Source organism: Nocardioides sp. B129/18 (assembly GCF_055282735.1).
The window spans coordinates 55,726-111,391 of record NZ_JBUZJI010000005.1 but is presented as its reverse complement, the minus strand read 5'-3'; the positions used below and the strand labels follow the sequence as shown (position 1 = coordinate 111,391).

The following is a 55,666-nucleotide window of genomic DNA, read 5'->3' as shown; positions in this document are numbered from 1 at the left end:
CGTCGGCGCCGGCCGCGCGCAGGGCCCGCGGCCCGGCCTCGGAGGCGGCGCCGTGGGCGCAGTCGAGGACGACCCGCAGGCCGGCCAGCGGCTGCGAGCCGACCGTGCCGACCAGGTGGTCGACGTACTCGGGCACGGCCGAGGCGTAGGTGGTGACCCGGCCGACGTCGGCGCCGGTGGGTCGCTCCCACTCCTCGCCGAGGATGGCCTCGATGCGGGCCTCGAGGTCGTCGTCGAGCTTCTTGCCGCCGCGGCCGAGGAACTTGATGCCGTTGTCGGGCATCGGGTTGTGCGAGGCGGAGATGACCACGCCGAGGTCGGCGTCGAGCGCCTCGGTGAGGAAGGCGACGCCCGGGGTCGGCACCACGCCGAGCCGGACGACGTCGACGCCCGCCGAGGCGAGACCCGCGACGACCGCGTGCTCGAGGAACTCCCCCGAGACGCGGGTGTCGCGGCCCACGACCGCGCGCGGACGCGCGGGGACGGCGGTGCCGTGGGTGCCCTCGCGCTCGGCGAGGACCCGGGCCGCAGAAACGGAGAGGTCCAGGGCCAGACCCGCGGTCAAGCGACCGTTGGCCAGGCCCCGGACCCCGTCCGTGCCGAAGAGGCGAGCGCCCAAGGCGTCAGCGCTTGCTGAACTGAGGCGCCTTGCGGGCCTTCTTGAGACCGGCCTTCTTGCGCTCGATGACGCGGGCGTCACGGGTGAGCAGGCCGGCCTTCTTCAGGGTCGGGCGGTTGGTCTCGACGTCGACCGCGTTGAGGCAGCGGGCAACGCCGAGGCGCAGCGCGCCGGCCTGGCCGGTGATGCCGCCGCCGTGGACGCGGGCGATGACGTCGAAGCGGCCCTCGAGCTGCAGCGACGCGAAGGGCTCGTTGACGACCTGCTGGTGGAGCTTGTTGGGCAGGTAGCTCTCCAGGGTGCGGCCGTTGATCGTCCACTGGCCGGTGCCGGGGACGATGCGGACGCGGGCCACGGCCTCCTTGCGACGGCCGGTGGCCGCAGCGGGGGCGATGGTCGCGGGACGGGCGGCGACGGTCTCGGCCGAGGGGGTGCTCTCGGACGTGTAGGCGACGCCGGCCTCGTTGGTCTCGAAGGTCTCCTCGACCTCGGTGGTGTCGGTGGTCTCAGCCACGATGATCCTCTGCGCTCTCGTTGACGATTACTGGGAGATCTGGCTGATCTCGAACGGGACGGCCTTCTGGGCCTGGTGCGGGTGGTTGGGCCCGCTGTAGACCTTGAGCTTCTTCAGCATCTGCCGGCCCAGCTTGTTCTTGGGCAGCATGCCCCAGACGGCCTTCTCGACGGCCTTGCGGGCGTCCTTGTCGAGGAGCTCGCCGATGGGCGTGGCGGAGAGACCACCCGGGTAGCCGGAGTGGCGGTAGGCCATCTTCGTGGTCCGCTTGGTGCCGGAGAGGGCCACCTTCTCGGCGTTGATGATGATGACGAAGTCGCCGGTGTCGGTGTTCGGGGCGAAGATCGGCTTGTGCTTGCCGCGAAGCAGGTTCGCGGTCTGCACGGCGAGACGACCGAGCACGATGTCGGTGGCGTCGATGACGAGCCACTCGCGCTGGATGTCACCCGGCTTGGGGGCGTACGTACGCACGGCTGATTCACTTTCTCGTTCGTGAGCCCGGACGACGGCGCCGGCCGGGTGGTGCTCACGTCCTCTGACGAACACGGCCCGGCTCGGCGGCGCCCTCGCGGGCGACCTCCGTCCGGGGCTGCCAGGACCTCTCAGCGGAAAGGCGCCAGGCGGCAGGGGACGCGACCGGCAAGACTACGGGCGGGCGCGGGGGCCGGTCAAAACGCTGGAGCCACGGCAGAGGAGCGGCACCGGACGCCGTCCGCCGCCTGCGGGCGACCGCTCAGCGTATTCACCCCGCCCGGAGTTCCTCGCGCGCGACGCGCCCACTAGGTTGGTCGGCGTGACTGAATCTCTGACCGTCCGCGACAACCGCACGGGCCAGGAGTACGAGGTCCCGATCGCCGACGGCACCATCAAGGCCGCCGACCTCGGGAAGATCAGGGCCGGTGAGGAATCCCCCGGTCTCGCGGTCTACGACCCCGGCTTCGTGAACACCGCGTCGTGCCGCAGCGCTGTGACCTACATCGACGGCGAGAAGGGCATCCTCGAGTACCGGGGCTACCCGATCGAGCAGCTCGCCGAGAAGTCCTCGTTCCTCGAGGTCGCCTACCTCCTCGTCCACGGCGCCCTGCCGACCAAGGCCGAGTACGAGGCCTGGGTGCACGAGATCACGTACCACACGTTCGTGCACGAGAACATCAAGGAGTTCATGCAGGGCTTCCGCTACGACGCGCACCCCATGGGCATGCTCATGGCGTCCGTCGGCGCCCTCTCGACCTTCTACCCCGACGCGCGCCACATCTCCGAGGCCGACAACCGGCACATGCAGATCGTGCGCATGATCGCGAAGATGCCGACCCTCGGCGCCTGGTCCTTCCGCCACGCCCAGGGCAAGCCGTTCGTCTACCCCGACAACGACCTCAGCTACACCGCGAACTTCCTCTCGATGCTGTTCAAGATGAGCGAGTCGAAGTACGAGGCCGACGAGCGCCTGGTCAAGGCCCTGGACATCCTCTTCATCCTCCACGCCGACCACGAGCAGAACTGCTCCACCAACGCGGTGCGCTCGGTCGGCTCCTCGCAGGTCGACCCCTACTCCGCGGTCGCGGCCGGCGTCGGCGCCCTCTACGGCCCGCTGCACGGCGGCGCCAACGAGGCCGTGCTGCGGATGCTGCGGCGCATCGGCTCGCTGGAGAACATCCCGGCGTTCATCGAGGGCGTGAAGAGCGGCAACGAGCGCCTGATGGGCTTCGGCCACCGGGTCTACAAGAACTACGACCCCCGCGCCACGATCATCAAGAAGGCCTGCGACGACGTCTTCGAGGTCACCGGGGTCAACCCGCTGCTGAAGATCGCCCAGGAGCTCGAGCGGATCGCGCTGGAGGACGAGTACTTCGTCAAGCGCAAGCTCTACCCCAACGTCGACTTCTACTCCGGCCTGATCTACGAGGCCTTCCAGTTCCCGCCCGAGATGTTCACCGTGCTCTTCGCCATCGGCCGCACGCCGGGGTGGCTGGCGCAGTGGAACGAGCTCGTGCAGGACAAGGAGCAGAAGATCGCCCGTCCGAAGCAGATCTACACGGGCGACCGGTCCCTGACCTTCACCCCCGCCTCGGAGCGCTGGGCCTGATCCGAGCCCAGCTCCACCGCCTGACGCACGGGCCGCGACCGCGAGGTCGCGGCCCGTGCTGCGTCTCAGGCCGGGTCTCAGGCCGGGTCTCAGGCCGGGTCTCAGGCCGGGTCTCAGGCCGGCAGCGGCGGGAGCTCGACGTCGTCGAGCCAGGGCGCGAGGAGCGCCTCGACGTCGGTGCCGGTGCGCTCGGTGGCCAGCTCGACGAGGTCGGCGGTGACGACGGACCCGCCGCGGTGCGTGGCCACCCACGAGCGCAGGACGTCGAAGAAGGCGTCCTCGCCCACCGCGAGCCGCAGCGCGTGCAGCGCCAGCGCCCCGCGCTTGTAGACGCGGTCGTCGAACATCAGCTCCGGCCCGGGATCGGCCAGCAGCAGGTCCTGGTCGAGGTCGGCGAGCCGCTCCCAGTGCTCGCGGGCGTGCTCAGCGGTGGAGCGTCCGCCGGAGGCCTGCGACCACAGCCACTCGGCGTAGCAGGCGAAGCCCTCGTGCAGCCAGATGTCGCGCCAGCCCCGCACGGTGACGGCGTTGCCGAACCACTGGTGGGCCATCTCGTGGGCGATCAGGCGGGTCTGGGCCCAGTCGGGGTCGGCGTGGTTGCGGCCGAAGGTCGAGAGGCTCTGGCTCTCCAGCGGGATCTCGAGGTCGTCGTCGGTGACGACGGCGGCATAGCCCGCGAAGGGATAGGGGCCGAAGAGCTCGGTGAAGGCCTCGAGCATGGCCGGCTGCCGGTCGAAGCTGTCGGTCAGGTCGACGTCGGCGGGCGCGATCGTGCGCACCGCGACGCCGTCGACCTCGCCGTGCTCGGTGACCTCGTAGCGGCCGATCTGCACGGTGGCCAGGTAGGGCGCCATCGGGGTGTCCATCTCGTGCACCCAGGTCTCGCCGCTGCCGCGGCGACGCCGCGAGGCGAGCTCGCCGTTGGCGACGACGCGGTAGCCGGTGGGCGCGGCGATGCTGATGCGGTAGGTCGCCTTGTCGTCGGGCCGGTCGTTGCACGGGAACCAGGTGGGCGCGCCGTGCGGCTGGGAGGCCACGATGACACCGTCGGCGAGCTCCTCCCACCCGGCGTCGCCGAGGTGCTTGACGCCGAGGGGGCGCGGGGAGCCGGAGTAGCGCACGACGAGCCGCAGCTCGGCGCCGGGCACGACGTCCTCGGCGAGGGTGAGCACGAGGCGGTTCCCGCGGTGCCGGCGCCGGGCCAGGCGGGCGCCGTCGAGCCGCAGCTTCTCCACCCCCAGGTGGGCGAGGTCGAGCACGAGCCGGTCGGTCTCCTCGAGCACCTCGATGCTCAGGACGGCCTCGCCGGAGAGGCGGTTGCCCTCGACGGCGTAGGCCAGGTCGAGCTCGTAGCGCCGGACGGCGTAGGAGGGATCGCCGTGCTCGGGGACGTAGGGGTCGGCGGTGGGCAGCCTCACCGGGCGGTCTCCACGCGGGCCGAGGCCTCGTCCCACGGGCCGATCGGGTTCCCGATCCAGATGGTCTTGTCCGGCACCGACTCGCCTCTCATCACCAGGGACACCGGGCCGACCGTAGCGTGCCGTCCGATCGTCGCGGACGGCAGCACCACCGAGTTGGGGCCGAGGGTGGCGCCGCGCTCGAGCCGCACCTCGTCCATCGCCAGCACGCGGTCGTGGAAGAGGTGCGTCTGCACCACGCTGCCCTGGTTGACGCACGCGCCGTCGCCGAGCACGACGAGGTCGGTCTCGGGCAGCCAGTGGCTCTCGCACCACACGCCGCGGCCGATGCGCGCGCCGAGCATCCGGAACCAGGTGGTGAGCACCGGGGAGCCGGTGACGTGCTGGGCGAACCACGGCGCCGCGAGGGTCTCGACGAAGGTGTCGGCGAGCTCGTTGCGCCACACGAACGAGCTCCACAGCGGACGCTCGCCGGCGCGGTGGCGACCCACGAGCGCCCACTTCGCGACGACGGCGAGCAGCGCCGCGAGGGCCCCGGCGCCCACCAGCCCGACGCCGGTGAGCACCAGCGCGAGCACCGCGCCGCCGACGCCCTCGGCGTCTGCGAGCCCCTCGAGCGCCAGGAGGCCGACGCCGAGCGGCAGCAGCACGGCCAGCGCCATTGGCACGAGCCGGGCGATCTCCCACAGCGCGCGGGCGATCTTGAGCCGGCGGGGCGGGGCGTAGGTGCGGGCGTCGTCGGAGTCCGCGTCGGGCCGGCGCAGCGGCGCGGGCGGGCTGCCGAGCCAGGAGATGCCGGCCTTGGCGGCCTTGCGGGCCGGGGCGGCCGAGAGCACCGCCACCAGGGAGCGCTTGGGGATGCGACGCCCGGGCGCGGCCATGCCGGAGTTGCCGAGGAAGGAGCGCTTGCCGATCTTGACCCGCTCGATGCGCAGCCAGCCGCCGCCGAGCTCGTAGCCGCCGACGAGGGTGTCGTCGGCGAGGAACGCCAGCTCACCGACCGTGGTCAGGCTGGGCACCATCAGCACCGTCGAGGCCTCGACCCCCGGGCCGATGCGGGCGCCGAGCAGTCGCAGCCAGACCGGCGTCAGCTGGGAGGAGTAGAGCGGGAAGAGCCAGGTGCGGGCCTCGTCGAGCACCCGCATCGTCACCCACACCTGCAGCGAGGTGCGGCTGCGCACGGGGTGGACGCCCGGGTGCAGGCGCAGGCCCGCCAGCCGGACGATGCCCAGCACGAGCAGCGCGAGGAGCACCGAGCCGAGCAGCGCAGCGGGCAGCAGCCAGGGCAGCAGGCCGAGCAGCAGGGCGCCGGGGCCGTCGGCGTCGAGGTCGGCCACCGCGAGCACCACGACCGCGGTGAGGGCGGCGGCGATCGCGGGCAGCGCGCCGAGCAGGAGACCGGCGGCGACGAAGGCGAGCACCCAGGCGCGCCCGCCGTCGGGACGCGCCGACCAGGGGCCGCGAGCGGAGCCGCGCACCCTCACCGCGGGGGCCCCGGACCAGAACTCGCCGTCGGGCACGACGCCGACGACGGCCGAGCCGGGCGCCACCTCGGCCTCCTGGCCCACGTCCGCGCCGGGGCACAGCGTCGAGCGGGTGCCGACGCGGGCTCCCCGGCCGACGCGCACCTCGCCGAGGTGCACGACGTCGCCGTCGATCCACCAGCCGGAGAGGTCGACCTCGGGCTCGATCGAGCAGCCCCGGCCCAGCCGCAGCAGGCCGGTGACCGGCGGGAGCGTGTGCAGGTCGACGTCGCGACCCACCCGCGCGCCGAGGAGTCGGGCGTACCAGGTCATGAGGGCGGCGCCGCTGAGGGAGGTCGCGCCCAGCTGGTCGACGGACCGCTCGGCGGCCCACAGCCGCAGGTGGACGCGGCCCCCGCGCGGGTGGTCGCCGGGTCCGACGCCGCGAAGCCAGGCGCGGGCAGCACCCGCCGCGAGCACCATCCGGCCCGGCGGGCTGACGAAGACCAGCAGGCCGAGCAGCAGCCACCACCACGAGACGGTCGGCAGCCACGCCGTCGCGGCCTCCGCACCGAGGCTCGGCCCCAGGTCATGGGCCAGCCGGGCGGCCAGCGCGCTCCACACCAGGGCCCGCGGGGCGGCCAGCAGCCGCAGCGCCAGGGTCGCGAGCACCTGCCCGGCCTGGGTCTTCACCGGTGTCGGCTTGATGGTGCGCTCGCGGCCGGGGCCGGCGTCGTCGGAGGCGGCGAGGGAGTCGAGGAACGCGCCGAGGCCTCCGACCGTCGGGTGGTCGTAGAGGTCGCCGACCGCGAGCTCGGGATGCTCGGGACGCAGCCGGGTCAGCACCTGCGCGGCGCTGAGGCTGCCGCCGCCGAGGTCGAAGAAGTCGTCGTCGGCGCTGCGGACGCCCGCGCCGAGCACCTCGCGCCACACCGCGGCGACCACGGCCGCACGCCCGGCGAGGCCGACGTCGGCGTCGACCTCGGGCAGGGGCCACGGCAGGGCGTCGCGGTCGACCTTGCCGGAGGTGCGGGTGGGCAGGGAGTCGACGATCGCCAGCCGCGGCACCAGCGCCGCCGGCTGGTCGCGGCGCAGGGTCGCCAGCGCCCCGGCGGGGTCGTAGGCGTCGTCGACGGTGAGGTAGCCGACCAGCAGCGGGTTGCCGGCCGGGGTGCGGCGCACGGCGGCCGCGGCGGAGACGACGCCGGGCAGCGCGAGGAGGGCGGAGTCGATCTCGCCGAGCTCGATGCGGCGTCCACCGACCTTCACCTGGTCGTCGGCACGGCCGGCGAACAGCAGGCCCTCGGGGTCGTGGACGACGCGGTCGCCGGAGCGGTAGGCCCGCTCCCAGCCGAGCGTCGGCATGGGCGCGTAGGCGACGGCGTCCTTGGCGGGGTCGAGGTAGCGGGCCAGGCCCACGCCGCCGATGATCAGCTCGCCGGTGCCGCCGGGCGGCACCTCGTGCCCGTGCTCGTCGACGACGGCGAGGTCCCAGCCGTCCAGGGGCAGGCCGATGCGCACCGGCCCCTCGCCGTCGACCTGCGCGCCGCACGCGACGACCGTGGCCTCGGTGGGGCCGTAGGTGTTCCAGACCTCGCGACGCCGGCCGTCGCCGGTGGTGCCGACGAGCCGGGCGGCGACCTCCGGCGGCAGCGCCTCGCCGCCGAGGATGAGCAGGCGGATGCGGGCCAGGGCCGAGGCCGGCCACAGGCTCACGAGGGTCGGCACGGTGGAGACGACGGTGACCCGGTTGGCCTCCAGCCACGGCGCGACGTCGAGGCCGCTGCGCACCAGCGCCCGCGGCGCCGGCACCAGGCAGGCGCCGTGTCGCCAGGCCAGCCACATCTCCTCGCAGGAGGCGTCGAAGGCCACCGAGAGCCCGGCCATGACGCGGTCCTCGGGGCCGAGCGGCGCGTCGACGAGGAACATCCGGGCCTCGGCGTCGACGAACGCGGCGGCGCTGCGGTGGCTCACCGCGACGCCCTTGGGGGTGCCGGTGGAGCCGGAGGTGAAGATGATCCAGGAGTCGTCCTCGGGCCCGGGATCGCGGTGCTCGCAGGGCTCGCGCTCGACGCGCGGCTCGAGCTGCAGGTCGGCGCCGACGACGACCGCGACGTCGGCCTCGCCGAAGACCACGCGCGCCCGCTCGTCGGGGTCGTCGGCGTCGACGGGCACGTAGGCGGCGCCGGCGAGCAGCGTGCCGAGGATGGCGATGTAGAGCTCGAGGGTGCCGCTGGGCACCCGCACGCCGACGCGGTCGCCGACGCCCACGCCGAGCCCGTGGAGCTCCTCGGCCAGCTGCTCGGCGGCCTCGGCGAGGTCGCGGTAGGTCAGCTGCTCGATGCCGTTGTCGAGCGCCATCGCGTCCGGGTGCGCCGCCACGGTGGCGCGCAGGACGTCGACGAGCGTGCGCGGGGCGGGCGCGGCGGCGGACCGCCGCAGGGGGCTCGGGGCGTCGGCGGCCCCGAGGCCCGGCCCGACGTCAGGGGTGCTCACGCCTGCATCCAAGCGGGCGCAGGTGAACGACAGGGTGCGGTGTCCACGTGGACACCGCACCCTGTCCGGCCAGGTACGGCCGGGTCCTGCCAGGCTGAGGCGGGCCGCTCAGCCCACGGCGCGGGAGCGGCCGGCCCAGAAGGGCGCCCGCAGCTCGCGCTTGAGGATCTTGCCGGTGGGATTGCGCGGCAGCGCCTCGACGATGTCGACGCTCTTGGGGCACTTGTAGTGCGCCAGGTGCTCGCGGCAGTGCGCGACGATCTCCTCCGGCGTCGCGCTCGCGCCCTCGCGCAGCGCGACGACGGCCTTGACCGCCTCGCCCCACTGCTCGTCGGGGACGCCGATGATGGCGACCTCGAGCACGGCCGGATGCTCGGCGAGCACCCGCTCGACCTCGGGGCTGTAGATGTTCTCGCCGCCGCTGATGATCATGTCCTTGAGGCGGTCCTCGACGAAGAGGAAGCCGCCGTCGTCGAGGCGGCCGATGTCGCCGGTGCGGAACCAGCCGTCGGCGGTGATCACCTCGGCGGTGGCCTCGGGCTTGTTGAGGTAGCCCTTCATCAGCTGCGGGCTGCGCAGCCAGACCTCGCCGGGCTCGCCGTCGGGCACGTCCTCGAGCGTGCCGGGGTCGATGACCCGGATCTCGACGCCGGGGACGGCGCGGCCCGCCGACATCAGTCGCTCGGGGTGCTCGGCGTCGAGGTGGTCCTCGGGCAGCAGGTGGGTGGCGACGCCGGAGACCTCGGTGAGGCCGTAGACCTGCATGAACTCGGTGCCCGGCCAGGCCTCCATCGCCGCGCGCAGCAGCGGGGCCGGCATCGGCGCGGCGCCGTAGGTGTAGGTCTTCAGCGCGCCGAAGAGGCGGACGGCGTCGGGCCCGGCGCCGAGCACCTGCTGCAGCACCGCCGGCACCAGGAAGGTGCGGTTGGCGCCGTGCATGATCGCCCCGGCCAGCGACGCGCCGTCGGGGTCGCGGGTCATGACGGTGCCGATGCCGTCGTGGAGGCCGAAGAGCACGTAGGACGAGCCGCCGACGTGGAACAGCGGCATCGAGACCATCGACTTGTCACCGCGCTCGAAGACCCAGCCGTCGTGGGAGTTCACCGTGTGCGCGACGAGGTTGGCGTGGGAGAGCATCACGCCCTTGGGCCGGCCGGTGGTGCCGGAGGAGTAGAGGACGAGGTAGGTGTCGTCGGGGTCGGTGCCGGGCTCGCGGTCGCGGGGCGTGGCCTTCTCGAGCAGACGCTCGTACTCGTCGTCGACGCCGTCGGGCGTGAGCGCGACGATGGTGCGCACGCCGGTGAGCAGGTGGCGGATCCGCTCGATCGCCGGCATCAGCTCGGTGCCGACGACCAGCACGGTGGCGCCGGAGTCGTTGACGACGTAGTCGAGCTCGTCGCCGGCGAGGCGGAAGTTCACGATCGCGGTGGCCGCGCCGAGCATGCCCGCGCTGAGGGAGACCTCGACGCCGGCGGGGTGGTTCTTGTCGAGGTAGGCCACGACGTCGCCACGGCCGACGCCGAGGTCGGCGAGGGCGCCGGCGGTGCGTCGGACGCGGTCGTGCCACTGGGCCCAGGTCCAGGTGCGGTCGAGGTAGCGCATGCACTCCTCGTCGGGGATGGTCTGCGCCCAGTGGGCCAGGCGGTCCTCGGCGAAGCGGGGGTCAGGTGCCGTCATGGATGCAGTGTGACGGGCACCACAAGGGTGAGCAACGGGTCGTCCCAGGACCGGGATCCCGCGCAGGCAGGCGGGTTCAGGGCGACTCACCAGAGAGGTCTCAGTTTCGTCACAGGGTCCTTGGACACAGTGGGGACATGACCGACCACCCCGACGGCCCTCGTCCCGAGGGTCAGCCCGAGAACCCGCAGGACCCTCGCTCCGCGGACGCGGGCGCGCACGACCCCTACCGGGCCCCGCGCCCCTCCGGCGACGCTCCTGAGCCCACCGCCCCGATCCAGCCGGCCGGCGGCTACCCGCCGCCCGCGGCCGGCGGCTCCCCGTGGCAGACCGGCCCTGAGCCCACCGCGATGTACCCGACGCAGGCCCCCGGTGCCCAGCCGACCTACGACGACGTCGTCTCCTCCGGCGCCGAGCAGCCGGCCGGTGCGGCGGCGTTCACCCGCCGGCCCTCGCGCAAGCGCCTGGTGGCCACGCTCATCGCGGCCGCCGTCCTGGCGGGCGGCGCGGCCGGCGTCGGCGGCGCGGCCGCCTACAACGCCCTCGACGACGACGGCGGCTCGGGCAGCGGCTCGAACAGCTCGATCACGACGTCGAAGGTCGTCGACTCCACCAACGCCCCCGCCCCCGACGGCTCGGTCGAGAAGGCGGCGCAGACCGTGCTGCCGTCGGTCGTGAAGATCTACGTCCAGGGCAGCAGCGAGGCCGGCTCGGGCTCGGGCATCATCCTCAGCTCCGACGGCAAGATCCTCACCAACAACCACGTGGTCGAGGTCGCCGGGCAGAACGGCACCATCACGGTCGCCTTCTCCGACGGCTCCACGCACACCGCGAAGATCCTCGGCACCGACTCCCTCACCGACACCGCCGTCATCCAGGCCGAGGGCGTCAGCGACCTCACCCCGGCCACGATCGGCAAGTCGGCCAACCTCGAGGTCGGCCAGAGCGTCGTGGCGATCGGCTCGCCGTTCGGCCTGGAGTCCACCGTCACCAGCGGCATCGTCAGCGCGCTGGACCGCCCGGTCGACGTCGGCTCCGACAACGCCGGCAACGCCACCGTCTACCCGGCCATCCAGACCGACGCGGCGATCAACCCCGGCAACTCCGGCGGTCCGCTCATCGACATGGCCGGCCACGTCGTGGGCATCAACGCCTCCATCCGCACCTCGGGCAGCAGCGGCTCCTCGCCGTTCGGCTCCAGCGACGAGGGCGGCTCGATCGGCCTGGGCTTCGCGATCCCGATCGACGAGGTCATGCCGATCGTCCAGCAGATGCTCGACGGCGACACCCCGACCCACGCCCGCCTGGGCATCTCGGTCTCCGACGCCGCCAGCAGCGACGCCGCCGCCCAGGTCGGCCTCACCAACGGCGCGAAGGTCGAGGAGGTCGGCAGCGGCTCCACCGGCGCCGACGCCGGGCTGAAGAAGGGCGACGTCATCACCAAGATCGACGACACCCAGGTCACCGGCTCGGACTCGCTGGTCGCGACGATCCGCTCCTACCGCCCCGGCGACACCGTCACGGTCACCTTCGTCCGCGGAGGCGACACCAAGACGGTCAAGGTCAAGCTCGACTCCGACGAGAAGACGACGAACTCCTAGGTCCTCTCGCACCCGAGCCCCGGGCCGCCTCTGACGAGGGTGGGCGGTCCGGCGGGCACGGTGGGGACGTGGGGTTCCCACGCCGTGTCCTTCGACGCCCCCGGCGTCCGGCCCCGAGCCGGCGCCGGGGGCGTCGCCACGTCCGGACCTCCCCGAGCGACGGCGTCAGTCGAGCCGGCGCTCGAACCAGCCGGCGCGCTCGACCGCGCGGTAGCCGAGCTGCTCGTTGACCGCGATCATCGGGCCGTTGACCTCGGCGTTCCAGGTGAAGACCTCGCGCACCTGCGGCGCGTGCTCGACCAGCAGCCGGAGCGCCGCGAGCTTCACCGCCAGCCCGAGGCGGTGCCCACGGTGGTCGGGCCGCACGAGCGTGCCCCACTGGTAGGCGCGGTGCGGCTCGTGCTCGGTGGTGACCACCTCGGTGTAGGCCACGAGCGCACCGTCGGCGTCGAGGGCGACGGCGCGGTGGGGGGTGCGGCCCTGGCGGGCCATCACGTCCTCCTCCGAGCGCACCTCGGCGGCACCCGAGGCGTGCGCCTCCATCTCGATGCCGCCGGTGGGCGCCTCGACCTCGAGCGAGCCGGCCAGCACGCCCCAGGCCTGCGCCCACGCGTCGGGCACCGGACCGACGAACGACTCGATCCGATAGGCGCCGTGGTGGGCGGCCGCCTCGGCAGCCAGCGCCTCGAGCCGCTCGGAGGCCACGGGCAACGGCAGCACGCGCAGCACCTCGGAGATGCCGAGGGCGAAGCCGCGCCGACGCAGGAAGTCGGCCCCCACGGTGCCCTCGCCGTCGGTGCCGGCCGCGATGGGCCACCAGGCGTCGGCGCCCAGCCGCGAGCGTCCCAGCGCTCGGCAGCGCTCGACGACGGCGTCGAGCATCCGGGTGCCGTGCCCCTGGCCCCGCACCGCGGGGTCGGTCATGACGCGGGCGTCGATGCGGTCGAGGTTGTCGGTGGTGCGCCACTCCAGCAGCGCGGAGGCGCGCACGGCTCCCTCACCGGGCGGGCCCTCCACGAGCGCCCACGCCTCCATCTGCGTCCCGACCTCGGGCGAGCGCAGCCGCTCGCGCATCTCCCCCGGCATCCACGGCGTCGCGTAGCGCTCGCGGCCGTGTCGCTCGCCGCGGGTGAGGACGTCGTTCCAGGCCTCGAAGGCCGGGGCGTCGTCGGCGTCGACCGGCACGACGCGGGTCGGCTCGAGGCCGGCTCGCGGGCTCATCGGGAGCGCTCCACGCGGCGCTCGTCCCACACGGGCTCGGGCGCCTCGTAGACCTCGCCGTCGGCGCCGTAGACCAGGAACCGGTCGAACCCGCGGGCGAACCAGCGGTCGTGCGTGACGGCCACGACCGTGCCCTCGAACGCCTCGAGCCCGGCCTCCAGCGCCTCGGCGGACTGCACGTCGAGGTTGTCGGTGGGCTCGTCGAGCAGCAGCAGGGTGGCGCCGGACAGCTCGAGGAGCAGGATCTGGAAGCGCGCCTGCTGGCCGCCGCTGAGCGACTCGAAGCGCTGCTCGGCGCTGGCCGAGAGCTCGTAGCGATCGAGCACGCGGCTGGCCTGCTCGCGAGGCATGCCCGGGCGGCCGCGGCCGTCGGGCGACTGCTCGCCCCGGTGAAGGATCTCCAGCAGGGTGCGCCCGAGGAGCTCCGGGTGCTGGTGGGTCTGGACGAACCAGCCCGGCTGCACCCGCGCGCCGAGCCGGGCGAGGCCGCGGTGGCGCACCGGCTCGATCGGACGCTCGCTCACCGGCCGGTTGCCGAGCTCGGGGTCGGTGCCGCCGGCGGCGAGCAGCCGCAGGAAGTGCGACTTGCCCGAGCCGTTGCTGCCGAGCACCGCCACCCGCTCGCCGAACCAGACCTCGAGATCGAAGGGGCGCATCAGTCCGGTGAGCTCCAGCTGCTCGCACACCACGGCCCGCTTGCCGGTGCGACCGCCCTTCAGCCGCATCGCCACCTGCTGCTCGCGGGGCTGCTCGGTGGGCGGGCCGGCCTCCTCGAACTTGCGCAGCCGCGTCTGCGCGGCGCGGTACTGGCTGGACATGCCGTCGTTGTACTCCGACTTCACGCGCAGCCGGTGCACGAGGGCGATGATCTTCTCGTGCTCCTCGTCCCAGCGGCGACGCATCTCCTCGAACCGCTCGAAGCGGTCGCGGCGCGCCTGGTGGTAGTCGGAGAACCCGCCGGGGTGGGTCCACACGGTGTTGCCGGCATGCCCCAGCTCGACGGTGACGATGCGGGTGGCGACGGCGTCGAGCAGGGCGCGGTCGTGGCTGACCATGAGCACGGTCTTCCCGCACTCGCGCAGGCGCTGCTCGAGCCACACCTTCCCGGGGACGTCGAGGTAGTTGTCGGGCTCGTCGAGCAGCAGCACCTCGTCGGGGCCGCGCAGCAGCGCCTCGAGGACCACGCGCTTCTGCTCGCCGCCCGAGAGGGTCGCGACGTCGCGGTGCCGGGCCCGCTCGAACGGGACGCCGAGGGCCGCCATCGTGCAGACGTCCCAGGCCACCTCGAGGTCGTAGCCGCCGGCGTCCGCGTAGTCGCCGAGCGCGGTGGCGTAGGCCATCTGCGTGGGCTCGTCGTCGACCTCCATGAGGGCCAGCTCGCAGCGCGCCACCTCGGCGGCGGCGGCCCGGACCGCCGGCGGCGCCACCGAGAGCAGGAGGTCGGCGACGGTGGGCTGCTCCTCCCCCGTGCCGCGCACGCCGACGAACTGCCCCATGACGCCGAGCCCGCCGGAGCGGGTCACCACGCCGGCGTGGGGTGCCAGCTCGCCGGTGACGATGCGCAGCAGGGTGGTCTTGCCCGCGCCGTTGGCGCCGACCAGTGCGACGATCGCGCCCTCGCCGACCCGGAACGAGACGTCGTCGAGCAGCACCCGCCCGTCGGGCAGCTCGTAGCGGACTCCGGAGACGTCGACGTGACCCACGAGGATCCATCCTCCCTGCCCGCGTCCGAGGAGGCGACCGCATTTCGCCCTCCGGCGTGCCGGGTCCGGAGACGGCGCGAGGGGCGGGCCGTGGGCCCGCCCCTCGTCTTCCCCGTGGCGTCGGCCGGGGTCGAGGCGGCCGACGACGTCTGAGGCGGGCCGACGGCCCGCGCTGCGCTCAGTCGAGCGGCACCTGAAGGCGCTGACCGGCGCGCACCAGGCCGCCGTCGAGGGCGTTGAGGTGCTGGAGGTGGGTGAGCATGCCGCGGACGTCACCGTCCTGCGCGTGGGCGGCGGCGATGTCCCAGAGGGTCTGCCCGGAGCGGACGACGATGACCTGGGTCGGCTCGGGGGTGCCGGGCTCCTGGGTGGCCACCGAGCCGGCCGCCAGCGCGATGCCCGTGCCGAGCACGATCAGGAGGGCGAGCACGAAGACCACCAGACGACCGCGCCGGGTCAGGCGCACCGTGCCGGAGGGCCGCGCGACCGGACGCACGGCGGGCCGAGCGGCGGAGCGGGCGGGGCGGGCGGCGGGCTGGAGGATCAGGGTGCTCATCGGGACTCCTGGGGAAGTGGGAGTGGGACGACGGATGTCTATCGGTCGGCGCCGACAGTTCCGGACGATCGCGGCCCGAGGGTCGGGATTCGCACGGATGTTCGAACTGGATCCAGAGTAGATCAGGTGTTCGATCGAACACAAGAGCGATCTCGATCACGTGTTCGACTCAGGGCCGGCCGGCCGACCCTCCGTGTCTCCCGGGCTGCGGACACGCCGAGTTCGAACAGATGTTTGAGTCCGGCGTCCGGTCTCGCTACCGTCAGGCCATGCCGACCCGCGACCGCCCCGATCCCGCCGAGAAGGCCTCCCCGACCTCGCCTGAGACCTCTCCTGAGAAGTCGTCTGCGAAGCCGCGCGGCAAGACCGTCTCCGAGCTCCCCGACGGCCCGCCGGACGCCACCGGTCTCACCCAGCGCCAGCTGAAGGTGCTCGCCACCATCAAGGAGGCCATCGAGAAGCGCGGCTTCCCCCCGAGCATGCGCGAGATCGGCCAGGCCGTCGGCCTCACCAGCACCTCCAGCGTCGCCCACCAGCTGCGCGTGCTGGAGGAGAAGGGCTTCCTGCGCCGCGACGCCAACCGGCCGCGCGCCCTCGAGGTCTTCCTGCCCGAGGTCCTCGCCGCCCGGCGCTCGATCTCCTCGGCCGACGAGAGCTCCTACGACGAGACCGGCATCGGCGACACCGTCCCCTCCGCGGCCTACGTGCCGGTGGTCGGCCGGATCGCGGCCGGCGGCCCGATCCTGGCCGAGGAGCAGGTCTCCGAGGTCTTCCCCCTGCCGCGCCAGCTCGTCGGCGAGGGCCAGCTCTTCCTGCTCGAGGTCGTCGGCGACTCCATGGTCGACGCCGCCATCTGCAGCGGCGACTTCGTCGTCGTCCGCCAGGAGCAGACGGCCGAGAACGGCCAGATCGTCGCGGCGCTCCTCGACGGGGAGGCCACGGTGAAGACCTTCCAGCGCAAGGACGGCCAGGTGTGGCTGATGCCGCACAACCCGGCCTACGACCCCATCGACGGCACCCACGCGCGGATCCTCGGCGTCGTCACCGCGGTGCTGCGCAGCCTGTGATCCTGTGAGCCACGCCACCCGCGGGCCGTCCCCGATGGCCCGCGGGTGAACGCTCGGCGACGCCTCCGCGACACCTGCCGCCCGCGCCGTCACCTCCGGAGCCCTTGCTGCGTTGAGGGCGCGTGACCCACCTCGATCTCCCCGCCGTCGGCCGCCGCGCCGTCCTGGCCTCCGCGCCCGTCGCCGTCGGCACGGCCGGCGCCGTCGGCGCCCTCGGCTCCAGCGCTGACGCCGCCACGCACCGCGTCTTCCAGCACGGCGTCGCCTCGGGCGACCCGCTCCCCGACGCCGTCGTCCTCTGGACGCGCGTGACGCCCACCGCCACCGCACTGCCCGGCAGCGGCCGCGGTCCGCGCACCGACGTCGTGTGGGAGGTCGCCACCGACCGGCGCTTCCGGCGCATCGTCAAGAAGGGCACCTTCGCGACCTCCGCGGCGCGCGATCACACCGTCAAGGTCGACGTCCGCGGCCTCGCTCCGGCCACCTGGCACTGGTACCGCTTCACGGCGGCCGGCCAGGTCAGCCGCGTGGGCCGCACCCGCACCGCGCCCGCGCACGACGCCGAGCTGCGGCACCTGCGGCTCGGGTTCACCTCCTGCGCCAACTGGCAGGCCGGCTACTTCGCCGCCTACCGCGGCCTGGCCGCGCGCGACGATCTGCACCTGATCGTCCACCTCGGCGACTACTTCTACGAGTACGGCCCCGGGCAGTACGGCTACGGCAAGGACGACGTCGACGTGCGCCCGCACGTGCCGGCGCACGAGGTGCTCAGCCTCGCCGACTACCGCCAGCGCCACGCGCAGTACAAGACCGACCGCGACCTGCAGGACCTCCACGCGGCCTACCCCTGGATCATCACCTGGGACGACCACGAGGTCGCCAACGACCAGTGGTCCGGCGGCGCGGAGAACCACACGCCCGCCACGGAGGGCTCGTGGACGCGGCGCCGCGCCCGCGCGCACCGGGCCTACGACGAGTGGATGCCGGTGCGCCTGAACGGCACCGCCGCCCTCGGCGACGGCGACCGGCTCTACCGCCGCTTCCGCTTCGGCCAGCTCGCCGAGATCAGCATGCTCGACCTGCGCTCCTACCGCTCCGAGCAGGTCGCCTCCCCCGGCCCCGGCGTCGGCGCGGTCGACGATCCCTCGCGCACCATCACCGGCGCAGCCCAGATGGCCTGGCTCAAGCAGTCGCTGGCCTCCACGGCCGTGCAGTGGAAGATCATCGGCAACCCGGTGATGATCGCGCCGGTCGACTTCGGCACGCTGCCCCGCGAGCTCGCGACCGCGCTGCACACCGCCACGGGCGTGCTGCCCACCGACGGCATCCCCTACAACGTCGACCAGTGGGACGGCTACACCGCCGACCGACGCACGGTCTTCCAGCACCTCGCCGACCATCAGACCCGCGACGTCGTCTTCATCACCGGCGACATCCACTCCGGCTGGGCGGCCGACCTGCCCAGCGACGCCTCGCTCTACCCGGCCGTCGGGGAGTCGCTGGCGGTGGAGTTCGTCGGTGCCTCGATCACCTCGAACAACCTCAAGGACATCACCGGCGCACCCCCGCGCACCGCGAGCGTCGCGGTCGAGACCGCCATCAAGGCCGCCAACCGGCACATCCAGTACCTCGACTTCGACAGCCACGGGTTCTGCGTCCTCGACGTCACCCCCGAACGCACCCAGTGCGACTGGTTCGTCATCGGGGACCGCCGGGTGCGCACCTCGCCGGCCACCTGGTCGGTGTCGTACCGGACGCTGGCCGGCAGCAACGCGCTGAGCGCCGCCGAGGGACCGGTGAACGCCTGATGTGCACCTCCTCCTCGCACCCGCGCACCGACGAGCGGCCCTTCGAGCGCGGCCTGCGCGAGATGCGCAGCGGCCGACGCACCGTGCTCAGCGGCGCGGCCGCGGCCGCCGCGGGCCTGGTCTTCACCGGCACCGCCGCGGAGGCGGCCCCCGCACCGGCCACCCGACGTCGTGCCTACGTGCTGGTGATCGACGGCTGCCGGCCCTCGGAGATCAGCGCCACGCTGACGCCGAACCTGCACGCCCTGCGCACCGGGGGGCTCAACCTGCCGCGGGCCCGCTCGCTGCCGGTGATGGAGACCATCCCGAACCACACGATGATGATGACCGGGCTGCGGCCAGACCGCACCGGCGTCCCGGCCAACAGCGTCTACGACCGGGCCGAGAAGGTCGTCCGCGATCTCGATCGCCCCACCGACCTCAAGGCCGTCACGGTCATCGAGCGGCTCCGAGCCCGCGGGTACCGCACCGCCACCGTGCTCTCCAAGGAGTACCTCTACGGCATCTTCGGCACGCGCGCCGGCCGCCGCTGGGAGCCCTCGCCGACGCTGCCGATCACCGACCACGCCCCCGACCTGTTCATCATGCAGGCGGCGCTGGCGATGGTGCAGGACTACGACCCGCACCTGATGTTCGTGAACCTCGGCGACATCGACCGCTTCGGCCACGCCGACCTCACCGGCACCACGCTGAAGGTCGCCCGCCGTCTCGCGCTGGCCGACACCGACCTCCAGGTCGGCCGGTTCGTCGACGCCCTCAAGGCCTCGGGCCAGTGGAAGGACGCCCTGGTCTGCGTGCTGGCCGACCACTCGATGGACTGGTCGCTGCCGAACCGGTTCATCAGCCTGAAGAGCGCCTTCGACGCCGACCCGCTGCTCGCGGGGAAGGTGCAGATCGCCGACAACGGCGGAGCCGACCTCTGCTACTGGACCGGCGCGGCCTCCCAGCGCAGTGCGGCGATCGCGCGGATGCGACGCCTGGCCGAGGCCACCGAGGGCGTCCTGGAGACCCACGAGCCGGCCGCGCTGCGGCTGGGCGCGGGCGCCGGCGACCTCGTCGCCTACTGCGAGGCCGGCTGGCGCTTCTCGGACCCCAGCGCCACCAGCAACCCGATCCCGGGCAACCACGGTCACCCGGCCACCGCCCCGATCCCCTTCTGGCTGGCCGGCGGCCACCCGCGGGTGCCGAAGGCGCGCACCTCCGTGGCGGCGGCGCACACCTACGACGTCGCGCCGACGGTGGCGTCGTTCTTCGACCTCTCGCTGAGCCCCTACGAGGGCGTCGCGCACCTGTAGCGGCCGTCGCCGAGGTGCCACCCCAGCCGGTCTCCCGGCTGCCGTGGCACAGGACGTCGATCTCCGGTGCATCACGGCGAGCTCTGGGCTCGAAGTCGGCTGGCGACTCCGAGCCATGCCCTCGACGCGCCATGTCCACGCAGATGAGCCGCCTGTTCCGGCCCACCCACTCCGGCGCTGAACCTGCCGAGGTGTCGGAGGGCTGGCCTAGCCTCACTGCCATGAACGACGAGGCGCCCGCGCAAGGACCGATGTCCGCCTATGAGCATAAGAGGTGGAAGGAGCTTCAAGCGCATTGGGAGAAGAAGGCGCGTGGACGAAGGGCCTTGCTGCCGCCGAAGGCCAGGGAAGCGCTCGAGTCGTCGGTCGACGCAACCAAGGCCACTGCCTCGAAGGCCGGAAGCAAGATCGCGAACGCCGCGCCGGAGCGGGTCAAGGACGCTGCCAGCGACATGCTGGATTCGGCACTGGCCCCCACCCTGCGCAACATGGTTCGACTTCTTGAGCTCCTGAATGACTGGGTCGTCGAGCTGACCGACCCTGAGAAGGTCCTGGCATATCACCGCGAGCAGGGCAAGGAGATCGAAGCACTCGAGGACCTCCGCGAGCTGGATCTCAAGGACCTCGAGAGTCTCACGGACGGGATGGTCCTGAGGTGGGCGACCCTCGGAGCAGCAGAGGGAGCAGCCCTGGGATCGCTGGCGATGATCCCTGTCCCTGTACTTGGCAGTGCCGCCGCGATCGGGCTCGACCTCATCGCCATGCAGGCGTTGACCGGCGCCATCGCCACTCGCGTCTGCTATTCGTACGGCTACGACGCCAAGGACCCCGAGATGAAGCACATGATCGACCGCATGGTCGCCCGTGGATACAGGAATCAGGCTGTCAAGGCACAATCCGTGAAACGGGCGGGCGAAGCCTTCAGCACTGCAAAGGGCCGAGTGAACTGGAGCCAGAAACTCCGCGACGACCACCGGTTGATGGCCGCGGTGGAAAGGTTGCTCAAACAGGTCGGCGACGGCAAGCGGGTTCCTGTGAAGAACGCCCGCATGGGCATGCCAGTCATTGCCGCTCTAGCAGGAGCAGGCACGAACTCGCATGTGCTGTCCGACACGGTGAGGCAAGCACGTCACTTCGGCGCCACGATGTTGCTCGCCGAGAAGTACGGGCTGGAGCTGCCGGAGAACCTGCGTCGCGGCATCGAGGACGACCCGGAGGACGACGCTGGCCCCTCCTCCTTCGTGCGGTAGGGATCCACGAGTCACGCCGTGCGCCACGCGCGCCGAGGTGGCGTCCTCGAAGGTTTCCCTCAGCCCCGCCCTGCGGCGGCCAGGCGCGCGAGCGCCTGACGCACCAGGGCGGGGTCGGTGGTGCTCCACATCGGCGGGAGGCTGGCCCGCAGGAAGCCGCCGTAGCGGGCGGTGGCCAGCCGCGGGTCGAGGATCGCGACGACGCCGCGGTCGCCGACCGAGCGGATCAGGCGGCCGGCGCCCTGGGCCAGCAGCAGCGCGGCGTGGGTGGCGGCCACCTGCATGAACCCGTTGCCGCCGGCCTGGTCGGCGGCGCGCTGGCGTGCGCTCATGAGGGGGTCGTCGGGCCGCGGGAACGGGATGCGGTCGATGAGGACGAGCTGGCAGGTGTCGCCGGGGACGTCGAGGCCCTGCCACAGGGAGAGCGTGCCGAAGAGGCAGGTGTGGGGATCGGCGACGAACTGCCGCGCGAGCTCGGGCAGCTGGGCGTCGCCCTGCGCGAGGGTGGTGAGGTGCGGCAGCCGCTCGCGCACCGCCTCGGCGGCCGCCTCCGCGGCGCGCCGGGAGGAGAACAGGCCCAGCGTGCGGCCCTCGGCGGCGTCGATCAGCTCGACGATCTCCTCGAGCGCCGCGGGCGCGAGGCCGTCTCGGCCCGGCGGCGGGAGGTGGCGGGCGACGTAGAGGATCGCCTGCTGGCCGTAGTCGAAGGGACTGCCGACGTCGAGGCCGCGCCAGGGCTGGGCGTCGGCGGCCGTGGCGGGCGCGGCGCCGGCGTCGCTGCGCTCGGAGGGCTTGAGCCCCAGGCTGCCGGCCACGGCGCCGAAGTCGCCGCCGAGCATGAGGGTGGCGGAGGTGAGCACGACGGTCTTGTCGGCGAGCAGCCGCTCGCGCATCGGACCCCAGACCTGCAGGGGCGCGACGCACAGCCGCGGCGGGATGCGCTCGCCGCCCTCGGAGAGCCACACGACGTCGTGCTGGCTGCAGGCGGCCATCCGCTCGGCGATCTGGAAGACCTCCTGGACACCGCCGCGCGCCTGCTGGCGGCCGGGGTCGGCGTCCTCGCCGGACTCCTTCGGGAAGGCCGAGATGCAGCCGCGGGCGGCGTCGCGCACGAGGGCGAGGGCGTCGCTGAGGTCGACGGGCAGCTGCTCGAGCCGGCCCGCCCGGGTGTCGTTGATCGCGGCGCGCAGGGCGTCGGAGGCGTCGGCGAGGTCATCGGCCTCGGAGCCGTCGACGTGCCGCTGCGCACGGCGCGCGGCCCGCTCGACGTCGGCGGCCGACAGCTCGTCGGTGGCGGCCTGGGTGACGCGGGCGACGAGCTCGTGGGCCTCGTCGACGACGACGGCGTCGTACTCGGGGATCATCGGGACGCCCTCGATGGCGTCGATGGCCAGCAGCGAGTGGTTGGTGATGATCAGGTGGCTGCGGTGGGCGCGCTCGCGGGCCTGCTCGGCGAAGCACTCCTGGCCGAACGGGCAGCGGCTGGCGCCGAGGCAGTCACGGTGGCCGACGCTGACCTGACGCCACTCGCGCTCGGTGTGGCGCGGGGCGGCGTCGCGCTCGCCGGTGCCGCCGCCCTCGGCCTCCTCCTCGGCCCAGGCCCGCAGCTCGAGCACCTTCTCGGCCATCGAGCCCTGCGGGACGTCGACGAGCACGCCCTGGTCGTCCGGGACGCCCTCGCGGATGCGATGCAGGCAGGCGTAGTTCGAGCGGCCCTTGAGCACGGCGTAGGAGGCGTCGACGCCGGCCGTGCCCTTGATGGCCTCGACCAGCCGCGGCACGTCGCGCTCGACGAGCTGGTGCTGGAGGGCGAGGGTGGCGGTGGCGACGACTACGCGCTCGCGGTGCAGCAGCGCCGGCACCAGGTAGGCCAGCGACTTGCCGGTGCCCGTGCCGGCCTGGACGAGCAGGTGCTCGCCCTCCTCGAAGGCGGCGGCGACGGCCTCGGCCATGGCCACCTGGCCCTCCCGCTCGGTGCCGCCGAGCGCGGCCACGGCGCCGCCCAGCACGGCGCGGACCCGCGCGGAGCGGGCCTGGGCGTCGGGGTCGGACGGGGCGGGAGCGGGGGCGGGGTTCGGCATGGCCGCCACAGCCTAGGCGAGCGCGCCGACGTCGGCGGTCACGCCGCACAGGAGCCGCAGCACCGGGTCCCGCGCGGATCAGGCCGCGCTCTTGCGGTGCCCCACCAGCACGACGCCCTCGACGACCTTCACGTCGTAGGCGGGCACCGAGACGCTGGTGTCCTCCAGGCAGCGGCCCGAGCGCAGGTCGAAGGCGTGCCGGTGCGCCGGGGAGGCGACGAAGGGCACCTCGCCGCGCCAGCCGACGATGCCGCGGGCGATCACCGAGGCCTTGGCGAAGGGGTCGTGGTTGCCGAGGGCGTAGACGTGCTGGTCGTCGACGCGGAAGATCGCGACGGCCTGGCCGTGCACGAGCGCGGTCGCGCCCCGCTCGACCTCCAGCTGGTCGAGCTGGCAGACCGGCTGCCACTCGGCGTGGCCGTCCCCGTCCCTGCGCAGCCGCGGGCTCATCGCGCACCTCCTCCTCGCCGCTCCACGCGAGGGACGCTAGGCGCGCGATTCGACGTCCCCGGTTTCCTCATGTCACAACCGTGTAAATCTCCCGGCGGGCGCGGGCGGTAGGTTCGCGGCCGTGAGCGGGACGCAGCGAACGGGCACGGCGGTGGTGGTGCTGGGCGCCGGATCGGGCACCCGCGTCGGCGCCGAGCTCGACGGCGTCCCGGTCAACAAGGTGCTCGTCCCGCTGGCCGGCGTGCCGGTGCTGGCGCGCTCGGTGCGCACCGCCTGCGCGGTCGCCGCGCGGGTCGTCCTGGTGGTGCGTGCCGGCGAGGAGGCCGCCGTCGCCGCGGCCGTCGAGCCGCACCTGCCCGACGACGCCGAGGTCGAGGTCGTCACCGGCGGCGCCACCCGCCATGCCTCGGAGTGGGCGGCGCTGCAGCACCTGGCCCCGGACGTGGAGTCCGGCGCGCTGCGGCTCGTCGCGATCCACGACGGCGCCCGCCCCCTGGCCACCGCGACCCTCTACGGCGGCGTGCTCGACGCCGCCGAGGAGCACGGTGGCGCGGTGCCGGTGACGCCGGTGCGCGATCTCCTCGACGCCTCCCTCGGCGCCGTCGAGGGCCCGCTCGCGGGCATGCAGACCCCGCAGGCCTTCCGGGCCGCGCCGCTGCTGGCGGCCTATCGGGCGGCGCAGGCGGCGGGCTTCGAGGGCACCGACACCGCGGCCTGCCTGGCCGCGCACGGCGACGCCGCCGCGCGCGTGGTGGCCGTCGCCGGATCCGCGCTCAACCTCAAGGTCACCTGGCCCGAGGACCTCGCCCTGGCCGAGCGGCTGCTCGACGCCTGAGCCCTCACCGGGGGTCGAGCGCCTCCAGGAGGCGCAGCTCCTCGACGTCGTGCACCCGGCGGCCGACGGGCGGGGCGAGCGCGAGGCGCACCTCGTCGGGACCGGACTCCGCGAGCAGCCGGGCCACCGCGCCGAGGTCGACGCCGTCGTCGAGCCGCACGCCGCGGCGCTCGAGCTCGGCCACGTGCCGCGCCGGCAGCACCAGCGGCGAGGCCAGCGCCAGCAGCGCGTCGCGGTCGAGGGTCTCGCCCAGCAGCGCGACGCCGTCGGCGTCCTCGAGCCGCTTGACGGTGTCGCTGACCGGGCGCACGCCCAGCACCGCGACGTCCTCGCGCACGGCCTCGAGCAGACAGGCGACGACGAACGCCGGCGGCGTGAGCGGGCACAGCGCGTCGTGGAGGACGACGGGGTCGCCCGTCGCGGCGAGCGCCCCGACGCCGACCCCGAGGTCGACCAGGTCGACCCCGGCCTCGCCGAGCGCCCAGGCCGCGCAGGCCACCAGGGGCTCGCCGTGGACGAGCGCGAAGGGCAGGGAGCCGCGTCCGGCCTCCAGCACCAGGCCGAGCGCGTCCGGGCGCTCCTCGCCGTCGTCGGGGGGCGGGAGGTCGACGGGCTCGGGGAGGGGTCCGCTCACGGCTCCGACCCTAGGCCGGGAGTCGCCGGGACGCACGACGGCCCCCGGGGATCCCCCGGGGGCCGTCGTCAGCACGGATGTGCGTGGATCAGGAGGCGAGCACCTCGTCGAGGATGGCCTCGGCCTTGTCCTCGTTGGTGTGCTCGGCCAGCGCCAGCTCGGAGACGAGGATCTGACGGGCCTTGGCCAGCATGCGCTTCTCGCCGGCCGAGAGGCCGCGGTCGCGCTCGCGGCGCCACAGGTCACGGACGACCTCGGCGACCTTCATGACGTCGCCGGAGTGCAGCTTCTCCAGGTTGGCCTTGTAGCGGCGCGACCAGTTGGTGGGCTCCTCGACGTGCGCAGCGCGCAGGACGTCGAAGACGCGGTCCAGGCCCTCCTTGTCGACGACGTCGCGCACCCCGACCAGGTCGAGGTTGCAGGCGGGCACGCGGACCACGAGGTCCTGCTGGGCGACGATCCGCAGCACGAGGTACTGCCGGTCCTCTCCCTTGATGGTGCGGGTCTCGATGTCCTCGATGACGGCAGCCCCGTGATTCGGGTAGACGACCGTTTCGCCGACGGTGAAAGTCATATGTCAGGTTCCCCTTCCTAGGTCTCTATCTTAACACGGCCTGAGAAGGTCATCCACGGCGTTTGCGCAGGTCAGAGCCGTGATCGGTCGCATCGGAGGGGTTGACACGACCCGGAGGGCTGTGGTGGCGCCCGCGTGTACCCGCTTCTCGACGATCTCAAACCTGATCGACCCGCACCGGTTTCGAGGCACGCCCGGGGACCGGAGGGGTGCTCAGGAGCCGGGCCCCCTGGCCGATACTGGCGCCATGGCCCTGCCCGGCACGACTCCCGACGAGCGGACCGCCAGCAGTCCCGCGCCCACCGCGCGGCGCCTCTCGGTCCGCACCCTCACGCCCGTCCTCCTCCTGCGCGCCGCCCACCCGCGGCAGGGCGTCCTCACCGCGGTCGTGATGGCCGTCGCCGCCGCGCTGGCCGGCCGTCCGCAGCGCGAGGTGCTGCTGGTGCTGGCGACGGTGCTGGTCGGCCAGCTGGTGCTGGGCTGGCACAACGACCTCGTCGACCGCGAGCGCGACGCCCGTCATGCGGCGGGCCGCAAGGCGCTCACCGACGGGCTGGCCGTCGGCACGCTCGGCTACGCCCTCACCTGCGGGGTGCTGCTCCTGGTGCCGTTGGCGATCGCCAACGGCGTGCGCGCCGGCTCGGTCTACCTCGCCGCGGTGGCCCTCGGCGTCCTCGGCAACCACGTGCTGCGCCGCGGCGTCCTCAGCTGGGTCACCTGGGCGGCGTCCTTCGCGCTCTACCCCGCCTTCCTCTCCTACGGCGGGTGGGGCGGGGCGAGCCTCGGCGATCCGCCACAGCCCGCGATGATCGCCCTGGCCGCGCTCCTGGGCGTCGGCGTCCACCTCTTCACCGCCCTGTGGGGCCTGGTGCCCGACCACGAGGACGGCTGGCGCTACCTGCCCCTGCGGGTCGGCCTGCGCCTGGGCGCGGGACGCCTCCTGACGCTCAGCTCGGCCTGGATCGTGCTGAGCCTGGTCGGCCTGGCCCTCGTCGGCTCCTCGGTCGGCCTGCGCGCCTGAGCGGCCGTCCGCACAGCCGTCCTGCCCAGCCGTCCTGCCCAGCCGCCTGCACGGGCCCGGCCGCGGACGTGACCGGGTCGACTGCTGAGCCGGTGCGCGCGGAGCACCCACCCGGCGATAGGCTGGTGACGCCTCGCCCGACGACACCCGAAGGTCTCACCATGCCTCACCGCCGGCCCGTCCGCCGCTCCGCCGCGCTCGCGGTGGCGGCGCTCGCGATCGCCACCCCGATGCTCTCCTCGTGCGGCTTCAACTACGCCACGGACCGCGTCTACACGCCGGCCGCCGGCCTGAACGACCGTGACGGCGAGGTCGACATCCTCAGCGCCGTCATCGTGTCCTCGCGCCCGGGCGAGGGCACCCTCGTCGCGAGCATCTCCAACGGCTCCCCGGAGAAGCGCATCTCCCTGCAGGGCGTCGAGCCGGCCGGCTCGACCAAGGTCGAGGTCGCCTCCTTCCCGGCGATCCCCCTGGCCCCGCTGCGCAACGCCGACCTCGCCGAGGACCGCATCGGCGTCACCGGCGAGTACGGCGCCGGCCAGGTGCTGAACATGACCTTCACCTTCAGCAACGGCCAGAGCACCACCATGGGCGTCACCGTCGTCACCAACTGCGACGAGTTCCAGGGCTTCGACACCGCCTTCGCCGACAAGGCCTCCCCGGCCGCGTCCCCGTCGGCCACCCCGACCGAGGTCCCCTCGGCCGAGCCCACCGACACCGACGAGAAGGGCGAGGCGTACAGCTGCGCGCAGCCCAGCACCTCCCCCATGCCGCACTCCGAGAACGTGGGCGAGTGACCTCGTGACCCACACCCTCGTGCTGCTCCGCCACGGCGAGAGCGAGTGGAACGCCAAGAACCTCTTCACCGGCTGGGTCGACGTCGCCCTCACCGAGAAGGGTCGCGGCGAGGCGGTCCGCGGCGGCGAGCTGCTCCGCGAGGCCGGCGTGCTGCCCGACGTCGTCCACACCTCGCTGCAGCGCCGTGCCATCAACACCGCGGCCCTCGCGCTCGACGCCGCCGAGCGGCACTGGATCCCGGTGCGTCGTTCGTGGCGGCTCAACGAGCGTCACTACGGCGCGCTGCAGGGCAAGGACAAGAAGCAGACCCTCGAGGAGTTCGGCGAGGAGCAGTTCATGCTCTGGCGCCGCTCCTTCGACGTCCCGCCGCCGCCGCTGGCCGACGACGACGAGTTCTCCCAGTCCGCGGACCCGCGCTACGCCGACCTCGGCGAGGAGCTGCCGCGCACCGAGTGCCTCAAGGACGTCATCGCCCGCCTGCTGCCCTACTGGGAGTCGGCGGTCGTCCCGGACCTCCGCGGCGGCTCGACCGTGCTGATCGCCGCCCACGGCAACAGCCTGCGCGCGATCGTCAAGCACCTCGACGGCATCAGCGACGACGACATCGCCGGACTCAACATCCCCACCGGGATGCCGCTGGTCTACCGGCTCGACGACGACCTGCGGCCCACCGTGGCCGGGGGCGAGTACCTCGACCCCGAGGCCGCCGCCGCGGCCGCCGCAGCCGTCGCGAACCAGGGTCGCTGAGCGCCCCACCCCGCACGAGCGCCAAGGGCCGGGATCCCCGCGGGGATCCCGGCCCTTCGCGCGTCCGGTCGTGCAGCCGTTCGGGCTCAGGCCGGCAGGTCGGCGCCGGCGGCGCGCACGCTGCGCGGGTTCTCGCCGGTGACGACGAAGACCACCCGGTGGGCGATCGAGACCGCGTGGTCGGCGATGCGCTCGTAGTAGCGGCCCAGGAGGGCGATGTCGACGGCCGCCTCGACGCCGTGCGCCCAGTCGTCGGAGAGCAGCTGGGTGAAGCTCGTGCGGCGCAGCTGGTCCATGATCTCGTCGTCGCGCCCGAGCTCGATGGCGGCGCGGACGTCGCGGCTGAGGATGATGTCGGCGACCCGGCGCACCATGTCCTCGGCGATCTGGCCCATCCGCTCGACGGTGGGACGGATCTCGTCGGGGACGGCCCGGGCGGGCACCCGCAGGCGGGCGATCTTGGCGACGTGCACCGAGAGGTCGCCCATCCGCTCGAGCTCGCTGACCATGCGCAGCGCGGCGATGACGACCCGGAGGTCGCCGGCGACGGGCGCCTGCAGGGAGAGCAGCTCGAAGGCGTTCTCCTCGACGCGCTCGCGGGCGCGGTCGATCTCGATGTCCTCGGAGATCACCCGCTCCGCGATGGCGGCGTCGCCGGTGAGGAGGGCCTCGGTGGCCGAGCGGACCGAGGCCTCGACCCGACCGCAGATCTCGGCGAGGTCGTCGAAGACGGAGTCGAGCTGCTCGTGGAACACATCGCGCATGCGCCGAAGCCTACGGATGATAGGTGACCAGATGGCGGTGACGCGTGAACGCTGGATGAACAGCGTGAAGGTTCGTCTCCGTTGGTGAATGGCCGGTGTGCGCCATGCGTACGATCAGGCACGTGAACCCGACGACGCAGGCGTTCCTCGCCGCGCTGATCGGGGCCGTCGTCGCCGGCGCGGCAGTGCTCGCGTGGCACGTGAGCGACCGGGAGCAGCGTACGCCGGCCCCAGCGCCCGAGCCGCTCCTCCCGCCCGGCGTGGCCGCCGTGCTCTCCGTGCTGCGCAGCAGCGCGGTCGTCGTCGACGACAGCGACTCGGTGCTCAAGGCCTCCGCCCCCGCCTACGCCCTCGGCCTGGTGCGCGGCAACGAGCTGGCGCTCGAGGAGCTCGCCGAGCTGGTCCAGCAGGTGCGCCGCGACGGCCAGATCCGCGAGACCGAGCTCGTCATCGCCCGGCCCGACGGCGGCGCCCGCCACGTCACGGCCCGCGTCGCGCCCCTGGGCTCGCGCGTCGTGCTCGCGCTGGTCGAGGACCGCACCCGCGAGCGTCGCGTCGAGGAGGTCCGCCGTGACTTCGTCGCGAACGTCAGCCACGAGCTGAAGACCCCCGTCGGCGCGATCCGCCTCCTGGCCGAGGCCGTGCACGGCGCGGCCGACGACCCCGAGGCCGTCAAGCGCTTCGCCGGCCGCATGCTCACCGAGAGCGACCGGCTCTCGCGCCTGGTGCAGCAGATCATCGAGCTCTCCCGCCTGCAGGCCGACGACCCGCTCGACGCCCCCGTCGCGGTGTGCGTCGACGACGTCGTCAAGGTCGCGGTCGACACCAGCCGCATCGACGCCGAGGCCAAGCGCATCGAGGTCGTCACCCACGGCGTCCACGACCTCGAGGTCTTCGGCAACGAGCAGCAGGTGATGGCCGCGGTCTCCAACCTCGTCGCCAACGCCGTCGCCTACAGCGACGCCGACTCCACGGTCGCGGTGACGACGAAGGCCGAGGACGGCATGGTCGAGATCTCGGTGGTCGACCAGGGCATCGGCATCCCCACCACCGATCTGGACCGGATCTTCGAGCGGTTCTACCGGGTCGACCCGGCCCGTCACCGCTCCACGGGCGGCACCGGCCTGGGGCTGTCCATCGTCAAGCACGTCGCCGCCACCCATGGCGGCGAGATCCGCGTGTGGTCGGCCGAGGGTCAGGGCTCCACCTTCACCCTCAGCCTGCCGCTCCACCGCGGCACCGATCGACTGCCGGCTCCGACGCCGGCACAGACGCAGGAGGAACGCCCGTGACCCGAGTGCTCGTGGTCGAGGACGAGGAGAGCTACAGCGAGGCGCTCTCGTACATGCTCCGCAAGGAGGGCTTCGAGGTCGCCGTGGCCGCGGACGGGCATGCCGCCCTGAGCGAGTTCGACCGCAACGGCGCCGACATCGTCCTGCTCGACCTGATGCTGCCCGGGATCCCCGGCACCGAGGTGTGCCGGCAGATCCGCTCGACGTCCAGCGTCCCGGTGATCATGGTCAGCGCGAAGGACGACGAGGTCGACAAGGTGGTGGGCCTCGAGCTGGGCGCCGACGACTACGTCACCAAGCCGTACTCCCCGCGCGAGCTCGTCGCCCGCATCCGCGCCGTCCTGCGTCGCGGCGCGGAGCCGGACCTCTCCCCCTCGACCCTCGAGGCGGGCCCGGTGCGCATGGACGTCGAGCGCCACGTCGTCACCGTCGACGGCAGCGAGCAGCGCCTGCCGCTCAAGGAGTTCGAGCTCCTCGAGATGTTCCTGCGCAACCCCGGCCGGGTGCTGACCCGCGGCCAGCTCATCGACCGCGTGTGGGGCTCGGACTACGTCGGCGACACCAAGACCCTCGACGTCCACGTCAAGCGGCTGCGCGCCAAGCTCGAGCCCGACCCCTCGGAGCCGAAGTTCCTCGTCACCGTCCGCGGCCTGGGCTACAAGCTCGACCTCTGAGCCACCGTCGTCCCCGGGTTTCGCGGCGCGTCTTCCGGGGAACGACACCCCCGACGCGCTGCTACCGGGAGCGCCGTGCCGCGGACCCCCACGAGGACGACATGCCTGACCTGAACATCGACACCGAGGTGCTGATCGAGGCCGGACACAGCCTCCGGTCGGTCGCCTCGGAGTTCGAGAACGCCAACGACATCAGCGACGACGTCGCCGGCTGGGTGGGCAACCACCGCCTGGCCGACAAGGTCCGCGACTTCGCCCACAAGTGGGACGACACCCGCGCCGACATGCTCGAGGGCATCAGCACGCTGGCCGAGCAGGCCTCGAAGACGGGCGAGACCTTCGCGCAGCTCGACTCCGACCTCGCCGCGGCCCTCAAGGGCGAGAAGTGACCGCCCGGCCCCGGGACTGGTCCCCGCTGGGCCTCTCCTCCGACCCCACCCCCGGGGACGCCGAGCGCGTCGCCGGCGCAGGGCGTCACTACCGCGAGGTCGCCGAGGCGATCGAGACCGCCGCCCGCCGGCTGCGCGAGATCGCCGGCGACTCCCAGATGAAGTCCGAGGCCGTCGAGGAGTTCGTCTCCTCCGCCAACGGCGTCGCGAGCGACATCTCCAGGGCGCAGGAGCGCTACGCCAACACCGGCGCCGCGCTGAGCGACTACTCCACCGCGCTCGCACTGGCCCAGAACGACGCCGACGCCGCGCTGCGCGAGGCCACCGCCGCCCGCGAGGACATGCAGCAGGCCGACCGCAACCGCGCCAGCGCCGACGACGACCTCACGCGCGCCCGCACCGCCAACGACGCCCTCCCGCCCGACCAGCCCGCAGCCGATCTCACCGGCCTGCAGGCGTCGGTCAACCGGTTCTCCCAGGCCCACTCCGAGGCCTCCGGGCGTCTCGAGGCCGCCCAGCGCAAGGCGGAGAACGCTCGCAACGACGCCGAGGACGCCGCCGACCGCGCCCGGCGCCGCATCGAGGACGTCGTCGACGGGTCCGACCTGAACGACTCCTGGTGGGACAACGTCGCCTCGGTGATCCAGAAGATCGCCGACATCGCAGGCTTGATCGCCTCCATCGCCGGCATCGCCGCGCTGCTCGTCGGCTGGATCCCGGTCATCGGCCAGGCGCTGGCCGCGGTTCTCGGAACCATCGCCCTGATCGCGGGCGTCGTGTCGCTGCTGGCGAACACGGCCCTGTGGATCGGCGGCAAGGGGGACTGGAAGAACGTCCTGCTCGATGTCGTCGGTCTCGCGAGCTTCGGACTCGGCCGTGCCGCCATCGCCGGCGGCCGGACCGTCATGACCGGAGTCCGCGCGGCGAGCCGCCTCAACGCCGGCCGCATCGCCGCCACGTCGCGCGCCCTGCGCGCCTCGCAAGGCCTTCCGGCGATGGGATCGTCCAAGGCCGTCATCAAGGCGCTCCTCCACAACGACGCCCTGGCCGGACTCTCCCGGGCCAACGCCCGCAGCATGGTCGACGCCGCCCGCAACGGCCGCCTGCTCTCGGCATCGGCGCCGTTCCGCGACGCGGCCCAGGACATGCGCGAGTTCTTCCCCAACGTCGCCACGGCGTTCCGGCCGTCCAACGTCATGTCCGGACTCAGCCAGAGCCCGGGAGCGGTGATGGACATGGTCCGCGCCAAGGGGCCCGCCGAGCTCCTGGCACGCTTCACCCAGGACTCCGACGCCCTCAGCCACATCGCGACCATGCGCGGCATGAACGACGCCGTGTCCGGTCTCGGCGATCTCGCGATCCGCAGCCACACGATGACCGGTCTCGCCGTCGGGACCACCACCTTCTCCGCAGGTCTCGACCAGTACCAGTTCTGGGGCAGCGACGTCCTCTTCGGCGACTCGCCCGCGTCGCAGCTCCACCTCGGCGCGCGCTGATGTGGGGTCGAGCCAAGTCGATCATCGCGGCGTGGAACGTCCTCGCCCCAGAGGACTGGGCGAGCATCCCCCTGGGCCCTCCTGGGGCGCCCGACACACGGGCCGAGATCGAGTCCTCCGCGCGCAGCGTCACCACCACGGAGGCCGCCCGCGACGCACTGATCGACCTGATGTCGCGGGCGCAGCCGGCCGTGCTGGCCGACGAGCCGATCCTCTACGCGATCTGGGTCCCGGATCCCGAGGTGGGCTATCCGGTCGCCTACCTCACGGCGCACCTGTTCTCGGACGCGAGCCGCAAGGACTTCCTGCGACTCATGCGGGACGCGCCGCCCGCGACGGGCGAGGCGCTCGAGGTCGAGGTCTTCGAGACCGACCTCCCGGCCGGCCCAGCTCTCATCGTCGACCGTCAGGACGCTCTTCCCGACGGCACCGTCGAGCAGACGCTGGTCTTCGGCATCTTCCCCGATGGCGCGAGCGACGCGATCAGCCTGACCTTCTCGACGACCGCACTGCATCTGATCGACGACCTCGCCCTCACCGCCCGTGACATCGCCGAGACCGTCGAGGTCCGCCTCGAGCCCCAGGGAGCCTCGTGAGACTCGCACTGCCGCCGAGCTGGGTCGGCCTCCCGCTGCGACGCGCCGATGACTGCGCTCGCACCATCGACCGGATCGTCGCGCGCCTTCCCCTCGACGACGGCACCGGCGCGCGCCTGCGGCGCGAGGTCCGCGACGATCTCCACCGGCAGGCCGAGGAGGCCCGCTCCACGGGCGCCTCGTTGCTGGCCATCGCCGGGCCGGAGAGCGCACCGCTGTCCGGGTCGCTGGTGCTCACCCCCCTCCGCCCACGCGCGGGTGACGACGATCCCGGGTGGGGCGATGAGCTGGGCGGTCGCCAGGAGGTGCTCCAGCTCGATCTCGGACGGGTCGTCCGGGTCGTGCGATCCCGCCTCACGGAGTTCCACGGCGAGCAGATGCCGAGTCTGGCCGTCGACTACCTGGTCCAGGGAACCGCGGGTCGGCGCGCCCTTCTGAGCTTCTCCACGCCTCTCGTGGAGCACGAAGAGGCGATGGTCCAGCTCTTCGACGCGGTGGTCGCGACCGCCTCCTGGGAGGACTCGGACCAGGAGGTGAGCGCGTGAGCGAGGAGTCGCGGCGCCAGCCGTTGACACCGATCGAGAAGGCGAGCTTCGCACTGGGAGCGGCAGGGATGCTGCTGGTGCTGGCGACGGCGCCGCTCGGACTCGTGCTCTCCGACACCGCGCTCAGGGTCGTCTTCGCGATCGACGTGGGCCTCGTCTACCTGGCCGCGGCCGCCGTGCTGATCCGCGGCGCGTACGGGTGCCTGGAGGTCGTGACGCCCCTGTTCGCGACGTTGATCGTCGGGGTCGCGTGGTTCGCCGACCACGACCGCACCGGCTCGGCGATCTTCTCCGCGCTCCTGCTCGGTGTCGTCGCCTGGACGGCGGCGCACGTCATCACCCGACGTCGATCTGCTCGGTGAGCCGGTTCGGCGACCCGAGGCGCAGCCGATGACAGCATGGGAGCGCATCAGCACGGGTGTGGCGATCGTCGGCGGTCTGCTGGTCCTGGCGACGTTGCCGCTCGATCTCGTGCTGTCGGACGGCAGGATGCGCGTCGTCTTCGCCCTCGAGGTCGCTGTCGTGTACGTCGGCGCCCCCTCGATCCTGAGCAGCCGAGCGTTCGGCTGTCTGGAGACCCTCGTCCCTCTCCTCGCGACCGCCTCCGTCGGCGTCGCCTGGTTCGCCGACCACGAGAACACCGGGACACCGATCTTCGCCGCGCTCGTGGTGGGCTTCGTCCTCTGGGTGGCGGCCCATCTGCTGACCCGACGGAGGAGACTGTCCGCGTGACGAGCGACCAGGCGGAACCCTCGACCCCCGCTGGGTGGCCTACCTCGCGTACGGCGCGATCAGCCTGCTGATCGTGCTGGCCTCCCCGTGGCCTTCGTCTGGATCGCGCCCGCCGATCGCACCCCCTGGCTCGTGGGGCAGTCGCCGCTGACGTCGGGCTCACGGGCTCTGGCAGACGACCGCGCAGCGCTGTCCGAAACCCGCGAGCCAACGGCGGAGGCGACGCCCTAGGGTCGGGGCGTGACCTCCCCGACGACCACCGCTCCGATCGACGCGACCACCCGCTCCTGGCTGCCGGTCGCGGCCGCAGGCACCACGCTGGTGCTGTGGGCGTCGGCGTTCGTGGCGATCCGCCACCTCGGCGAGGACGTGACGCCCGGCGCGCTGAGCCTCGGACGGCTGCTGGTCGCGGCGATCGCGCTCGGGGCGTTGCTCCTGACCCGCCGCGAGCACCGCTGGCCCGCGCGGCGGATGCTGCCGCAGCTGCTGGTGTGCGGAGCGCTGTGGTTCGGCGTCTACAACATCACCCTCAACGCCGCCGAGCGTCGCATCGACGCCGGCACCGCGGCGATGGTGGTGCAGGTGGGGCCGCTGCTGGTGGCGCTGCTGGCCGCGCTGTTCCTCTCCGAGCCGCTGCACCGGTGGCTGGTGATCGGCATGGGCGTGGGGTTCGCGGGCGTCGTCGTGATCGCGCAGGGCTCCTCGGGGCACGCGTCGGGCGACGTGCTCGGCGTGGTGCTGGCCTCCGTCGCCGCGGTGTCCTACGCCGTCGGGGTGCTCACCCAGAAGCCCATCCTGGCCTCGGCGGGCGCGCTGGAGACGACGTTCACCGTCACCGCGATCGGCGCGGTGGTGTGCCTGCCGTTCGCCGGCCAGCTGCTCGACGTCGTGCGTGACGGGTCGGCGGGCACGATCCTGCTGGTGGTCTACCTGGGCGTCTTCCCCAGCGCGGTGGCCTTCACGACGTGGGCCTACGCCCTGGCCCGCACCGGCGCGGGGGCGCTCTCGCTCACCACGTTCCTGGTGCCGGTGATCACCACGCTGCTGGCGTGGGGCCTGCTCGACGAGGTGCCGCCGACGCTGGCCTTCCTCGGCGGAGCGCTGGCGATCGTCGGGGTGCTGCTGACGCGGCGCCGTCCGCCGGTGCGCGCCGCCGCCTGAGCGGCCCGGCGGACCTCAGGCCGTCGGCGGCTCGGGGTCGGTGCCGGCCTCGAGCCAGCCGCGGAACGCCTCGAGGTTCTGCGTGGACTCCCCCCGCAGCTTGCGCCACTCCCACTCCTTGCGGATGGAGGAGGCGAAGCCGAGCTCGAGGAGCACGTTGAACGACTCGTCGGCGTAGGAGAGCACCGAGCCGAGCAGCCGGTCGAGCTCGTCGGGGCTCACCGCGGCCAGCGGCAGCCGGGCGTCGAGGTAGATGTCGCCCATGGCGTCGACGGCGAAGGCCACGGCGTACATGCGCAGGTTGCGCTCGAGCAGCCAGCGGTAGACGGTCTCGGTGTTCTCGTCGGGTCGGCGGCACACGAAGGCGTGGACGCCCAGCGCGTGCGGTCCGACGTCGAGGCGCACGGCGGTCTGGAGCTTCTTCTCCCCCGGCAGGGAGAAGGAGAAGACGCCGTCGGCGAGCTCGTCGAACTCCAGGTCGTTCTCGGCCAGATAGGCGGCGATGACGTCGCGGGGGCTCAACGGCTGACCTCTCGGAACTGGGCACGGGCCCGGGAGTAGACCGCGAGCATGCCGGCGGCGGTGGCGTCCCAGGAGAAGCGGGCGGCCTGGAGGGGGGCGCCCGCGCGCAGACGCGCCACCAGGACGGGGTCGAGCAGCAGGCGCTCGAGGGCGTCGGCCCACGCCTGCGTGGTGTGGCCCTCGACGAGCAGGCCGGAGTGGCCGTCGCGGACGACGGTGGTGAGGCCGCCGACGGCCGCCGCGAGCACGGGGGTGCCGGAGGCCTGCGCCTCGGCGGCCACCAGCCCGAACGACTCGTTGTACGACGGCACGGCCACCAGCGAGGCCGCGGCGTACCAGCGGGCGAGGGCTGCCTGGTCGACGGGCGGCACGAAGCGGACGACGTCGTCGACGCCGAGGGAGCCGGCGAGGTCGGCGAGCTCGCCGGGGTGCTCCAGCCCGCTGCCCGAGGGGCCGCCGACGATCGGGACGATGAGGCGCGCACGCAGGTCGGGGCGTCGCTGGAGCAGCTCGGCGACCGCGCGCAGCAGCACCTGCGGGCCCTTGAGGGGCTGGATGCGGCCGGCGAAGAGGACGACGAGCGCCTCGGCCGGCAGGTCGAGCTCGCGGCGCAGCGCGGCCTGGGGCCGCGGCCGGAACCGCTCGAGGTCGACGCCGGGGTGCACGACCTCGACGAGGCCGGCGTCGGCGTCGTAGAGGTTGATCAGCTGCTTGGCCTCGAGGTCGGTGTTGGCCACGAGCGCGTCGGCGGCGTCGACGACCTGCTGCTCGCCGATGACGCGCACCTGCGGCTCAGGGGTGTCGCCGAGCGCGAGCGCATCGTTCTTGACCTTCGCCATGGTGTGCATGGAGTGCACCAGCGGCACGCCCCAGCGGTCGCGGGCCAGTGCCCCGACCTGGCCGGAGAGCCAGTAGTGGGAGTGAACGGCGTCGTAGTGGCCCAGCGGCTGGGCGGCCTCGGCGCGCAGCACCTCGCGGGCGAAGACGCAGAGCTGGCCGGGCAGCTCGTCCTTGGTGAGGCCCTCGTAGGGGCCGGCGGGCACGTGGCGCACGGTGACGCCGTCGCCGCAGTCGACCTCCGGCGGAAGGGCCGAGCTGGTGGCGCGGGTGAAGACGTCGACCTCGACGCCGCGGGCCGCGAGCCGACGCGCGAGCTCGACGACGTAGACGTTCATGCCACCGGCGTCGCCGGTGCCGGGCTGGTCGAGGGGCGAGGTGTGCACGCTGATCATCGCGAGACGACGCACGGGGGCGGGCTCGGGACGCATGCCCACCTCCTCACGCTGCTCGACCTCGACGGCGGGCCGTCGACGATCCGTCGCGAGCCCAGCGAACCAGAACCCCTCGGCCCGCGGCATCATTCCCACCCCTCCGCAGGGGGCGACGCCTCGGGCGTGGAGCCGCGGCGTCCGACGGCCACAATGGGGCCATGACCACTCGCACCGCCGTCGTCACCGGGGCCAGCAGCGGCATCGGCGCCGCCACCGCCCGTCACCTCGCCGCGGCCGGGTTCCACGTGCTCTGCGCGGCCCGCCGCGCCGACCGCGTCGAGGAGCTCGCCGCCGAGATCGGCGGCACGGCCGTCGTCTGCGACGTCACCGACGCCGACGCCGTGGCCGCCCTGGCCGAGCGCGTCGGCGAGCGACTCGACGTGCTGGTCAACAACGCCGGCGGCGCCTTCGGGCTCGGCCCGGTCGCGCAGGCCGACTCCGAGCAGTGGCGCGCGATGTACGAGGTCAACGTCATCGGCCTGATGCAGGTCACCCGCGCTCTCCTGCCGGCGCTGATCGCCAGCGGCGCGGGCGTGGTGCTCAACGTCGGCTCCACCGCCGGACGCGTGGCCTACGAGGGCGGCGGCGGCTACACCGCGGCCAAGCACGGCACGAAGGTCGTCACCGAGACCCTGCGCCTGGAGCTGTTCGACCAGCCGGTGCGGGTCTGCGAGATCGCACCCGGCATGGTGCGCACCGACGAGTTCTCCCTGGTGCGCTTCGACGGCGACCAGGAGCGCGCCGACGCCGTCTACGCCGGCGTCAAGGAGCCGCTGAGCGCCGACGACGTCGCCGAGGCGATCACCTGGATGGCCACCCGCCCGGCGCACGTGAACATCGACGAGCTCGTCATCCGGCCGCGCGCCCAGGCCGCGCAGCACAAGGTGCACCGCGAGGGCTGACCCCGCGGGCCGGCTCGAGGCGCCCGGGTGCGGGGGTCTCGACAGGCTCGACCACCGCGGGAGGCCTCAGGCCGGCTCGGCGACGTCGACGACGCCGGTGCCGCCGACGGGCGGTGTGGCTGGGAGAGGAGTCAGGGCGGTCTCTCCAGGCTGGGCGGCCTGGGTGGCCGCGGCGTAGGCCGGTGCCCAGAGCCGGGCGCTGACCCACAGTCCGGCCAGCACCAGCGCGGAGCCGGCGACGCCGTCGAGCAGGTAGTGGTTGGCGGTGACGGTGACCACCATGAACGTGAGGAGCGGGTGGGCCAGCCACAGCCAGCGCCAGCGGGTGTGACAGGTGCGGATGAGGACGACGGCCAGCAGCAGGGCCCAGCCGACGTGCAGGCTCGGCATCGCGGCGTACTCGTTGGCCAGGCCGCCCACGGGCGAGGTGCCGGCGTAGACGCTCTGGCCGGCGCGGGCGCCGGTGTCGATCATGCCCAGGCCGGGCAGCAGGCGCGGCGGGGTCATCGGGAGCGCGATGTGGATGACCATCGCGGTGGCCGTGGCGACGATGAGGCCCCACTTGGCCCACGTGTAGGCCGGGCGGCGGAAGACGTAGAGCCACACCAGCACGGCCACGGTGAGCGGGAAGTGCACGGCCACGTAGTAGCGGTCGGCGAAGGCGATGAGGTCGGGCACGCGGAAGGCGAGCCGCTGGAGCGTCTCCTCCGAGGGCAGGCCGAGCCACCGCTCGAGGTCGACCAGCTGGCGGGCGTGGCCGTCGGCGGTGGACACGCGGCCGGTCGCGATCAGGCGGCCGACGTTGTAGATGCCGAAGAGGGCCAGCACCGTGGCGACCTCGAGGAGGGCGGCCAGCACACCGGTGCGACGGCGCGCGCGGATCGCGTGCACCACCTGGGCGTAGGCCATGGGGACTCCTCATCTCACTCTCATGCATCGCGAACCTTACACATGTAAGGTTGAGGACGTCGAACGCCATGCACGAGGGGGTGAGGTCATGACGACGACTCAGACGGGAGATCGGACCTCCCGCGCCGGGAGGGACCTCGACGCACGGGTCCTGCGCAGCTGCGCGGCCCTGAGCGAGGCGATGCTGGAGATGCTGGCCGAGGGCAAGGGCCTCGACCTCACCGTCTCCGCGCTCTGCGAGCGGGCGGGCGTCAGCCGCCCGACCTTCTACCAGCACTTCGGCAGCGTCGAGGGGCTCCTCTCGACCTCCCTGCGCCTGCGCCTGGACCAGCTCGACGACGCCCCGGTGAGCGGCTCGCTGGCCACGGTGCTCCACGGCCTGGCCGCCGACCGCAGCGCCTACGGGGCCCGGCTCGGCGATCCGCGGATGGTCTCGCGGGTCTACGCCACGGTCTGCGAGTGGCTGGCCGACCGCATCCGCTCCTTCCACCCCGACGCCGATCCGCTCGTCGTGGAGTTCGCCGCGGGCGGCGCGACCCGCTCGATCATCCTCTGGCTCCACGACGACCTGCCGGGCCTGAGCGCCGAGGAGCTGAGCGATCGACTGCTCGCCCTCGTCCAGCACAGCCTGAGGCTCGACCCCGCGTCGACGCCCCGCTGCTCCGACATCTGACCCTCCCGCCGTCGACCACCGCCGCGGTGCCACACTGGGCGCGTGCAGACGATCGGTGTCATCGGTGGCATGAGCTGGGAGAGCAGCGCGGTCTACTACGAGGCTCTCAACACGGGCGTGCAGGAGCGGCTGGGCGGACTCGCCTCGGCCCGCGTGCTGCTCTCCTCGGTGGACTTCGCCGAGGTGACCCGCCTGCAGGAGGCCGAGGACTGGGACGCCGTCGCGGCGATCCTCGCCGAGGCCGCCCGCGGCCTCGAGCGCGGTGGCGCCGACTTCGTGCTGCTGGCCACCACGACCTTCCACCAGGTCGCCGACCAGGTGGCCTCCGCCATCGGCGTCCCGCTGCTGCACCTGGCCGACGTCGTCGCCGAGGCCTGCCTGGCCCAGGGCGTCACGTCCGTCGGCTTCCTCGGCACCACCTTCGCGATGTCGCGCGAGTTCTTCACCGAGCGCCTGGCCGCCCGCGGCCTCACCGTGCACGTGCCCGACGAGGCCGACCACGCCGAGCTCAACCGGATCATCTACGAGGAGCTCGTCGCCGGCCGCGTGCTCGACTCCTCGCGCCGCACCGTCGTCGGGCTCATCGAGCGGCTCTGGGACGCCGGCGCCGGCGGCGTCATCCTCGGCTGCACCGAGCTCGAGCTGCTGGTGCGCCAGGCCGACTCCGAGCTGCCGGTCTTCCCGTGCACGACGCTGCACGTGGGCGCCGCGCTCGACCGCGCGCTGGCCTGACCCCGTCCCGGCGCAGCCTGACGAATCGGCCCCGGCCCGCTCCCGGCCCTAGACTCAGCGAGGCCCTCGGGCCCTGATTCTGCGCGCGCCCCGTCCCGTGAGGGCGTGCCCCTTCCCGCCGGGAGCGCCTCTTCATGTCCGACCTTTCCACCGCCCACCTGCGCAACGTCGCGATCGTCGCGCACGTCGACCACGGCAAGACCACGCTGGTCGACGCGATGCTGCGCCAGGCCGGCGCCTTCAGCGCCCACGAGGCCGAGAGCGTGGCCGACCGCGTCATGGACTCCGGTGACCTCGAGCGCGAGAAGGGCATCACGATCCTCGCGAAGAACACCGCCATCCGCTACACCGGTCCGTCGGCGCCCGAGGGCCTGACGATCAACATCATCGACACCCCCGGCCACGCCGACTTCGGTGGCGAGGTCGAGCGCGGCCTGTCGATGGTCGACGGCATCGTCCTGCTGGTCGACGCCTCCGAGGGCCCGCTGCCGCAGACCCGCTTCGTGCTGCGCAAGGCGCTCAACGCCGACATGCCCGTCATCCTGGTCGTCAACAAGACCGACCGCTCCGACGCGCGCATCGAGGAGGTCGTCGACGAGACCTACGAGCTCTTCATGGACCTCCTCGACGACAGCCACAGCCAGGACGCGCTCGACTTCCCGGTGGTCTACGCCTCGGGCAAGGCCGGCGTCGCCTCGCTGACGCGGCCCGCCGACGGCACGCTGCCGGAGGACTCCAGCGACCTCGAGCCGCTGTTCAAGACGATCCTCGAGACCATCCCGGCCCCCACCTACGTCGAGGGCGCGCCGCTGCAGGCCCACGTCACCAACCTCGACTCCAGCCCGTTCCTCGGCCGCCTGGCGCTGCTGCGCATCCACCAGGGCGAGCTGCGCAAGGGCCAGACCGTGGCCTGGATGCGCCGCGACGGCGAGGTCAAGAACGTCCGCATCACCGAGCTGCTCATCACCGAGGGCCTCGAGCGCAAGCCCGGCGAGACGGCCGGCCCCGGCGACATCGTCGCCATCGCCGGCATCCCGGACATCACCATCGGCGAGACCCTCGCCGACCCCGAGAACCCGGTGGCGCTGCCGCTCATCCACGTCGACGAGCCGGCGATCTCGATGACCATCGGCACCAACACCAGCCCGATGGTCGGCAAGACCAAGGGCGCCAAGGTCACCGCCCGCCTGGTCAAGGACCGCCTCGACGCCGAGCTCATCGGCAACGTCTCGCTGCGCGTCCTGCCGACCGACCGCCCCGACGCCTGGGAGGTCCAGGGCCGCGGCGAGCTGGCACTGGCCATCCTCGTCGAGCAGATGCGCCGCGAGGGCTACGAGCTCACCGTCGGCAAGCCGCAGGTGGTCACCAAGGAGATCGACGGCAAGGTCCACGAGCCGATGGAGCGCCTGACCATCGACGCCCCCGAGGAGTACCTCGGCACGATCACCGAGCTGCTCGCGGTGCGCAAGGGCCGCATGGAGTCGATGAGCAACCACGGCACCGGCTGGGTGCGCATGGAGTTCATCGTCCCGGCCCGTGGCCTGATCGGCTTCCGCACCGAGTTCCTCACCGTCACCCGCGGCACCGGCATCGCCCACCACATCTCCGAGGGCTACGAGCGCTGGGCCGGCGAGATCCGCTCCCGCGCGTCGGGCTCCCTGGTGGCCGACCGCGCCGGCGCCGCCTCGGCCTACGCCATGACCTCCCTGCAGGAGCGCGGCGTGCTGTTCGTCGAGCCGGGCACCGAGGTCTACGAGGGCATGATCGTCGGCGAGAACTCCCGCGCCGACGACATGGACGTCAACATCACCAAGGAGAAGCAGCAGACCAACATCCGGTCCGCCACCTCCGACAACTTCGAGAAGCTCATCCCGCCGAAGAAGCTCAGCCTCGAGCAGTGCCTGGAGTTCTGCCGCGAGGACGAGTGCGTCGAGGTGACCCCCGAGTTCGCCCGCATCCGCAAGGTCGACCTCGACGCCAACGTGCGCGCCAAGGCCGCCAGCCGGGCCCGCAAGGCGAACAAGTAGCACCGGCCGGTCGCGTCAGCGGCCCTCCGCCCTCGGGGCGCTCCGCGATCGCGGGGCGCCCCGTGGTGCGTCCGGGCGAGGTCGGGCGGCGATGATGGGCGCATGATCCGCCATCTCGTGGGCGCCGTCGCGGCGCTCGTCGCCGTGCCGACCCTCGCCGCGAGCGCGCCGAGCGCTCCCGCGGCGGAGGACGTGTCAGCCGGCTGCGTCCGCGACGTCTCGACGCCGACGGCGGTGGTCACGCGCCCCCGCACCGGCCCGTCGGACGCCCGCGTCCTGCTGACGTCCGAGGCCGCGGTGATCGCACCGGAGGACGACACGGAGGAGCCGATCGTCGTCGGCGGGCCCGACGGGCTCGCCGAGGCGCTGCGGGGCACCCGGGCCTGGGCGGCGTCCCCGCTGGGCCTGGTGGTGAGCACGGTCGAGGAGGGCTCCTCGGACGATCCCGGCGAGCCGGACGAGGTGGTGCGCCGGGTGCGCGAGATCCTCTCGGACGGCAGGCCCGTGGGCATCGGACGCCTCCTCACCGGCGTGAGGTCCGTCGCGTCGTGGGGACCGTACGTGCTGATCCGCCTCCCCGGCTCCTACACGACGCTGCGCCCGGCGCCCTCCGACTTCCGGAGCCCCCGGGGCCTGGGGATCACGCCCGACATCGACAGCGTGGTCGGACTCGTCCCCGCCGCCGAGCAGGGCGGAGTGACGGCGACCGACGGTGCTCGGATGGAGCTCGACGAGGTCGTCGACCGCGGCGCGTCAGGCGAGCTGAGCATCGGTGGCGTCGGCCACGATCGCATCCTCATCCACGAGACGACCGACGACGGCTCGCGGTACTGGACGTGGGTGCCCGCCGAGGACCGGCTCACGCCCGTGGCCACCACCGGACCGCTCGGCACCGGCGACGCCGCGGTGTGCGGCGACCTGCTCTACGTCGTCGACGACCACGAGCTGCGCGTCATCGACACCACGGTGAGCCCGGGAACGGGGAGGATCGTCTCGCGGCGACCGGTGAGCCCGGAGGACGTGCCCTACGGGATCGACGCCGTGCCGGGCGGCCTGGCGCTCTCGGAGTACCGCGACGGCGATCTGCGGGTGACCTGGTTCCGCACCTCCTGAGCGACCAGTCCGCGGTGTGACGACCGACACGACCAGACCAGCAGGTCACCGCGGTCGACGGATCGTTGGTCCGGGGTGATCGACCTCTCCCGCCGCACCCTCGTCCGCTCCGCCGCCTGGACGGCACCGGCCATCACCGTCCTCGCCGCCGCCCCGGCGTTCGCCGACTCGGCGTCCGCGGGCACCACGACGGTCGGCACCACCGATGGCGACGCGAGCAGCCGCGTCGGCACCCTCACGCTGCTCCTGAAGCCCGCACCGGCCTCGGCGCTGACCGCCAGCGCCGTCGCGGCCTCCTACGACGTCGTCGGGACGGTCACCTCGACCTTCACCGAGCTGAGCCGCACCACGGCCTCGGCGACCTACGAGCTCACCTTCACCACCGTCGGCACCCCCGCCAGCGTCACGGTCTCCGGCTCGATCGTGGGCTACGGGACGATCCCGTCGACGAAGGTCGACTTCACGGCTCCCGGCACCCGCGACACCTCCTTCACCCCTCCCACGTTCACCGGGACGATCGGCCCCGTCGTCGCCGACGCCCAGGGGCGGCTGCTCGTCGGCGGATCCCTCACCGCCGCCGGCACGACCTCGACCCGAGGCCTGGTGCGACTGACCTCGTCCGGAGCGGTCGACACGACCTTCGCCACGACGACGCTGCCGGGCTCCAGCCTCGTGCGAGCGATCGCACCGCAGCCCTCCGGCGGGGTCGTCGTGGGCGGCGTGTTCAGGAGCTCGACGACGCCCTCCTACACCGCCGTCACAGCGCTGGCGACCGACGGGAGCCGTCCCGCGACCACCTACACGGGGGTCAACACGGTGCTGGTCAGCCCGGCCGTATGGGCGCTCCTGCCCGATGCCGACGGTCGGACCGTGCTCGGGGGCAACTTCATCACCAACAACGGGACCGCCAGCGGGAACCTCGTGCGTCTGACCGCCCAGAGTCAGCCCGACACGACGTTCAACGCGGCCAAGCGCGGCTTCACGACCGGGGGATCCTCGATCGGCACGGTGCGCACCCTCGCCTCGACCTCCACCGGGATCCTGGCAGGAGGGACGTTCGACCGCTTCGCCGATGCGAGCGGCGGTGGGGGCGTGTCGGTGCGCAACCTCGCCCTCCTCGACGCAGCGGGCGTCATCGACGAGCCGTTCGCGACCACGATCGGCACCAACCTGGGCACCTCGTCCCAGGCCGTGACCGCCCTCGCGGTGCAGCCCGACGGCGCGATCCTGGTGGGCGGGACGTTCACCGCCTTCGGCACCGACACCTCGCGCGCCTACCTCGTGCGGATCACCTCGAGCGGCGCGCTCGACGCGACCTTCACCCCGCCGGCCCTCGACGGAGGCGTCAACGCGATCCTCCTGCAGAGCGACGGCCGCATCCTCGTCGGCGGCGCGTTCACCGGGACCGCCACCGGAGCGTTCCTCGTGCGGCTGACCGCATCGGGTGCCGTCGACACGACCTACCGGTTCTCGGCGGAGTCGAACAAGGCCGTCACGGCCCTGGTGCCGGTGCCCGGGCGTCGCGTGGTCGTCGGCGGCACCTTCACCTCCTACGACGGCACCGCCAACTCGGGCCTGGTGCGGCTCCACCGGTGACGGAGCGGGACGCCCGCAGGTCGTCCCCGTCAGAGGCCGAGGAGGGAGCCGGCGAACTCCTCGACGGTGGCCAGACCGGAGGCCGGCACCCGCGCGGCAGGAGGGTCGGCGAGCACCGCCGCGAGCGCGTCGGCGAGATCCGGCGCGCTGCTCCCGGACCACCGCAGGCCGGGATGGTGCTCGGCGTCGGCCCGCAGCGTGGTCGAGCCGGCGACGACGGCAGGCGTGCCGGCCAGCAGGGCCTTGCCCGCGAGACCGCTCGGCCCCTGGTTGTCGTAGGCGAGCACGATCGCGTCGAGGGCGCCCAGGAGCGCATCGAAGGCGCGGTCGTCGAGGAAGGCGTCGTCGTGACGGACGGGATGACCGGCTGCGGCGAGACGAGCCAGACGCTCGTGGACACGGGCGCCGTAGACGGGGTCGGCGCTCCGGCCGGCGACGACGACGCCCACCTCCGGGCCGAGCAGGGCGACGGCGTCGAGCACCTGGAGCACGTTCTTGCGCTCGTGGACGCTGCCGAGCACGCCCACCCACGACGTGCCCGCGTCCAGACGACGGTGGATCCGCGCCTGGGCGATGTCCTCGCTGCTCGCAGCGAGCCACACGGGGTCGCGGACCGCGCGTCCCGTGGCAGGTCGCAGCCCACTGGCCAGGTGGCGCGTCCGCGCACCGGGCAGCAGGGTCAGGCCGAGGGCGAGGACGCGCTTGACCACGAAGCGCGGCACCCCGCCGAGTCGTGCGGCTCGCTCCCGGCCGTGTCGCATCACGAGCAGGGCGACCCGTGGGCGACGGGCCAGCGCGCGACGCCACACGACCGGCGATCGCAGGTGGTGATCGGCGTCGGGCAGCACGAGCAGGGCGTCACGGGCCTGGGCGTGCGCCGCTCGGACGTCGGCGACGCGGACGACCTCGACCTGCGCTCCGAGCTCGGCCAGCGCGGGGACGAGGACGGCAGCGTGCTCCGGGGTCGCCGACGCCATCGGACCCAGCAGCAGCCGGACGGCGACGCCTCGCTCGACGCAGTGCCGAGCCAGCGCGACGACGTAGTGGAGACGATGCCCCGTGCCGTCGAGCTCGAGGATCGCGACGGCCGGCACACGCGCGGAGGGGGTCGAGCGAACCACGGGCGCAGTCTCCCAGCCCGCTCCGTCCCGGGCCCGAGCGTCCAGGTTCGTGGGATGGGGCCCGCGGCGCCTCCCGGATGCGGATCATCCTCGTGATGATCACCGGTCTGCACGCCCCCGCCCCGTCACGGGTCCGACTCCGACGGGCCGTGCGCCGACGACTGCGGCCCGCAGCACCCGCCGGGCCGGGCTTCGTGCCTGTGCCGAGCGATCGGATGCTCGTGTCCTACCCCCGCTCGGGCAGCACCTGGATGCGCTACCTCCTCGCGATGGCCCGCGACCCCTCCGTCGACGCGTCCGACATCGCGATCGAGACCGTCGTCCCGGACATCTACCTGGCCTCCGAGCGCAGACTGCGGGCCCTGCCCTCGCCGCGCGTCCTGAAGTCGCACCAGCCGCCGCAGCCCGGCTATGCCCGCGTGCTCCTGCTGGTGCGCGATCCCGCGGACGTCGTGGTGTCCTACCACCGCTTCCTGACCCTCGTCGGCCGCCCGGTGCCGTCGGATCCGAGCGAGTTCGCCCGCCGGGTGATGTGCGGACCGGCGCCGCTGCCGGAGTTCGACACCTGGGTCGAGCACACCCGGGCCTGGCTCGACGCGGGCGCGCCGGTGCTGCGCTACGAGGACCTCCTGGCCGATCCCCGGGCCGGGCTGCGGACGGCGCTGGCGACGTTGGACCTGCAGGCGGAGGACGCCGCGATCGCGCGGGCCGCCGAGGTGCTCACCCCCGCACGGCTGCGAGCGCTGGAGAGCGGACGCCCGGCCGAGGCCGTGCACCACATCGGGGTCGGCGGGTCGGGAGCCGGCCGACGCGCCCTGGACGTCGCCGCCTGGGATCTGATCAGGACGGCTGCCGGCGACCTGCGGTGGCGCGAGACGCGCCGAGGGGAGGGCGAGACGTCTGGGACGTCCGGGGAGGGCGGGGTGCGTCAGCGGCCCAGGCCGGCGACGTCGATGCGACGGTGGTAGGCCATGCCCGCCACGCCACCGGCGATCGCACCGATCAGAGCAGCCGCGATCACGCCGACGACCGCGACACCGGCCTGCAGCGTCAGCTCACCGAGGTCGCTGGGGATGCGCGGGAAGGAGTCGATCTGACCCAGCACGTCGCACTTCGCACCGGCCACGACACCGAGGACCGCCAGGACGACGGTCATCACCACGGTCCAGGCGAACACGCCCAGACCCTGACGGGCACCGTCGAAGCGCGCCATCCGACCCGCCACGTAGCCACCGGCGACGAAGGAGACCGCGACGACCGCGATCACCAGGATCACCCCGTCCCAGCCGATCGCGTCCGAGGCCTGACCGTCGGAGACCAGGTTGATCGTCACGCCCGTGGCAGCCACCAGACCCGAGAGGATCACCACCAGACCGGTCGCGGAGAGCCAGCCGAAGAAGCCGGCCCCGGGCTTGATGCCCCCGAACCGCTCCTTCTGACGCTCCACGACCGCCTTGCGGTCGGTGGCGGTGGCGTGGGTGGTTCCGGCGGTGTGGTCGGTGTGGATCGACATGGTGACCTCCTCAGGTCGGCTTACGTTGTAAACTTACGACGTAAGCAATCATGACCCGGGATCCTGGAGAGGAAACCCCCGAGGGGTGAGGTCCGCATCACAGCGGCTCCGCCCCCCTCGTCGACGCCAAGGAGGCAGCCGATGCCCACCTCGACCTCCCGCCGCCGCGCGGGCCTGACGCGCGCCGGCGTCGTCGCCGCCGCCCTCGACCACCTGGAGGACAGCGGCCTGGGATCGCTGACGATGCGCGAGCTCGGCAAGCGGCTCAAGGTCGAGGCGATGTCGCTGTACCGCCACGTGCCGGGCAAGGACGAGCTGCTCGACGCCGTCGTCGATCGACTGGTCGAGGAGATGCGTCAGGATCCCGATGTCCCCGCCGAGCCCACCGACGGCTGGCAGGACTTCCTGCGGCGCCTGGCCCAGGGCGTGCGTCGCGTGGCCGTCGCCCACCCGCGCGCCTTCCCGCTCATCGCCTCCCGCCCACCCGAGGCGCCCTGGCTGCGCCCGCCGCTGCGCAGTCTGGACTGGGTGGAGACCTTCCTCGCCGGGCTGCGGGCCGAGGGGTTCAGCGACCGCGCGGCGGTCGACGCCTATCGCGCCTTCACCGGCTTCCTGCTGGGCAACCTGCTGCTCGAGGTCTCCGCCGCCGGCGCCGACATCGGCCCGATGGACGTGCTCGACGGCGAGGACACCGACCCCGCCGACGACCCCGACCTCGCCGCCATGCGGCGCGACTTCCCGGTCGTCGCGTCCCTGCGCGGGCTGCTGCGCGAGGACCGCTCGGCCGAGGAGTTCGAGATCGCCCTCGATCAGCTCATCGAGCGGATCGAGAAGATCCGGGGTCGGGACGAGGCGAGCACGGGCTGATCGAGCGGGGCTTGCGTCCCATGCCTACTATCTCGATTGTTCTTGTCCACTTTCGAGAGGCACTGCCATGACCGTCCGCCCCAAGGAGACCGTCGTCCCGTTCGTCGTCGAGGCCGAGGGCACCGGCGTCGCGCAGCAGCTGCGCGTCCCCGACTCCCCGCACCGCTTCGAGACCGACGCCTACCCCGCCTTCGGCGGCCACGACGCCGCTCCCAGCCCGCTCTTCTACGCCCTCGGCGCCCTCACCTCCTGCAACCAGGTCACCGCCCAGCTGGTCGCGAAGGACCTCGGCATCACCCTGGGCCGCCTGGAGTTCCGCATCCAGGGCGACCTCGACACCGCCGTGCTCGTCGGCGGAGCCGAGGGCAACGCCAACTTCGACCGCGTCGAGGTCACCGCCAGCATCGAGACCGACGCCAGCCCCGAGGACTTCGCGCGCCTGGAGTCCGAGACCGACCGTCGCTGCCCCGTCTCCCAGCTCTTCCGCCGCAGCGGCCTGGAGTTCGTCGCCACCTGGACCCAGGTGCAGCCGCAGCACGCCTCGGCCTGAGGCCCGCCCTCGGCGAGGGTGCGGCGCGGCGTCGCCGTATCCTCGCTGGCGTGCCCGCCACGTCCCGCAACCCCCGCGTCGGGCTGCTGCTCACCGCGCTGGTGCTGCTGACGACGGTCACCGCGATCGTCAGCAGTCTGGGCGCACCGCTTGTGCCGGCGATCGCCGAGCAGTACGACGTCCCGCTCAGCACCGCGCAATGGATGCTGACCGCAGGGCTGCTGTCGGGGGCGGTGTGGACGCCGATCCTCGGGCGGCTGGGCAGCGGACGCCTGCGCAAGCCGGTCATCGTCGCCGGGCTCGGCGTCGTCACCGCCGGCAGCCTGCTGGCGGCCCTGCCGGTGCCCCTGCCGCTGCTGGTGCTCGGACGCGCCTGCCAGGGCGTCGGGATGGGCCTGACGCCGCTGGCGATCGCCGTGGCCCGCGATGTGCTCCCCGCCGAGCGGCTGACCCGGGCCGTGGCGCTGCTGTCGGTCACCACCGTCACCGGCGCCGGGCTCGGCTATCCGCTCTCGGCGTGGGTGGCGCAGGCCGGCGGCGTCCATGCGGCCTACGCGCTGGGCGCGGTGCTCGCGGCCGGCACGCTCGCGATGGCGTGGAGCGTCGTGCCCCACCTGCCCGGCGACGACCCGCAGCCGGTCGACTGGGCGGGCGCGGCGATGCTCTCGGCAGGCATGATCGGCCTGCTGCTCGGCGTCAGCCAGGGCGAGCACTGGGGCTGGGACGACGCCCGCGTGCTCGCGCTCCTCGCCGGTGGGGCCCTGGTGCTCGCCGGCTGGGTGCGGTGGACGCTGCGACGAGCGCAGCCGCTGGTCGACCTGCGGCTCGCGACCCGGCCGGGCGTCGTCAGCCCGAACCTGGTGGCGGTGCTGGCCGGCGTCGGGATGTACACGCTGCTGACCACCTGCGTCGTGCTGGTGCAGGCCGACCCGGACCGTCAGGGCTGGGGTCTCGGCGAGCCGATCGTCGTCTCCGGGCTGCTGCTGGTGCCGTACTCGCTGGCCAGCGTCGCGGGCAGTCGCCTGGCCCAGCAGGTGCGGGCCTGGGTGGGGCCGCGGGCGCTGCTGCCGGCCGGCTGCGCCATCTTCGCCACCGCCACCCTCGGGCTCTCGGTGCTGCACGCCGACCTCATGCTCGCGCTGCTGTGGATGGGGCTGGGCGGCCTCGGCTCCGGCTTCACCTTCTCCTCCCTGGCCGTGCTGATGCTGCCGTTCGTGCCCGCCGCCGAGACCGGCAGCGCGATGGCGTTCAACCAGGTGCTGCGCTACCTCGGCTTCGCCACCGGCTCGGCCACCGCCGTCGCCCTGATGGCCGCCTACGGGGGCGGCGAGCACGGCTTCGAGGCCGCCCTCTGGACCACCTCGCTGGTGTGGCTGGTGGCCGGCGTCGCCTCGTTCGGGCTGGACCGCCGCACCCCCGCCCCCTTGTAACGCGGCTCGGGACCCGGGACGCCGACCCTCGGGAGGTGCCAGGATCAGCGGCGTGCGACTCGACATCCAGCTCGACGCCGGTCCGGCGCAGTCGGCGGAGCGTGCTGCCGAGCTGGCCAGCACCGGCGTCGCGGGCCTGTTCACCTTCGAGGGCCCCCACGACGTGTTCCTGCCGCTGGCGCTGGCGGCGGGCACCGGCCTGGACCTCATGACGAACGTGGCGATCGCCCTGCCCCGCTCGCCGATGCACCTGGCCCACACCGCGTGGGACCTGCAGCTGCTCTCGCAGGGACGCTTCCGGCTGGGGCTGGGCTCGCAGATCCGCCCGCACATCGAGCACCGCTACGGCGCCACCTGGGACCGTCCGGTGGGGCGGATGCGCGAGATCGTCGCGGCCACGCGGGCGATCCTCACCTCCTGGCAGGACGGCACCCGCCTGGACTTCCGCGGCGAGTTCACCCGCCACACCCTCATGCCGCCGACGTTCGTCCCGGGTCCGAACCCGTACGGCGTCCCGCCGATCCTGCTCGGAGCGCTCGGCCCGCAGATGACGCGCGCCGCCGCTGAGGTGGCCGACGGGCTGCTGGTCATGCCGTTCCACTCCCACCGGCACGTGCGCGAGCGGACGCTGCCGGCGCTGGGCACCCCGCGTCCGGGCTTCCTCCTGCAGCCGCAGGCGATCGTCGCGATGGGCACGACGCCCGAGGAGCAGGCGGCGGCCGACCGCGGCGTCGCGGCGCTGCTGGCCTTCTACGGCTCGACGCCGGCCTACCGCTCGGTGCTCGACGTGGAGGGCTGGGGCGAGCTGCAGCCGCAGCTCAACGCGCTGTCGAAGACCGGCGACGTCGCCGCGATGGTCGCGCTGATCACCGAGCCGATGCTGCAGACGCTGGCCGTGCGCGGCACCCCGTCGGAGTGCGCCGCCGAGCTGCACCGCCGCTTCGGCGACCTCGCCGACCGCGTCTGCGCCTACTTCCCCGGCTACGACCCGCCGCTGGAGCAGGTCGCTGCGCTGGCCGCGGCGCTCGAGGCGGGCTGAGGACGATGACGGAGCCGCTGATCCACCGGGTGCCCGGCGTCCCCGACACCCTCGTGCGCGGCCGGCGGGTGCTCCTCGTGGACGACGACCTGGTCTCGCTCGACGCCGTCGGAGCCCGCATCTGGGAGCTGGTGCGCGAGCCGACCTCGCTGGACCGGCTCGTCGAGGTGCTCGCCGCCGAGCACGACGCGCCACCCGAGGTGGTCCGCGCCGACGTCACCTCGTTCGTCGACGAGCTGGTCGGCCGGGGAGCGCTCAGCCGCCGGTGAGCCGTCGCGGCCCCCGACGTCCCCGGTGGGCGAGGAGCCCGCGCAGCGTGCCGGAGCCGTCGTCGGCGACCCCGAGCGCCTTGAACGCGGCGAATCGCGCGAGCTCGCGCGGGTGGCGGCTCTCCCGCAGCCGCGCCGTCGCCTCCTCGCGCAGCGCCGCCGCGTAGGGAGACTCGGAGATCCCGCTGCCGCTGCGCTGCCAGAGGGCGGCCTCGGCCAGGTCGTCGGCGGTGCGACGCACGGGGGGAGCGTCCCCGACGCCCAGCTGGGCGCGGACCACCGCGAGCGTGCGCCGCACCGCGCGGGTCTCCCGCGAGGGTCGGATGCCGCGGGCGAGGAGGGCGGCCACGTCGAGCAGGCCGCGCAGCGACGCCCAGTGGTCCTTCGCCGCGTGATGGCACAGGTGGGTGAGGGCGTCGGCGTCGCCGAGCGTGGCGACGGGGACCCCGGCGAGGTCGACCCGGGCGCGAGCCGACCAGAGCTCCTCGAACCCCGGGAGCCCGCTGCGCACGGGTCCGAGGTCCCAGTGCAGGTCGATCGTGACGCCGTCGCGGTCGAACGGGAGCTCGTAGTAGGCCCAGCGCAGGTAGGAGAAGCCGGTGGAGTCGACGGGACGCAGGAACGTCGGATCGGGCCGCCACCCGGCGTCCTGCAGGAGCGCTGCGGTCTCGACCACGTCGTCGCGGCGCACCAGGACGTCGAGGTCGCCGGGATCGCGGCTCGCGGGATCGTCGTAGGCCCGCGCGGCCAGACAGGGACCCTTGAGCGCCAGCGAGCGGAGGCCGGCGCGCTCGAGGTCGGAGGCGACCTCGAGCGTGCGGCGGATCTGGGTCAGCGACGAGAGCCGAGCCGCGTCGGCCCGCTCCTGGATGATCCCCCGCGCGTGATCGGACACCTCGAGCCGGGACCCGTGGAGGTCGAGGAACGGGGCGAGCCGGTGGCGGGTCACGACGTCGAGGAGGTCGTCGTCGGGGAGGTCGGGACGCCACGCGTCGGCGCCGGCGAGGAGCAGCCGCAGACCCGCGCGCACCCGGGCGACGTCATGGGCGGACGCGCCGCGCTCGGGGCTGCGGGTCGCAGCGGTGGTCATCGGGTGGCGCCGACGCTCAGGCGTCGACGGCCTTCTCCTCGGCCTGGTGGCGCCCCGAGCCGAGGGCGGGCTCGGCAGGCGTCACCGGCGGCACGGTCGGCGCGGCGGGCGACGGCGTGGACGCCGCCGGCCGGCGGGCGGCCTTGCGCTCCGCCTTCGCCTCGGTCCGGGCCGCCTTGCGGGCCTGCCGGCGGGAGCGTCGCGAGGGCTTCTCGCCCTTGGCATAGCCCTTGCGGTAGTAGTACAGCTCCGGCGCGCTGCGCTCGATGCGGTTGAGGACCACGCCGAGCACCCGCGCGCCGACCCGCTCGAGGCTGGCCAGCGCCGAGCGCATCTCGTGGTCGGCGGTCTTGCGGTAGGACACCACCAGCAGCACCCCGTCGCACTGCGGAGCCAGCACCGCGGCGTCGGTGACCGGCAGGAGCGGGGCGGCGTCGACGAGCACGAGCCCGTCCTCGGCGAGGCGGCGCAGGAGCGTGGCCATCGCCTGGGAGCCCAGCAGCTCGCTGGGGTTGGGCGGGACGCTGCCGGCGGGCAGGATCCGCAGCCCCTCCACGTCGGGCGAGCTCTGGAGCGCCGTGTCGACGTCGACGGACCCGACGAGCACGTCGGTGAGCCCCACGACGTCGTCGACGTGCAGGCGGGAGGCGACGGTGGAGCGGCGCAGGTCGGCGTCGACGAGGGTGACCGGACGCCCGGCGCTGGCGATCGCGGCCGCGAGGTTGACCACGGCCGTCGACTTGCCGTCGGACTCCCGCGGGCTGGTGACGACGATGACCTGCGGCGGGTGGTCGACGTCGGTGTAGCTGAGGTTCGTGCGCAGCTTGCGGAACGCCTCGCCCGCACCGGACGGGATCCCGCCGAAGGTGGTCTGGGCGGCGACGCCCGGGCCGTCGTGGGCGTCGAGCTCCTTGGCGACCGGGATCTCGCCGATCACGGTGTGACCGAACTCCTCCTCGATCATCGCCGCCGACCGCAGGCGGCGGTCGAGCTGGTGGCGGCCGATGGCGTAGACGAGTCCGAGGAGCAGACCCAGGATGAGCCCGATGGCGGTGTCGCGCCGCGGCTGCGGGGAGATCGGCGCGCCCGGGAGGGCGGCGGCGACGAACGGCTTGACCGTCGGCGCCTGCGGCGCGGTGCCCTGCGGGTCCTCCAGGCGCGTGACCTCGGCGGCGATGCCGCTGACCCAGGCGTCGGCGAGCCGCTGGGCGGACTCGGGGTCGCCGGCGCGCGCGGTGACCTTGAGCAGCACGGTGTCCTCGGGCTGCGTGACGGTGACGCTGCCGATCAGGGCGCCGGGCGAGGTGTCGAGGCCGAGCTGATCGATGACCCGCTGGGCGACGGCGCGGCTGGTGGCGATGTCGACGTAGGAGGTGGCCCGCGACTTCGCGAGGCTGTCGCTGACCGAGGCCTCGCCGGGGCTGTTGGACGGGCCGCCGACCGAGACGAAGCCGCTGGCGTCAGCGGCGTACACCTTGGGTCGCGAGCTCGAGTACAGACCCGCGCCCACCGTCACGAGGATGACGATCAGGATCGCGCCCAGCCAGTGGCTGCGCAGCGCTCGCAGATACTCTCTCGGTTCCAATGACTTCCCCTCGTCCACGCGCCGTTGCGCGACCCACCCCGTCGTCGACCGACCCGATCCTGCTCCGGGTGCTCGACGCGCGCGTCGAGGTGCTCCCGAGAGGCGCGGCCGCGGGCGTGCTGAGAGCCAGCATCCAGCATGCGTGGGGGCGCTGTCTCATGATCCCGGGAGACGGTGGCGCGCCGCACACCGCTCCTGCGGAGCGCCTGGAGCTGGTGCTCGACGACGAGGCCGACCTGCGCGCGCGGATGGAGGACCTCACCAACCTGATGACGCGCGCGGCGATCAGCCACGGCGTCGGCCGACTGGTGATGCTGCATGCGGCCGTGCTCGCCGATCCCGCCTCCGGCCGGGCCGCGGTGCTCGTCGGGCCGTCGGGCCGCGGCAAGACGACCGCCACCCGCGTCCTCGGGCGTCGGCTGGGGTACGTGTCCGACGAGACCGCCGGCCTCGAGGCGTCCGGACGGATCCACCCCTACGCCAAGCCGCTGTCGCTGCTCGGCCCCGACGGGCTGCGCCCGAAGGACACCGTGAGCCCCGACGACCTCGGCCTGCTCCCCGCGCCCGACGACGTCCGGCTGGGGGCCCTGCTGCTGCTCGACCGCTCGCCGGACGCACCGAGCACCCCGCTCGTCGCGGACGTGCCGCTGCTCGAGGGTCTGGTGGCGTTGGCGGAGCAGAGCTCGAGCCTGGCCGTGCTCGAGCGTGGACTGCACCGGGTCGCCGACCTCGCCGCCGACGTCGGCGGCATCCGCCGGATCCGCTACCGCGAGGCCGAGACGCTGCCCGACGTCGTCGAGCGGCTGCTGCGATGAGCCCCGCCTACGTCCGTGGCGCCTGGGACGACTGGCTGGTCGAGGACGAGGAGTCGGTGGTGCTGGTGGGCGAGCAGGTCGC

The 55,666-nt window shown here is 73.4% G+C and carries 54 protein-coding genes (2 of these 54 running past the window's edge); 33 read left to right on the top strand and 21 right to left on the bottom strand.

The features are described from left to right. The 3 genes in view from glmM to rplM are tightly spaced (at most 27 nt apart) and all read right to left on the bottom strand, a layout consistent with a single transcriptional unit that may run on beyond the window. Positions 1-619 carry the start of a phosphoglucosamine mutase gene (gene glmM, locus ACZDWJ_RS05515; protein ID WP_463519925.1) on the bottom strand. 746 nt of this gene lie to the left of the window's left edge, so the window shows 619 of its 1,365 coding nt (coding positions 1-619); it begins with the start codon at positions 617-619; its stop codon lies off the left edge, out of view. Between the two features lie 4 nt (positions 620-623). Further along, entirely contained in the window at positions 624-1,133 is a 510-nt protein-coding gene (gene rpsI, locus ACZDWJ_RS05510) for a 30S ribosomal protein S9 (protein ID WP_463519924.1), read from the bottom strand. Between the two features lie 27 nt (positions 1,134-1,160). After that, complete coding sequence (gene rplM / locus ACZDWJ_RS05505) at positions 1,161-1,604, bottom strand: 50S ribosomal protein L13 (RefSeq protein ID WP_463519923.1); 444 nt, start codon at positions 1,602-1,604, stop codon at positions 1,161-1,163. A gap of 322 nt (positions 1,605-1,926) precedes the next feature. On the opposite strand from rplM, the gene ACZDWJ_RS05500 reads away from it, so the two are divergent. Next, positions 1,927-3,216 (top strand): citrate synthase, encoded by a 1,290-nt coding sequence (locus ACZDWJ_RS05500; RefSeq protein ID WP_463519922.1) that lies wholly within the window; start codon positions 1,927-1,929, stop codon positions 3,214-3,216. Positions 3,217-3,329: 113 nt separating this feature from the next. Here ACZDWJ_RS05500 and ACZDWJ_RS05495 read toward each other — a convergent pair whose 3' ends face one another. The 3 genes from ACZDWJ_RS05495 to ACZDWJ_RS05485 all read right to left on the bottom strand — a co-directional run bounded on the left by ACZDWJ_RS05495 (position 3,330) and on the right by ACZDWJ_RS05485 (position 10,270). Continuing rightward, positions 3,330-4,634 carry a M1 family metallopeptidase gene (locus ACZDWJ_RS05495; RefSeq protein ID WP_463519921.1) on the bottom strand — a complete coding sequence of 435 codons (1,305 nt, stop codon included), beginning with the start codon at positions 4,632-4,634 and terminating at the stop codon, positions 3,330-3,332. Further along, positions 4,631-8,593, bottom strand: coding sequence for a Pls/PosA family non-ribosomal peptide synthetase (locus tag ACZDWJ_RS05490; protein WP_463519920.1), 3,963 nt, complete (start codon positions 8,591-8,593; stop codon positions 4,631-4,633). Before ACZDWJ_RS05490 ends, ACZDWJ_RS05495 begins: the two co-directional genes overlap by 4 nt. A gap of 108 nt (positions 8,594-8,701) precedes the next feature. Continuing rightward, positions 8,702-10,270: a long-chain-fatty-acid--CoA ligase gene (locus tag ACZDWJ_RS05485; RefSeq protein ID WP_463519919.1), complete on the bottom strand. Its 1,569-nt coding sequence runs from the start codon at positions 10,268-10,270 to the stop codon at positions 8,702-8,704. 137 nt (positions 10,271-10,407) lie between these two features. Here ACZDWJ_RS05485 and ACZDWJ_RS05480 point away from each other — a divergent pair, with 137 nt between their 5' ends. Beyond that, positions 10,408-11,871: a S1C family serine protease gene (locus tag ACZDWJ_RS05480; RefSeq protein WP_463519918.1), complete on the top strand. Its 1,464-nt coding sequence runs from the start codon at positions 10,408-10,410 to the stop codon at positions 11,869-11,871. Positions 11,872-12,036: 165 nt separating this feature from the next. On the opposite strand, the gene ACZDWJ_RS05475 is transcribed toward ACZDWJ_RS05480, so the two are convergent. The 3 genes from ACZDWJ_RS05475 to ACZDWJ_RS05465 form a co-directional block, all read right to left on the bottom strand. Then, a complete protein-coding gene (locus ACZDWJ_RS05475) occupies positions 12,037-13,092 on the bottom strand; it encodes a GNAT family N-acetyltransferase (RefSeq protein ID WP_463519917.1) in 1,056 nt (351 codons plus the stop codon). Beyond that, positions 13,089-14,795 carry an ABC-F family ATP-binding cassette domain-containing protein gene (locus tag ACZDWJ_RS05470; RefSeq protein ID WP_463519916.1) on the bottom strand — a complete coding sequence of 569 codons (1,707 nt, stop codon included), beginning with the start codon at positions 14,793-14,795 and terminating at the stop codon, positions 13,089-13,091. The genes ACZDWJ_RS05475 and ACZDWJ_RS05470 overlap by 4 nt, the downstream gene beginning before the upstream one ends. 178 nt (positions 14,796-14,973) lie before the next feature. Next, the gene (locus tag ACZDWJ_RS05465) at positions 14,974-15,351 is read right to left on the bottom strand and encodes a LysM peptidoglycan-binding domain-containing protein (RefSeq protein ID WP_463519915.1); all 378 of its coding nucleotides are present in this window, start codon (positions 15,349-15,351) and stop codon (positions 14,974-14,976) included. A gap of 269 nt (positions 15,352-15,620) precedes the next feature. Here ACZDWJ_RS05465 and lexA point away from each other — a divergent pair, with 269 nt between their 5' ends. The 4 genes from lexA (at position 15,621) to ACZDWJ_RS05445 (ending at position 20,771) form a co-directional block, all read left to right on the top strand. After that, on the top strand, positions 15,621-16,418 hold the full coding sequence (lexA, locus tag ACZDWJ_RS05460; RefSeq protein ID WP_463519914.1) for a transcriptional repressor LexA: 798 nt from the start codon (positions 15,621-15,623) through the stop codon (positions 16,416-16,418). Between the two features lie 122 nt (positions 16,419-16,540). Next, the gene (locus tag ACZDWJ_RS05455) at positions 16,541-18,226 is read left to right on the top strand and encodes an alkaline phosphatase D family protein (protein ID WP_463519913.1); all 1,686 of its coding nucleotides are present in this window, start codon (positions 16,541-16,543) and stop codon (positions 18,224-18,226) included. Further along, positions 18,226-19,521 carry an alkaline phosphatase family protein gene (locus ACZDWJ_RS05450; protein ID WP_463519912.1) on the top strand — a complete coding sequence of 432 codons (1,296 nt, stop codon included), beginning with the start codon at positions 18,226-18,228 and terminating at the stop codon, positions 19,519-19,521. The genes ACZDWJ_RS05455 and ACZDWJ_RS05450 overlap by 1 nt, the downstream gene beginning before the upstream one ends. A gap of 221 nt (positions 19,522-19,742) precedes the next feature. After that, positions 19,743-20,771 (top strand): EcsC family protein, encoded by a 1,029-nt coding sequence (locus ACZDWJ_RS05445; protein ID WP_463519911.1) that lies wholly within the window; start codon positions 19,743-19,745, stop codon positions 20,769-20,771. Positions 20,772-20,830: 59 nt separating this feature from the next. Here ACZDWJ_RS05445 and ACZDWJ_RS05440 read toward each other — a convergent pair whose 3' ends face one another. Together ACZDWJ_RS05440 and nirD are read right to left on the bottom strand one after the other, a co-directional pair. Next, entirely contained in the window at positions 20,831-22,852 is a 2,022-nt protein-coding gene (locus ACZDWJ_RS05440; RefSeq protein ID WP_463519910.1) for an ATP-dependent DNA helicase, read from the bottom strand. Between the two features lie 78 nt (positions 22,853-22,930). Continuing rightward, a complete protein-coding gene (gene nirD, locus ACZDWJ_RS05435) occupies positions 22,931-23,302 on the bottom strand; it encodes a nitrite reductase small subunit NirD (protein ID WP_463519909.1) in 372 nt (123 codons plus the stop codon). A gap of 121 nt (positions 23,303-23,423) precedes the next feature. On the opposite strand from nirD, the gene ACZDWJ_RS05430 reads away from it, so the two are divergent. Further along, on the top strand, positions 23,424-24,137 hold the full coding sequence (locus tag ACZDWJ_RS05430; RefSeq protein ID WP_463519908.1) for an IspD/TarI family cytidylyltransferase: 714 nt from the start codon (positions 23,424-23,426) through the stop codon (positions 24,135-24,137). Positions 24,138-24,141: 4 nt separating this feature from the next. Here the strand turns inward: ACZDWJ_RS05430 and ACZDWJ_RS05425 are convergent, their stop codons facing one another. After that, positions 24,142-24,771 carry a 2-C-methyl-D-erythritol 4-phosphate cytidylyltransferase gene (locus tag ACZDWJ_RS05425; RefSeq protein WP_463519907.1) on the bottom strand — a complete coding sequence of 210 codons (630 nt, stop codon included), beginning with the start codon at positions 24,769-24,771 and terminating at the stop codon, positions 24,142-24,144. Between the two features lie 88 nt (positions 24,772-24,859). Further along, positions 24,860-25,345 (bottom strand): CarD family transcriptional regulator, encoded by a 486-nt coding sequence (locus tag ACZDWJ_RS05420; protein WP_116570704.1) that lies wholly within the window; start codon positions 25,343-25,345, stop codon positions 24,860-24,862. Between the two features lie 247 nt (positions 25,346-25,592). On the opposite strand from ACZDWJ_RS05420, the gene ACZDWJ_RS05415 reads away from it, so the two are divergent. The 3 genes from ACZDWJ_RS05415 (at position 25,593) to ACZDWJ_RS05405 (ending at position 27,911) form a co-directional block, all read left to right on the top strand. Further along, positions 25,593-26,366 carry a UbiA prenyltransferase family protein gene (locus ACZDWJ_RS05415; RefSeq protein WP_463519906.1) on the top strand — a complete coding sequence of 258 codons (774 nt, stop codon included), beginning with the start codon at positions 25,593-25,595 and terminating at the stop codon, positions 26,364-26,366. A 161-nt stretch (positions 26,367-26,527) separates the two neighbouring features. Beyond that, entirely contained in the window at positions 26,528-27,163 is a 636-nt protein-coding gene (locus ACZDWJ_RS05410) for a hypothetical protein (protein WP_463519905.1), read from the top strand. Positions 27,164-27,167: 4 nt separating this feature from the next. Further along, the gene (locus ACZDWJ_RS05405; protein WP_463519904.1) at positions 27,168-27,911 is read left to right on the top strand and encodes a phosphoglyceromutase; all 744 of its coding nucleotides are present in this window, start codon (positions 27,168-27,170) and stop codon (positions 27,909-27,911) included. Between the two features lie 86 nt (positions 27,912-27,997). Here ACZDWJ_RS05405 and phoU read toward each other — a convergent pair whose 3' ends face one another. After that, a complete protein-coding gene (phoU, locus tag ACZDWJ_RS05400; protein WP_463519903.1) occupies positions 27,998-28,675 on the bottom strand; it encodes a phosphate signaling complex protein PhoU in 678 nt (225 codons plus the stop codon). A gap of 122 nt (positions 28,676-28,797) precedes the next feature. Between phoU and ACZDWJ_RS05395 the strand changes: the two genes are divergently transcribed. The 9 genes from ACZDWJ_RS05395 (at position 28,798) to ACZDWJ_RS05355 (ending at position 35,560) form a co-directional block, all read left to right on the top strand. Beyond that, positions 28,798-29,967 (top strand): sensor histidine kinase, encoded by a 1,170-nt coding sequence (locus tag ACZDWJ_RS05395; protein ID WP_463519902.1) that lies wholly within the window; start codon positions 28,798-28,800, stop codon positions 29,965-29,967. Beyond that, entirely contained in the window at positions 29,964-30,641 is a 678-nt protein-coding gene (locus ACZDWJ_RS05390) for a response regulator (RefSeq protein WP_463519901.1), read from the top strand. The genes ACZDWJ_RS05395 and ACZDWJ_RS05390 overlap by 4 nt, the downstream gene beginning before the upstream one ends. 101 nt (positions 30,642-30,742) lie before the next feature. Beyond that, positions 30,743-31,030 (top strand): hypothetical protein, encoded by a 288-nt coding sequence (locus ACZDWJ_RS05385; RefSeq protein WP_463519900.1) that lies wholly within the window; start codon positions 30,743-30,745, stop codon positions 31,028-31,030. Beyond that, a complete protein-coding gene (locus ACZDWJ_RS05380; RefSeq protein WP_463519899.1) occupies positions 31,027-32,526 on the top strand; it encodes a DUF308 domain-containing protein in 1,500 nt (499 codons plus the stop codon). The genes ACZDWJ_RS05385 and ACZDWJ_RS05380 overlap by 4 nt, the downstream gene beginning before the upstream one ends. Continuing rightward, positions 32,526-33,122 (top strand): hypothetical protein, encoded by a 597-nt coding sequence (locus tag ACZDWJ_RS05375; RefSeq protein WP_463519898.1) that lies wholly within the window; start codon positions 32,526-32,528, stop codon positions 33,120-33,122. The genes ACZDWJ_RS05380 and ACZDWJ_RS05375 overlap by 1 nt, the downstream gene beginning before the upstream one ends. Next, positions 33,119-33,667, top strand: coding sequence for a hypothetical protein (locus ACZDWJ_RS05370; protein ID WP_463519897.1), 549 nt, complete (start codon positions 33,119-33,121; stop codon positions 33,665-33,667). Before ACZDWJ_RS05375 ends, ACZDWJ_RS05370 begins: the two co-directional genes overlap by 4 nt. Further along, positions 33,664-34,029, top strand: coding sequence for a hypothetical protein (locus ACZDWJ_RS05365; protein WP_463519896.1), 366 nt, complete (start codon positions 33,664-33,666; stop codon positions 34,027-34,029). Before ACZDWJ_RS05370 ends, ACZDWJ_RS05365 begins: the two co-directional genes overlap by 4 nt. 58 nt (positions 34,030-34,087) lie before the next feature. After that, complete coding sequence (locus ACZDWJ_RS05360; RefSeq protein WP_463519895.1) at positions 34,088-34,399, top strand: hypothetical protein; 312 nt, start codon at positions 34,088-34,090, stop codon at positions 34,397-34,399. A 240-nt stretch (positions 34,400-34,639) separates the two neighbouring features. After that, on the top strand, positions 34,640-35,560 hold the full coding sequence (locus ACZDWJ_RS05355) for a DMT family transporter (RefSeq protein WP_463519894.1): 921 nt from the start codon (positions 34,640-34,642) through the stop codon (positions 35,558-35,560). A gap of 15 nt (positions 35,561-35,575) precedes the next feature. Here the strand turns inward: ACZDWJ_RS05355 and ACZDWJ_RS05350 are convergent, their stop codons facing one another. Next, a complete protein-coding gene (locus ACZDWJ_RS05350; protein ID WP_463519893.1) occupies positions 35,576-36,082 on the bottom strand; it encodes a type III secretion system chaperone family protein in 507 nt (168 codons plus the stop codon). Next, positions 36,079-37,350: a D-inositol-3-phosphate glycosyltransferase gene (mshA, locus tag ACZDWJ_RS05345; RefSeq protein ID WP_463519892.1), complete on the bottom strand. Its 1,272-nt coding sequence runs from the start codon at positions 37,348-37,350 to the stop codon at positions 36,079-36,081. Before mshA ends, ACZDWJ_RS05350 begins: the two co-directional genes overlap by 4 nt. Before the next feature lie 161 nt (positions 37,351-37,511). Between mshA and ACZDWJ_RS05340 the strand changes: the two genes are divergently transcribed. Beyond that, on the top strand, positions 37,512-38,255 hold the full coding sequence (locus ACZDWJ_RS05340; protein WP_463519891.1) for an SDR family NAD(P)-dependent oxidoreductase: 744 nt from the start codon (positions 37,512-37,514) through the stop codon (positions 38,253-38,255). 66 nt (positions 38,256-38,321) lie between these two features. Here ACZDWJ_RS05340 and ACZDWJ_RS05335 read toward each other — a convergent pair whose 3' ends face one another. Then, positions 38,322-39,164, bottom strand: coding sequence for a phosphatase PAP2 family protein (locus ACZDWJ_RS05335; protein ID WP_463519890.1), 843 nt, complete (start codon positions 39,162-39,164; stop codon positions 38,322-38,324). 88 nt (positions 39,165-39,252) lie between these two features. On the opposite strand from ACZDWJ_RS05335, the gene ACZDWJ_RS05330 reads away from it, so the two are divergent. The 5 genes from ACZDWJ_RS05330 (at position 39,253) to ACZDWJ_RS05310 (ending at position 45,305) form a co-directional block, all read left to right on the top strand. Beyond that, entirely contained in the window at positions 39,253-39,837 is a 585-nt protein-coding gene (locus tag ACZDWJ_RS05330; RefSeq protein WP_463519889.1) for a helix-turn-helix domain-containing protein, read from the top strand. A gap of 42 nt (positions 39,838-39,879) precedes the next feature. After that, on the top strand, positions 39,880-40,569 hold the full coding sequence (locus tag ACZDWJ_RS05325) for an aspartate/glutamate racemase family protein (protein WP_463519888.1): 690 nt from the start codon (positions 39,880-39,882) through the stop codon (positions 40,567-40,569). A gap of 134 nt (positions 40,570-40,703) precedes the next feature. Next, on the top strand, positions 40,704-42,596 hold the full coding sequence (typA, locus tag ACZDWJ_RS05320) for a translational GTPase TypA (RefSeq protein WP_463519887.1): 1,893 nt from the start codon (positions 40,704-40,706) through the stop codon (positions 42,594-42,596). Between the two features lie 102 nt (positions 42,597-42,698). Further along, on the top strand, positions 42,699-43,709 hold the full coding sequence (locus tag ACZDWJ_RS05315; RefSeq protein WP_463519886.1) for a hypothetical protein: 1,011 nt from the start codon (positions 42,699-42,701) through the stop codon (positions 43,707-43,709). 75 nt (positions 43,710-43,784) lie between these two features. Next, positions 43,785-45,305: a delta-60 repeat domain-containing protein gene (locus ACZDWJ_RS05310; protein ID WP_463519885.1), complete on the top strand. Its 1,521-nt coding sequence runs from the start codon at positions 43,785-43,787 to the stop codon at positions 45,303-45,305. Between the two features lie 29 nt (positions 45,306-45,334). Here ACZDWJ_RS05310 and ACZDWJ_RS05305 read toward each other — a convergent pair whose 3' ends face one another. Continuing rightward, positions 45,335-46,426, bottom strand: coding sequence for a glycosyltransferase family protein (locus ACZDWJ_RS05305; protein ID WP_463519884.1), 1,092 nt, complete (start codon positions 46,424-46,426; stop codon positions 45,335-45,337). Positions 46,427-46,503: 77 nt separating this feature from the next. Here ACZDWJ_RS05305 and ACZDWJ_RS05300 point away from each other — a divergent pair, with 77 nt between their 5' ends. Further along, a complete protein-coding gene (locus ACZDWJ_RS05300) occupies positions 46,504-47,394 on the top strand; it encodes a sulfotransferase domain-containing protein (protein ID WP_463519883.1) in 891 nt (296 codons plus the stop codon). Here ACZDWJ_RS05300 and ACZDWJ_RS05295 read toward each other — a convergent pair. Further along, positions 47,355-47,939: a hypothetical protein gene (locus ACZDWJ_RS05295; RefSeq protein WP_463519882.1), complete on the bottom strand. Its 585-nt coding sequence runs from the start codon at positions 47,937-47,939 to the stop codon at positions 47,355-47,357. The genes ACZDWJ_RS05300 and ACZDWJ_RS05295 overlap by 40 nt on opposite strands. A gap of 141 nt (positions 47,940-48,080) precedes the next feature. On the opposite strand from ACZDWJ_RS05295, the gene ACZDWJ_RS05290 reads away from it, so the two are divergent. The 5 genes from ACZDWJ_RS05290 (at position 48,081) to ACZDWJ_RS05270 (ending at position 52,094) form a co-directional block, all read left to right on the top strand. After that, entirely contained in the window at positions 48,081-48,806 is a 726-nt protein-coding gene (locus ACZDWJ_RS05290; RefSeq protein ID WP_463519881.1) for a TetR/AcrR family transcriptional regulator, read from the top strand. A 67-nt stretch (positions 48,807-48,873) separates the two neighbouring features. Further along, positions 48,874-49,356, top strand: coding sequence for an OsmC family protein (locus tag ACZDWJ_RS05285; RefSeq protein ID WP_463519880.1), 483 nt, complete (start codon positions 48,874-48,876; stop codon positions 49,354-49,356). A gap of 50 nt (positions 49,357-49,406) precedes the next feature. Continuing rightward, positions 49,407-50,786, top strand: coding sequence for an MFS transporter (locus tag ACZDWJ_RS05280; RefSeq protein ID WP_463519879.1), 1,380 nt, complete (start codon positions 49,407-49,409; stop codon positions 50,784-50,786). A gap of 52 nt (positions 50,787-50,838) precedes the next feature. Next, positions 50,839-51,825: a TIGR03617 family F420-dependent LLM class oxidoreductase gene (locus tag ACZDWJ_RS05275; protein WP_463519878.1), complete on the top strand. Its 987-nt coding sequence runs from the start codon at positions 50,839-50,841 to the stop codon at positions 51,823-51,825. Positions 51,826-51,830: 5 nt separating this feature from the next. Continuing rightward, positions 51,831-52,094: a PqqD family protein gene (locus ACZDWJ_RS05270; protein WP_463519877.1), complete on the top strand. Its 264-nt coding sequence runs from the start codon at positions 51,831-51,833 to the stop codon at positions 52,092-52,094. Here ACZDWJ_RS05270 and ACZDWJ_RS05265 read toward each other — a convergent pair. After that, on the bottom strand, positions 52,081-53,184 hold the full coding sequence (locus tag ACZDWJ_RS05265) for a nucleotidyltransferase family protein (RefSeq protein WP_463519876.1): 1,104 nt from the start codon (positions 53,182-53,184) through the stop codon (positions 52,081-52,083). The two genes, ACZDWJ_RS05270 and ACZDWJ_RS05265, sit on opposite strands and share 14 nt — an antisense overlap. Positions 53,185-53,200: 16 nt before the next feature. After that, complete coding sequence (locus tag ACZDWJ_RS05260; RefSeq protein ID WP_463519875.1) at positions 53,201-54,769, bottom strand: tyrosine-protein kinase domain-containing protein; 1,569 nt, start codon at positions 54,767-54,769, stop codon at positions 53,201-53,203. 158 nt (positions 54,770-54,927) lie between these two features. Here ACZDWJ_RS05260 and ACZDWJ_RS05255 point away from each other — a divergent pair, with 158 nt between their 5' ends. After that, entirely contained in the window at positions 54,928-55,584 is a 657-nt protein-coding gene (locus tag ACZDWJ_RS05255) for a hypothetical protein (RefSeq protein WP_463519874.1), read from the top strand. Further along, a protein-coding gene (locus ACZDWJ_RS05250; protein ID WP_463519873.1) for a hypothetical protein crosses the window boundary here: on the top strand, positions 55,581-55,666 show its start. The gene runs 199 nt beyond the window's last position; only the first 86 of its 285 coding nucleotides appear in the window; the start codon lies at positions 55,581-55,583; its stop codon lies beyond the right edge, outside the window. The genes ACZDWJ_RS05255 and ACZDWJ_RS05250 overlap by 4 nt, the downstream gene beginning before the upstream one ends.

Bases quoted from the DNA above. Each gene is read 5' to 3' on its own strand.
- ACZDWJ_RS05410 (WP_463519905.1), top strand. From the start codon at position 26,528: ATGCCTCACCGCCGGCCCGTCCGCCGCTCCGCCGCGCTCGCGGTGGCG.
- phoU (WP_463519903.1), bottom strand. From the start codon at position 28,675: ATGCGCGATGTGTTCCACGAGCAGCTCGACTCCGTCTTCGACGACCTC.
- ACZDWJ_RS05465 (WP_463519915.1), bottom strand. From the start codon at position 15,351: ATGAGCACCCTGATCCTCCAGCCCGCCGCCCGCCCCGCCCGCTCCGCC.
- ACZDWJ_RS05315 (WP_463519886.1), top strand. From the start codon at position 42,699: ATGATCCGCCATCTCGTGGGCGCCGTCGCGGCGCTCGTCGCCGTGCCG.
- ACZDWJ_RS05270 (WP_463519877.1), top strand. From the start codon at position 51,831: ATGACGGAGCCGCTGATCCACCGGGTGCCCGGCGTCCCCGACACCCTC.
- ACZDWJ_RS05290 (WP_463519881.1), top strand. From the start codon at position 48,081: ATGCCCACCTCGACCTCCCGCCGCCGCGCGGGCCTGACGCGCGCCGGC.
- ACZDWJ_RS05475 (WP_463519917.1), bottom strand. From the start codon at position 13,092: ATGAGCCCGCGAGCCGGCCTCGAGCCGACCCGCGTCGTGCCGGTCGAC.
- ACZDWJ_RS05330 (WP_463519889.1), top strand. From the start codon at position 39,253: ATGACGACGACTCAGACGGGAGATCGGACCTCCCGCGCCGGGAGGGAC.
- ACZDWJ_RS05415 (WP_463519906.1), top strand. From the start codon at position 25,593: ATGGCCCTGCCCGGCACGACTCCCGACGAGCGGACCGCCAGCAGTCCC.
- typA (WP_463519887.1), top strand. From the start codon at position 40,704: ATGTCCGACCTTTCCACCGCCCACCTGCGCAACGTCGCGATCGTCGCG.
- ACZDWJ_RS05295 (WP_463519882.1), bottom strand. From the start codon at position 47,939: ATGTCGATCCACACCGACCACACCGCCGGAACCACCCACGCCACCGCC.
- lexA (WP_463519914.1), top strand. From the start codon at position 15,621: ATGCCGACCCGCGACCGCCCCGATCCCGCCGAGAAGGCCTCCCCGACC.
- ACZDWJ_RS05335 (WP_463519890.1), bottom strand. From the start codon at position 39,164: ATGGCCTACGCCCAGGTGGTGCACGCGATCCGCGCGCGCCGTCGCACC.
- ACZDWJ_RS05450 (WP_463519912.1), top strand. From the start codon at position 18,226: ATGTGCACCTCCTCCTCGCACCCGCGCACCGACGAGCGGCCCTTCGAG.
- ACZDWJ_RS05300 (WP_463519883.1), top strand. From the start codon at position 46,504: ATGCGGATCATCCTCGTGATGATCACCGGTCTGCACGCCCCCGCCCCG.
- ACZDWJ_RS05440 (WP_463519910.1), bottom strand. From the start codon at position 22,852: ATGCCGAACCCCGCCCCCGCTCCCGCCCCGTCCGACCCCGACGCCCAG.
- ACZDWJ_RS05385 (WP_463519900.1), top strand. From the start codon at position 30,743: ATGCCTGACCTGAACATCGACACCGAGGTGCTGATCGAGGCCGGACAC.
- ACZDWJ_RS05265 (WP_463519876.1), bottom strand. From the start codon at position 53,184: ATGACCACCGCTGCGACCCGCAGCCCCGAGCGCGGCGCGTCCGCCCAT.
- ACZDWJ_RS05485 (WP_463519919.1), bottom strand. From the start codon at position 10,270: ATGACGGCACCTGACCCCCGCTTCGCCGAGGACCGCCTGGCCCACTGG.
- ACZDWJ_RS05445 (WP_463519911.1), top strand. From the start codon at position 19,743: ATGAACGACGAGGCGCCCGCGCAAGGACCGATGTCCGCCTATGAGCAT.
- ACZDWJ_RS05340 (WP_463519891.1), top strand. From the start codon at position 37,512: ATGACCACTCGCACCGCCGTCGTCACCGGGGCCAGCAGCGGCATCGGC.
- ACZDWJ_RS05375 (WP_463519898.1), top strand. From the start codon at position 32,526: ATGTGGGGTCGAGCCAAGTCGATCATCGCGGCGTGGAACGTCCTCGCC.
- ACZDWJ_RS05480 (WP_463519918.1), top strand. From the start codon at position 10,408: ATGACCGACCACCCCGACGGCCCTCGTCCCGAGGGTCAGCCCGAGAAC.
- nirD (WP_463519909.1), bottom strand. From the start codon at position 23,302: ATGAGCCCGCGGCTGCGCAGGGACGGGGACGGCCACGCCGAGTGGCAG.
- mshA (WP_463519892.1), bottom strand. From the start codon at position 37,350: ATGCGTCCCGAGCCCGCCCCCGTGCGTCGTCTCGCGATGATCAGCGTG.
- ACZDWJ_RS05285 (WP_463519880.1), top strand. From the start codon at position 48,874: ATGACCGTCCGCCCCAAGGAGACCGTCGTCCCGTTCGTCGTCGAGGCC.
- ACZDWJ_RS05255 (WP_463519874.1), top strand. From the start codon at position 54,928: ATGATCCCGGGAGACGGTGGCGCGCCGCACACCGCTCCTGCGGAGCGC.
- ACZDWJ_RS05420 (WP_116570704.1), bottom strand. From the start codon at position 25,345: ATGACTTTCACCGTCGGCGAAACGGTCGTCTACCCGAATCACGGGGCT.